This window comes from Duganella flavida (assembly GCF_009857445.1).
Lineage (GTDB): Bacteria > Pseudomonadota > Gammaproteobacteria > Burkholderiales > Burkholderiaceae_D > Rugamonas > Rugamonas flavida.
Genome location: NZ_WWCN01000028.1, coordinates 1 through 46,688 on the forward strand (window position 1 = coordinate 1; position 46,688 = coordinate 46,688).

Below are 46,688 nucleotides of genomic sequence, written 5' to 3' on the forward strand. Positions count from 1 at the left end.
GCGGAAAACGCTTGCTCGTTTTCTCGCCGAAAATACCTTTCTCATGAAGAACTTCACTGAAATATATTTTCGGGACATCGACAAGAACTCCTGGACCGAAGAGAGAATTTCCGTCATTGCGATTATCCTTCAAATTCGATGACAGAGATATTCCTGTATTGGCATTTCCCGACGCAATACCAGCAGCTAATATACCTGAGAGTGCCGCTGCAGGACTCACATAAGGTGTAAATCCGACTTCGGAGCTGCCAACTATTTGTCGAGACGAATATCGATCAAGACCTGGTCGCACAACTGGAAGCTCCAGCAAACTCGCATCTATTTTAACCGGCTTTAAGTTTGTATAGTAGGAACAACCAGACAATAAGAATACGCCCAAGAAATATCCGGCATTTTTTTTAAATTTAACCATTTTTTAAAAATTAAAAATCGATAGTAGATTTATAGTTATTGAAATTCCGACAGGATCTTAAACTTTAATTTTCCGAAAGGCTGCTTATGGCCGACAGCAGTAGTCTTAAAACTTAACAACTAGCCAAATGTGATTCGCTCCAAAATCGTTATTGAAACTCATCTCGCGCTAAAATTTACTCGACGATTCGAACGGCCGATTCGATACAACAGTAGCCCACCAAAGCATGCTAACGGAATTAAGAAGCCCATTACCGAAGCAAGATAAATCGTTAGTAGTGATGCATGCATGATCTTGGCCCGACCAACCGCCATACCAGCAAGGACAAACCCAATCCATGCAACATGGATCAGCATCTCTATTACGATCCGGACCCTGTTTCCTGTCCCCATCGCCGACCACTCGTTCTGTGTCTTACTGAGATCGACGACTATGCCGCATGCGCACCGCTCCAGCGGTCTACCGATCCCATACCCAAGCAATGATCTAGTGGCTAGGTCTCTTCTGCAGATTGGACAGCGCAGAACGGTATAGACGCCCATCAAAGTTTTCCTGCAAACGAGGTTATAAAATAAAAATTACTTCAGTATATAGGGCGGGCTTTTTAATCCATTTAACCCTTCGCCAGCACATGCATAGCCCGACGCTGCTAGGGTGGTCATCAACGAAATGGGAGTGAAAAAAAATATTCAAGAGTATCCGTTTTCTAAGAAAATTCAACTCCAGCTTCTGGCCGGTTGCTGTCGAGTACACTAGCTAGGTCAACATCTTATACATAAGCATAACTGGAATAGATGCTGCGGTAAGCCCTAAGGCATAGGCGCTCAATGACAGGGATGTCTTGCGAGCCAGGTAAAGCAATCGCCAACAATACGCTCCTATACCGCCGCCAAGAAATATAAATATCAAGGATACGAAACCAAGTATGAAGAAGCCTTGGAAATCCGACGGTCTAAGTGCCAAGTATGCCACCGCGACACCAAGGGCAACCGCTACTACACCGCTTGAACCATAGGTTTTCAACCTATTATTCAGGTCAGCTTGCCTTTCTTCCATACGCTTCCTTTGTTGATTTTTCGAATGGCCGTTTCTGGCCGACTTCAGTCCATCTCCTGTCCCCGCATTCGAGTGCACTTTAACGAACAGGATACATCACAATTTGGGGTGAATTGGAATTTGAAACGCCCACGCTATAACGACAATCCAATTTCATCGGAACACATTCGAAATCAATATGCCAGCCAATATCAATGACTCCAGGTGGCGCAGGAACTATTGAAAGATATCGATATCCCACGCTGCTAACGCGAAAGCTATTTCTCGGGATTTTTATGACCTGAACTAAATAATTTTCAGCGAGATCAACGACCTCATTCGGCAGCAGCATGGGAACTTGCATATGTGGCGATGGCATAGGCAATTTATCTTCGGCCTGAACAAGACCAGCAGCAACGAAGATCAGCCCCCAAAAAACGATCTTAAACATACTTCTCCATTTTTTGAACTCATCAACACGTTAAGTCTGGTATTGGCCGATCTCGGCCTGGTCAGCTCGTACTGATTTGGCGCTGAGTTATCCCCATAAGCAAGCACATGGATCAGCGTCAATTTCGGCGATGACTTCTTCAATTGATCGCACAGCTGGCATCCGCTCGGATTTGATCGTAGGTGTCTGAAGTGGGTCTCACGGTTTTCCGTAACTCTAAACTCGTAGCGGTCCATTCCCAACAGCGTTCGCGGGACCGGTCACATTGGAGATTTGCTCCCTCTGTGTCTCGTAAGCTTGACCAACTTTTCGTAAACGCGAGCGACGCGCGGCATCTTTCGCACGCTGTGCTTTCTCTTGTCTCTTCTGACGCTTTCGAGTTGTCATGGGCATGTTCTTGATCCTTTTTATATTGTGCCGCCAACCGGGCAGCTTGCCAGCGACCTAGGACGCGTTTTCCTTCTCTACAGTTTCCCTGAAGGATTGCAGATTGCGCACTTTCTGCCGAGACGCCCCTTCTTGCAGTTGTCACTCCCACGCGTTCTCACACATATAACTCTATTTCACTTCGAACGTCATTGGGAACATTGGTCCACGCCGTCAGCTCCCCAACGTGCAACTGGACATTCATTTCGTCCTCCAGCACTTTGCTGAGGTGAGAAAACCAATGGGCAAAGCGTTTATCGTTCTTCATACCAAGCTTGAAAGCACCAGCGATATTGTCCCAATAAACTCCGGCCGCAGCACGATAAACGTACTGATAGGATGGACTGCCGCCACCATCTAATCCGACCACCAACAGCGAATTGTCAGGTGTAATCTCAATGTTCGAGACGGTTTCTAACTTCATTCAGATATCGCTCCCCGAGTGTCGGTCCGTTATTGGCCGATTTCAGCCGGTTATAGATTTCATTCCAACTTAGCGAAACCTATCGATGTGCCCAAGATTACGGCGCCAAAACCAGTAGTGCTATTACCGTTGACGTAGCCTGATGTGGAAGCATCGGTGAACTCTGCTGCGCTGCGCGCTCGAACTGACGAAATGTAAATGACAGGGTCATGAAATCCTCCATCGATACTCTCCACCAAAATCTCGGCGTCGTCATCGTATTTAGATAGCAGCTTTAGAAGGTCAGTTTTTTTCATGATTTAAGTTCAACGCTCACTTAATGGCAGCACATGGCCGAAGCAAGCCGGCACTCAGCATAGCATTTTGCATGTGGGGAAAATACACTGATTATCACAATAGTCCACCTAGGCGAATTCGTCGCTTGTACAATTAGTCCATCTCAACACATGTAAAGGGCCGTGCAATGTCTTCGTACCATGACTATCAAAAGCAAATCGCAGAACTTCAGGCGAAAGCTGAAGCCGCTCGTCATGCGGAGGTCGCCGAGGCGAAAGCTAAGATCAAGGCGATCATGAGCGAATATGGATTGACCGTAGCTGACCTTGGCGGTGCGTCCCGGCAAGCGCCTAAGACTCCTCGCAAACCCGTAGAGATTAAATACAAGGATGAGGCAACTGGCGACACCTGGACTGGCCGCGGTCGCGCACCAAAGTGGCTCGAAGGTAAAGATAAGAATCAATACCTGATTCGATGATCAGTCGATGGTGCGCTTTCTGCTCTTTATCAAGCATCAGTTTGTTCAGCCATTTCAAGCGCCTCATCAACTTCTATTCCAAGGTATCGGACCGTACTTTCTAGACGTGTATGTCAAAGTAAGAGCTGGACTGCGCGCAGGTTCTTCGTCCGCCGATAAATAAGCGTGGGCTGAGTACGACGCAGAGTATGCGTGCTGTATGCCGTAGGATCGAGGCCGATTTCTTCGAACCACTGATGTACGATGCGGGCATACTGCCTGGTTGAAATATGTGGTGAATCTCCGATCCGGCTCGGGAACAGATAATCGTTGTGCCTCAGGCCAGCAGAACTGATCCACTGAACCAGACTCTTCCGAGTGCCTGCGGTGAGCTCAAACTGCACCGGGTGCTTTGTCTTTTGTTGCATCACAGTAGCGCGGCTGGCCACGTGGTTGCAGTGGCAAATGTCCTGCACACGCAGTTGCACCAGATCGCAACCACGCAATTTGCTGTCGATAAACGCCCCTCCCCGCAAGGGGATCCGCTCCATTTATTCCACGACCGTTGTCCCCACCCTGCGCCTATATCGTGTGGGGAGGGGCACTGGTCACAAGTTCCTTTGTAGCCCGTTTCGATTTCATTTCATCGACGATCGCAGGCCTGATCAAGCCAAATTCATTCACGGCGTAGTCCTCAATCAGCTTTCGGAGATCGCGCGGGGTATTGAGGAATACATCCATTTCATCGACCTTCTGCGCTCGCACCTTTTCCAGTTCTTCTACCAAGGCCAAATTCTTGGCTTCCAACTCAGCGATTCTCCTCTGTAGAACGGCTCGTGCCGCATTGCGGTACTTCGGGGCAGTGTCGTTGTGCATTCGGCGTTGCACATTCTTGGCTTCACTGAACGCCTCAGCAACGACCTTCCGGCCACCCCACTCTTTCTGAGCGAGAATCTGGCGATTAAAACCGTGCCCGAACTTTTTCTTCGAATGTGCAATGACGTTTTCCCACGTGACGGGAATCTTGTTATCCGGGAACAGCTCAATCATCTTGACTATCTTCCTAGCCAACTGCTCTGTGAGTATTTCCTTTCTTCCGGCCATAGTCAGTCTCCTTCCTCTCTGTCATCTGGTTCGACCAGATGCCGCTCGTCCTTCAGACCCAACGCTGTCGGCGCGAATTGGGGATATTTCGCAACCAGCTTTTTCTCATCCCGCGCTACCTGGTCCCGCCCTCCGTGGCTGTCAAGCGCAACCTCAAGCAGCGAATCTGCGTGCTGGGTCGGATTCCGATACTTGATGAACGAGCCGCTTGGCCGATTCGTGTCGTCCAGGATTTTGACGACCTCTCTTGTGACAAACGCCTCCTCAAGCCTTCTGGCAAATAGCTTGTCCTTGATTAGATGTTTGATCTGATGAAATTCCTCAATCAAATGCGTTGCGAGTTGTTCCAACGAGGAAGGACTCATTCCTTTCTCTGCCAATGTCAGCATGTGTTCGCCGAGTGCATCTTGATCATCGGCAATACCTCGGTTATGCGTATGTGCCAGATTTTCTAAATGGCGCACGATAGACGAAAATACTTGACGCGCGACCTTCCGTGTCTCGTCGTTCGTCGGAATATGACCTTTCACGTAAGCGGCTTCGTTGCACGTTACGCACGAGGTCACCAACGAATTGCTATAGTTCCGGCAAGGCTTTTCGTGGTGCTGGTGGAAACAAACACCGAAGCGTTGGGGATAAATGATGATGATCCCACGACTGGACTTGGCAATTGGCCGATTTTCTGAGGCTTGAACGATCAAATCCATTGACGACATCGCGATGCCCACATCGTGTGCCGTTACGATGGCAGTCTTGAGCCCGAAGCTGTCTTCCAGTTTTTCGACTGCAGCAAGGCCATTCGACAGGTCGGCCAGCTCGTTGAGTCTCGGGGGCTCGGGCATCTTGGAGAACTCGGCTAAATTTTCGGCGGTTCGGAAATCGTAAAACTTGAGTTGCGCAAGGCGACAGCGGTTAGCCCACTTGTTTATCAGGACGTCCGATAGCTTTTCGCCGTGGATCAAGGCCATGGTGGTGAGCCACTTGCGAGGGTCGTGAGTGTCCAACTCCGCGATCTGAATCTTGCCGTTGACCGGCATGGTGATCCTGAGTTTTTCGAAGAGGGTAGGCGGGCGCGTCTGGTTTCTATCACAGTCTGTGAGCTTAAATCGCGTGCGAATCAAATGGTAATTGATGGCATGCGGTAGATAGGGCGTTTCTTCTGGATCGAATAGAAAGAGCATCTTCGATAGGTCGCCCTCGTAGTGGTTTAGTTGCGTTACTTTGCGGCACTCCGCCAGGGCTTGGTGGACTCTCTTAAGCAGGCGTTTCTCGATGGTATCCCAAGGTAGGAAGTCGATTACTGGCCTAGAAGTGCGTCGCCCGTTTTCTTGAAAAAGGACTGGATTCGGGGCCTTGAAGGCTTCAGTTTTGAGTTCGCTGAAGAATCTACTTGCGCTGCTCGTGTGTGCACAAGGGGGCGGATTCTCTGTGAGAAGAATAATTTTTGCGAGCATTACCCTACTGAGGTTTTGGCCCCGCAAGTATTCCAGTTCTGGGGGGAGGTATAGCGTGGTCGGATGCTTCTGATACCACTCAACAAGCATCCGCGAGCGCTTTCCGTGCTCCAGGACAACGCCCGTCGTGTAATGGAATGCGTCAATCATAAAGTTGAGAACCGGCTTGGCACTCCATTCGGCCCCCTTTGATCCCTTCATCGTCACAAGCAGCATCTGGTGGGCGCGGTGCACGGCGTCCAGTTCGCCAATTGGTTTTTGCACATAGTCATTGACTGTCACATGGTCATCGATGCTGGAGCACAGAATTTCGTTGATCCGTGACGGTGCGCACAATGCCCGGGTATGCGCCGCTATTGCCAAACGATCTACAACACTAAGGCGCGGGTCATTGTCGATGAGCGCGTTGAGTGCATCGCTGAACGCCTCTACCTTACGGTCAAGGAGATAGCCGCCCTCGGCATGCCTGTCCGCTCGACGGTTTTTTGCAATTTTTCTCAGCTCGGCTTTGACCTCGGCACGAATGTGGAACCCCAGACGGGCCAGAACACCTTTCGCACCTAGTTGGGTGGTCTGTGTTGCCACAGTAGTTAAAATGGATATGCCTCGGTTTGCGAAGCCTGGATTTGCCCTGGCCTTGTCCAGGCTGTCCGATTCAATTTTCCGAAGGTCCTGAAGCGTGAGGTCGAAGAGACTATGGGCGGGCGCGGAGGCCAGCATTCGGAAGGCATTTACTGCGCCGCTTACGTTCCGATTCCCGGCGATAACCATTTCCGCTACCAGGCACCTCAAGGCTTCGCGATAACTGACATCCTTTGCTGCGAAATCCGCCAATGGTTCGGTGAAATGCCAATCCGGTTGTTTCATCCCGTAAAGCGTCCGGATGGGCCAGTGGTCAGCCTCGAAATCGATCTTCGAAAAGCGCATGGTCATACGCTTCTTGGTCTCGGCAAGCCAGTTATCCAGAGCCTGCCTCCGCAGGACCAAGTCAAAGTCGATAGGATTGCTCATGGCCGGATCCCCTTCCGCATAGCATCCTGATAGCGATCCGCGGCATGCATCACTAGCATGATTCGGTTCTTCGCAGTTCGACCTCGTTCCACCATGTGCTCAAAGGGTTTCCCTCTTTTCTTAAGCTCCTCGATTTCCCTCTGCACAATATTAAGATTGAGGCTGTGATCCGCGTCCCAGCATGGAATGAACCGGAAGCAGCTGTAACAGGTAATCGGAGCGTAGCTGCACACAATGTCTTTTCCGCATTCGCCCGTTTCCTCGATTATTCCGGTTTCCAAATCCTCTGATCGAATCGTCTTGCCGGCTGGGACTGAATCGTTCTTTGAGCGAAAACGCTCAAAGGCCGGGAGATGCTCCGCAAAGGCTGGCCGCATCGCATCAGACAGTTCATTGATCAGGCCATGGAAGGCGATATCTACGTAGGCATGGCAGATGATTGGACTGGCATGTTTCAGCACTGCCTGAATGGTCCCAGCAGACGCGCCGGTTTGCGCGAGGAGCGTCCCGACGGTATGCCGCAATGCATTAGCGCTCAGCGTCAAGTGGTCATCATCGAACAACTTCTTGATCTGCTCCGAGTATCCAGCACTAAATTTGGCAGCGTTATCGTACATGCCATAATTGTTGCTCGCGTAATCATTTACCCTTATCGACCCGTTCGCTTTTAGTCTTCGCACGGGAAAGAGCGCAAGTTTTGCAATGTCTTGCTCATCCACCAGGTGGCCATAGGTGGTGATGATGTTCTGCCGCTGCTTTTTCAACAGAACGCCTAAGGCTTCATTGATCTGGTAGCGAATTTTGTCCGGCTGGCGCACGCCGCTCTTTGCAGGAATGATGTGAATGAAATACTTGCCTGAATCCATTTCCAGATCCCCAACCCGAATCTGCCGATAGGACTCCGGGCGGCAGAACACTGCAAACGCGAGATGGACAAAGCTGTAGTGCCCGATATCCATCGAGTGGGTGTCGTAAGCTGCGTCGCATAGGTTAAGGATGCGCGCGACGGCAGCCTGGCTCAGCGCTCTGGCCAGAATTCGGTCAATCTGAATGCCATGTCGACCCTTTTTAGGCTCCAACAATGGGAAGTCGCTTGAATGCAGTCCCTTGACAAACAAGGGCGAATACGGGTCTGCAGCGAATTGTCTTTTTAAAACCCTTAAGCTAAGGGAGGGCAGCTTCTCCTTTGTCGCACCGAGGCACATGAGGAACCCCTCGTCAATGGTGGCGATTTTTGAATCGAAAAGCTTGAGGTCTATGACTTTACGGAAAAGGTTTTTTAGGTGACTAACCTCGGTATCGATTGTCCGCAAAATAACCTTATTGCTTCGCTCGATAAAGTGATCCTTGACGTGCAGCAGAAAGTTGTCTTCAAAGCCTTGCCGCAGACTTGAAAGATCGATGGCGATGATTTTTGATCGCCGGTCGTCATCAGTTCCAATCGTTTCGGACATGGAGAAGATAAACGGTTCGTTATCTTCCCACTCAACGACTGTATTTCCTATGGTTCTATATGCCATTTTTTACATCCTTGCTCTGATTCTTCGCCCTAACTGCATTCAGCAGTCGTTGGTTGAATTCCATCAATATAATATTGCCGTTATCAGATAAGGCACGAGCAGCATATAGCTCTGGCATATTGCTTTCCTTGGTCCAGCCGAAACGATGTTTCATTTCATCTTTGATACGATCTGGCACGCCCATGTATTGAATAGGTCTAGCTGTATCGTGCTCCTTTGCGTACTCCACGGTTTTATGAGCAAGAAAAAAACTCGCCGCTGAGTGACGTAGGACGTATCCATAGAAGTCGTATTGTTTCTTGTTTAGGAAGTAGGGATCGTCGCCGATGTCCAGCAATCCCTGCTCTGTAAGTTGCAGCCCAAGGCGGTTGAACATTCCGCTGATGCTCGCACGATGCTTGACCGATTGACCTTTCGAGTTCAAGAAAAGAAATCCATCGCTATTGTTTTTCAGTCGTTTCATCAACACGGCCGAACGTTCAATGTCGATGTATTCCTGTATGGCCTTTACGGTGAAAGGCCAAAGCTGGATCATCGTTTCGCTGGCGTTATTGACCTGCGTGGTGTCGCCCATTTTCAGCAAGGGCGTGCCAGTCGTGATCTTCTCGGTTCGCTTGGCACGGTTGTCGATGATAACAAGATGACCCGATTTTGGCCTAAAGTCTGCTCGAGCAATATTGCCGAGCATCCCAGGACGCAGCCCCTCGCATGAAAGCAGAGTCATCGCACGATCGCGCAAAATAGTTCGCGATACTTTCCCTGATTCGTTGAGGAAGAGATCTTCAGGCCGGATGACAACCGCCTCGATGATCCCAAGAAACTTACTGGTCGGAAGACTTTTGATGTTGTGGTGATGATTCTGTTTCGTACCGCTGATGCTCGTCCTCAGTTGATGGCAGGTCTTGTCGTATTCGTACTTAAGCTCCTCGCGAACCGCACTGGAACGGATGTGCGGTAACAGCATGACATCAAGATAGGTCTTCAGGTATTTCGCAATATAGTGCATGCGCTTGCTCGCGGTGTTTGGTTCGATCGCATCAGGCAAATCCTTCGGCGCTTTACCAGCCTTGGCGCTCGTGATCAGGACGATTTTCTTATCGCCCATTGATTCGATCTCGGGCAACGGCCGGTAGCACAATGCCCCGAGATTCTTGGCTTCGTCATAAGTGAGGCAGCGCCCCTCGATAGCACGAAGAGCCAATTCAATCCGATGAGCCTTGCTGAATCGATCAAGAATCCGCAAGGACTGGGCCGCCAGCTCGCGGCTGTTCGGATTGCTGAACATATCGGTCAGAAATTTACTGAACGGGTAATGAATCGCCCCATCTTCATGGAGCATCAGGTAATTCTTACGCGCGACAGCTTGTCTCATAAGGCACCAAAATTTAGCCTAACTGAAACCAGTTTATTTTGATCTTAAAGAAATTCAATAGAAATCAAATGATAGAAAATCTTCTCTATGTTAAACAACGTGTTGCGTAATTAATTTACGTATTGACTCCACTTCCATCATACGATTTCATCGATGCCGCGGTCTTCGATATCGGGCGCGATACTGGCCACCGCTTCCTTGAACAGGCGCGAGTAATGGCGATACGCGTCGAAGGTGACCGGCAGCAGGATGGCGTCCGGCGCCAGCTTGGCCGCCTTCATCATCCCCATCGCCGACCCGACGCCCAGCGCACGCGCCTCGTAAGTAGCCGTGGTAATCACGCCACGGCCGACGTAATCACGCAGGCGGGCGAAGCTGTGCGTGCCATCAGCCTGCTTGACCGGCATGCGCTCGCGGCCGCCGATCACCACTGGCAGGCCGCGCAATTCCGGATAGCGCAGCAGCTCGACGGAGGCGTAAAACGCATCCATGTCGAGGTGGGCAATACGGCGCTCGGCGTCAGCCATGATACGGAAAGGATACTGTAAATAAACACAGTATCTCCGGAAAGCCGCCATCATGCAAGTTGTCGGTGATACACTCTTTTCATGACCAAACGCCTGACCGCCCTTGTGTTGGCCGCGTGGCTGCCGCTCGCGGGCGTGCAGGGCGCGGTGCTGGATGCCGCCTGCCCTGCGGCTTCCGTCGGCGTTAGCGACCTCGGCTACTCGGCCTATCTCGACGGCGACATCATCCGCGGCAGCAGCATCGATGTGCTGAGCGAAGTCCAGCGCCGCAGCGGCTGCCGGCTGATCGTCCGCTGGTATCCGCGCAGCCGGCTGTATGCACAATTCTTCAACAACGAACTGGATGTGGCCGGCGCCTCGGCGCGCACGCCTGAACGCGATCGCTACGGCGTGTTCCTGCCTTACACCTACACCCATTTTGAACTGCTGTTGCTGAACAAGGACGCCGGCAAGTTCCGCAGCCTGGCCGAATTTGTCGAGCAAAGTTCGGCCCGCCTGAACATCACGCGCGGCATCGTCTACACGGCGGACACCCAGCGCCAGCTGGACCGCTTGCAGCAGCTGGGGCGGCTGGAATACGTCAACGACTACACCGTGGTGTTCCGCAAAATTTTGGCCGGCCGCGCCGAGGGCACGCTGGCGCCGCCCAGCATCCACCTGATGAATCAGCGCCAGTTCGGCATGCTCGGCAAGATGAGCGCCAGCTCCGTGGCCGAAGCGCCGCGCCTGCTGGTGGGTCTGTACGTGTCGAAAAAAGTGCCGGCCGAGGTGGTGCAGCGCTATGCCGATGCGCTGCGTTCCATCGTCCTCGACGGCACCATGCAGAAATTCTACGAAGGCTATCTCGGCATCGACGCCACGCGCCGCCTGTACAGCGACGGCACGCGCGAAATCCTCGACGCCCTGCCGCCGCCGCGCTAGCTGCGTCGTACTGCGGTGACCACCAGCAGAGCTCCTGCGGCGAGGCTGGCGGCAATCAGGTACATGCCACTGGCGGTACTACCGGTCAGGTCGCGGATCGCACCGACCAGATACGGCGCCACAAAACCAGCCAGGTTGCCGACCGAGTTGATCATCGCAATCCCGGCCGCTGCCGCCGCACCGCCCAGCATGGCGGTCGGCAAGCTCCAGAATATCGGGAAGGTGCTAAGGATGCCAGCCGTGGCCAAGCTCAGCGCCGCCAGCGCAATCGTGGTGTTGTCGCTGTAGAGCGTGGCAAGCACCAGTCCCAGCGCACCGGCCAGCGCGGCAAACGCGGTATGCCAGCGCCGCTCGCCCGTGCGGTCCGAATGGCGCGCGGCCAGCACCATGCTCACCGCCGCCACACCGTACGGCACCGCCGACAGCAGGCCGATGTCGAACACGTCGGTCACGCCGCTGTTCTTGATCAGCTGCGGCAGCCAGAAGCTCACGCCATACAAGCCCATCACACACAGGAAGTAGACCAGCGCCAGCAGCCACACCTTGCCGCTACCGAATAGCCGGGCCAGCGGCAGGTGCTGCTGCTCTTTGCGGTCGGCGGCGATTTCGCGCTCCAGTGTTTGCTTGTCGCCCTCGCTGAGCCAGCACGCGGCGCGGATGCTGTCATCGAGATAGAACAAAGTCCACACGCCCAGCAGCACCGAGGGCAGGCCCTCCAGCAGGAACAGCCACTGCCAGCCGCTCCAGCCATTGACACCGGCGAACGCCTTCATGATCCAGCCCGACAGCGGCCCGCCGACCACGCCGGCCACCGCCACCCCACTCATGAACAGCGCCACCATGCGCGCGCGGCGCTGGGCCGGATACCAGTAGGTCAGGTACAGGATGATGCCGGGGAAGAAGCCAGCCTCCGCCACGCCGAGCAGGAAACGCAGCACATAAAAGCTGGCGGCGCTGGTGGTGAACATCAGCGCCGACGAGATCACGCCCCAGCTGATCATGATGCGAGCGATCCAGATGCGCGCGCCGGTGCGTGTCATCAGCAGGTTGGACGGCACCTCGAACAGGAAGTAGCCAATGAAGAAGATGCCGGCCCCGGCGCCGTACACGGCGTCGCTGAATTGCAGCGCGGCCTGCATCTGCAATTTGGCGAAGCCGACGTTGACGCGGTCCAGGTAAGCGGCGACAAAGCACAAAAACAGGAAAGGCATGAGGCGCCGGCTAACCCGGCTGTACAGTTGATCAAGATTGTTATTCATGAATTTTCTAAATAATTTTCAAAAATGCTTGCGGAAGTGAATCGGCGTCCTATAGAATACGGCCTCGTTCAGCAGTTGTAGCAGTTAAATGAAACAACGCTGATAAGTTTTCTGGGTGCTTAGCTCAGTTGGTAGAGCGGCGCCCTTACAAGGCGTAGGTCGGGAGTTCGAGCCTCTCAGCACCCACCAGAAAACTTAAAAAACGAATTGGAGCGGTAGTTCAGTTGGTTAGAATACCGGCCTGTCACGCCGGGGGTCGCGGGTTCGAGCCCCGTCCGCTCCGCCAATATTCAGAAGAAGGCCCGATGTTCGCATCGGGCCTTTTTCATTTTCTCACTGTGCTTTCTGAACAACAGATGCACAGCAGCAGCACAAAACCGGCGACAATGTCTCACCCCCCAATCCCTGTCCCGGAGTTCCCTTGATTTTCGGTTTCCTCAAATCGCCCGAGATGTCGCCGCGTTTGCTGCGCCTGAAAGAATCAGCCCTGTTCTCGACGCTGACGCCGCTCGAACTTAAAATCGTGGACCGCCTGATGCACGAGCGCCGCTACCTGGCCGACGAAATCATTTTTGACGAAGGCGAGGAAGGCCAGGCCTTGTATCTGGTGATGTCGGGCCGCGTGATCATCAGCCGCCATCTCGATGCGGGACGCGAAGTGGTGGCCGAACTGTCGGCTGGTTCCTTCTTCGGCGACCTGGCCCTGCTCGACAACTCGCCGCGCAATGCGCAAACGCGCGCGCTGGACAACTGCGAGCTGGCCGTATTCTTCCGCGCCGACTTCATGGGTCTGATGGAAACCGATCCCGTGATTGGCTACAAAATCTCGCTGGCCCTGGCACGCCACATCGGCCGCCGCCTGCGCGACTGGATGACCGGCAAACCGCAAATCGAGGCGCTATGAATTTGCTGCCGACCCAACAGCGCGGCGGGCCGGTGGTGTGGAGCGGCATCATCGCCGCCACCTGCGTGCTGCTATTCCTGCTGCAGCAGATGTTGTTCCTGGCGATTCCGTTTTTGCTCGGCATCGTGCTGTACTACATCCTGCAACCGCCGGCGCAGCGCCTGGTGCGCATGGGCTTCAGCCAGAATGCGGCCACGCTGCTGGTCGGTGCGGTATTCCTGCTGATCGTCACGCTGGCCGTGATGGCGGCGGTGTTCTGGAAATCCTCGCCCGACACCTCGTGGCAAGACATGCTGGGCATCTACCTGCAAGGCGGACTGGACTTCGTGCGCCACACGCTGACGGCGCTGGAAGAACAATTCCCCATCCTGCGCCAAGTGCAGCTGGCCGACACCATCAACCAGCGCATGAGTGAATTCACCGGCGCCTTCATCCAGTCGCACCTGACCGACATCCTGGTGTCGGCGGTGGGCTGGCTGCCGTCGCTGCTGCTGGCGCCATTCCTGACCTTCTTCTTTTTGCGCGATGGCCTGCGCTTCAAAAAGTTCTTAGCACGCGCCGTGCCGAACGCCTTCTTCGAACGCACCCTGTGCCTGCTGCATGAAGTCGACCAGACCGCACACCGCTACTTCCAGGGCCTGATCCGCCTGACCATGCTCGACACCGTCGTGCTGGCGTTCGGCCTGTGGGCCATCGGCGTGTCCTCGCCGATGGTGCTGGGCCTAATTGCTGCGGTGCTGGCGTGGGTGCCGTACGTGGGCTCGATTGTGGGCTGCGTGCTGGTGGTTATGGTGGCCTCGACCGATGCGCCGGCCGATCCGTCGGTGGCCTACCTGGCGATCGGCGTATTCATCTGCGTGCGCCTGCTGGATGACTTCGTGTTCATGCCGCTGACGCTGGGCCGCAGCCTGCACATCCATCCGCTGATCACCGTGCTGATGATCTTCATCGGCGGCTCGGTGGCCGGGGTGGCGGGCCTGATGCTAGTACTGCCACTGCTAGGCGTGGTGATGGTCATCGGTGAAACACTGGGCCGCCTGATCACCGACCCACGCCTGCGCGCCCGCCACCGCAACGCCATGGACCTGCGCGCCAAACAAGCCAGCTACGATTTGAATTCCTGAGATTTACAACAAATCGTCGGCAATGCCGATCGCCTCTTGCGCGCTATCGCATAAGCGCCCGGCTTGGGCGATAGCGAATTCCGCAATGGCACGTGTGAGCTCGCGTTCGCCATCCTGGTAGAGATCGGCTGCCGCCAACGCCAGCGCATGCTGTTGCACACCATCGCGCAAGCGCCGGCACTCGCGCAGCAGTAATTGACGATCAATGCCACAACGCTGGGCAAAGTCTGCCAAGTCAAACGCCCTGACCTGGTCCAGATTAAACTGGTCGCCAAACGCCATTGCCAATTCGTGGGAAAACTGCGGGTACTGCACCACGCTCACCAAGTCATACCAAGGCGCCGCTTGCAAGCCGGTACGATGCACGAAGAAGGAAAAGTTCTTACCATGTGCATCGCTGTTGCCAATCACCAGCTGGAACAAAGCCCAGCGCAGCATCGCCAACTTGTCGACCGCTTTACGGTTGACGAACTCCAGCAAGCCAAACAGCACCGGCAAGCTGACACCATCCCGATACAGCGCCGCATCGCCTACGCTGCCGATATTGCGCTCATATTTAAAACTCACGGGAAGGTCGGCTGCCTGACAGGCATCGATGATGTGCTTGCGTACTACCCGCACTTCGCCACCGGGTACGATGGTCCGGTCGAAGCGGGTCACCGCCAGCACCGGCCTTGGCGTACGCAAAATGGCCACCGGTGCGGCAGGTAGTCCCAGCGCGGCGGCCAGGGTCATGCAGAAATGTTCGTTGGCCACCATGTACGGCAGCCGTTCTTCGGCGGGCTGCGGCTTCAGAATATGAGTCGAGGCCAGCGGGAAATCGGGCAGATACATGCTGCCGCCATCCATGCAGACCAGCAGCTTGTCCTGATAGCCCGCCACCGACATGCGCAGCTTGCCGTCCCATTCAATCAATGGCCGTTGCGCGCGGTCCGCGATCCGCTGATCCAGCTCCGCGAGCGAAATTTCGCGCCGTCCGATCGCCGGCTGCCCCAGCGTGCCATCCACGCTTTGCGGCAAGAAGCGGAATGCTCCCGTGGTTTCCGCGCCCAATGCATGGATCAATCCAAATACATTGCTCTTGGCGATGCCCTGGCTGGAGGCGACGATATCCAGTGCATGTCCCTCCGGCAGCAAATTCTCCAGAAAACGCCGCACTGTTCCAGACGCGATCTCCGCACTCAGCGACATGGCCGGCGACAGGGGAAATGCGTCAGGATCGGCTAACCAGTCCGCCGAATAGCGCAGTGACCATCGTTCCTCCACCGGCGCATATTCAATGTCTGCAATGAGACGCTTGTCCATCCATAAACACAGCAGGTGGGAAGAGGTACTCATAGCGTGTCTTGAGGCAAGCGCTTGAGGAAGTCGTGATCTTTCGGCGCGATGACCAGGGTCAAGCCCAGTCCATCCAGCACCGCCAGCAATTTATCGGTGCGCACGCCGCCGGCGCCATTTTCCAGGCGCGACAACAAGTCTACCGACACCCCGTTCAGCGCGGCGGCATCGTCTATCCTCAACCCTTGCTGTTTGCGATGGGCGCGTACCTGCTTCCCGATATCAGCGGTATCTCTCACCATTTGAACCGCAGGTAGCGGGGCTTTAGTCAATTCAGTCATTTCGGACTTTCAGAAATTTTTACCCTTGGAATAGTATATATGAGTAATTTCTGATTTTCCGATATTTTCTGTTGAGCGCAACAGATATTCAATTATTTCCGTAATTCCGAAATAAAAAGCCCAAAAGTTGTTGCCAACTTTTGGGCTTGAGCATGAAGACTGATCTTCTTATGCAGTCAGCGCTTGCTTGCTGGCCGCTTCATCCACCGTTTCGGTGTCATCCGAGCGGATCAGGTGGTCGAAGGCGGACAGAGCCGCTTTCGCACCTTCGCCGGTGGCGATGATGATTTGCTTGTATGGCACGGTGGTCACGTCACCCGCAGCGAATACGCCCGGCAGCGAGGCCTGGCCGCGTGCATCTACTTCAATCTCGCCGTGGCGCGACAAAGCGATTGTGCCTTTCAGCCACTCGGTGTTCGGCACCAAGCCGATCTGCACGAACACGCCTTCCAGCTCCACCTTGTGCGAGGCGTTGGTGTTGCGGTCGGTGTAGCTCAGCGCATTCACTTTCTTGCCGTCGCCGTGGATCTCGGTGGTTTGTGCCGAGGTGATCACGGTAACGTTGGCCAGGCTGCGCAGCTTGCGCTGCAGGACTGCATCAGCGCGCAGTTCGGCGCCGAATTCAATCAGCGTCACGTGCTGCACCAAACCAGCCAGGTCGATCGCCGCTTCCACACCCGAGTTGCCGCCACCGATCACCGACACGCGCTTGCCCTTGAACAGCGGACCATCGCAGTGCGGGCAGTAGGCCACGCCGTGGTTGCGGTATTCCTTCTCGCCCGGCACGTTGATTTCGCGCCAGCGGGCGCCGGTCGCCAAAATCACCGACTTGGCTTTCAACACCGCGCCAGAAGCAGTCTGCACTTCCACCACTTTACCGAGCGGCACCAGCTTGTTGGCGCGCTGGGTGTTCATGATATCGACGTCGTATTCCTTGACGTGCTGTTCCAGTGCGATGGCGAATTTCGGGCCTTCGGTCTCTTTCACCGAAATGAAGTTCTCGATCGCCAGCGTATCCAGCACCTGGCCGCCGAAGCGGTCGGCCAGCACGCCCGTGCGGATGCCTTTACGGGCCGCGTAGATGGCCGCAGCCGCGCCGGCAGGACCGCCGCCGACGACCAGCACATCGAACACTTCTTTCTTGCTGAGCTCAGCCGCCTGGCGCACGCCAGCATTGGTGTCCAGCTTGGCGAGGATTTCCTCGACCGAGGTACGGCCCTGGCCGAAGTGTTCGCCGTTCAGGAACATCATCGGCACGGCCATGATCTGACGCTCTTCCACTTCCTTGGCGAACAGGCCACCGTCAATGGTGGTGACTTTGATGCGTGGGTTAATCACCGACATGGCGTTCAGCGCCTGCACTACGTCCGGGCAGTTATGGCAGGTCAGCGACATGAAGGTTTCGAACTCGAAATCGCCATCCAGGTTGCGGATTTGCTCGATCACGGCTTCGTCAAATTTGATGGTGTGGCCGCCTACTTGCAGCAGCGCCAGCACCAGCGAAGTGAATTCGTGGCCCATCGGGATGGCGGCGAAACGCACGCCGATCTCGCTGCCAGCACGGTTGATGCTGAACGATGGGGTACGTACGCCTGCTTCGGTGCGCTCGACCAGCGAGATCTTGTCGCTCAACTCGGCAATTTCGAGGAGCAGTTCTTTCATCTCGCGGGCTTTGGCGCTGTCATCGAGGGAGGCGACCAGTTCAAGCGGATGCACCACTTTTTCGAGGTAGGCTTTTAACTGGGTTTTGAGGCTAGCGTCCAACATGATGTTCTTCCTTATTTCACAAATATTTAGGCGTATGCCGGGCCGGACGCCCGGTCCGGCATCGCGGTAACTACTTGTTTGCTGCAGTCTTTTTCAAGACTTGTCGCTCAAGACTTAGATCTTGCCGACCAGGTCCAGCGATGGGGTCAGGGTAGCTGCACCCTCGGTCCATTTAGCTGGGCACACTTGGCCTGGGTGCTCGGCAACGTATTTAGCTGCTTTAACTTTGCGCAGCAGTTCCGAAGCGTCGCGGCCGATGCCGTTGTCGTGCACTTCCAGCACTTTGATCTGGCCTTCTGGATTGATCACGAAGGTGCCGCGCAGTGCCAGGCCTTCTTCTTCGATCATCACTTCGAAGTTACGCGACAGGGTACCGGTTGGGTCGCCGATCAGTGGGTAGTTCACTTTCTTGATTGCGTCCGAGGTGTCGTGCCATGCTTTGTGCGCGAAGTGGGTGTCGGTCGACACGCCGTACACTTCTACGCCCAGCTTGGCGAATTCTGGTTGGAAGTCAGCCAGGTCTTCCAGTTCGGTTGGGCACACGAAGGTGAAGTCTGCTGGGTAGAACATCAGAACGGACCACTTGCCTTTCAGGGACTCGTCGCTCACGTCGATGAATTTACCTGCGTGGTAAGCGGTGGCTTTGAATGGTTTGATTTGGGTGTTGATCAGGGACATTGTGGTTTCCTCGTTGGGTTGTGAATCATTGAGACGCCAGTTTAAGGGCTTTTACCCCATTTGCAAAATTGATTGTTCCAATAGTTTCAATTGGATTTGACTATCGACTCTGCTGACGGCATAGCATTATCCCGCAGGAAGGCGTCGAATTGGGTGGCGGGCATGGGTTTGGCGAACAGGTAGCCTTGGCCGTAGTCGCAGCCGGCGGTGGCCAGCAGGTCGCGCTGCTCGGGAGTTTCCACGCCTTCGGCGATGACTTTCAGGTCCAGCTTGTGCGCCATCACGATGATGGCTTCCGAGAGCGCCATGTCGCTGGAATCGGGCGCCAGGTTGCGGGTGAAGGAGCGGTCGATTTTCAAATAATCGATGTCGAACTTTTTCAGGTAGGACAGCGAGGAATAGCCGGTGCCGAAGTCGTCCAGCGCCACCTGGATGCCGGCGTCGCGCAGTTGCAGCAGGCGGGTGCTGACAGCGTTGCTGGCGTCCAGCAACAAGCCCTCGGTGATTTCCACCACCAGCGACTGCCCCGGCAATGCCAGCGCCTGCAAATGCTGCAGCCAGCCGTCGTAGGAACCGCCCTCGCGCTGGAATTCCAGCGGCGACTGGTTCAGGCTGATCTGGAAGTCCGGGTGGTAGCTTTGCCGCCAATGCTGCACCCAGCGCGCCGCCTCGCGGAACACCCACTCGCCGATCTCGATGATCAGGCCGCTCGACTCGGCCAGCGGGATGAATTCCAGCGGACTCACAATGCCGCGCTGCGGATGGTTCCAACGGATCAGCGCCTCGGCCTTGTGGATGGCGCCGCTCTCCAGATGCACAATCGGCTGGAAGTACAGCTCGAACTGCTCGCCCTTGAGCGCGCTGCGCAAGTCGTTGGTCAGGCGCATGCGGCTCAGCGCGGCCACCTGCAAGGTCGGCGTGAAATAGCTGTAGCGGTTGCGGCCCGCGCCCTTGGCGGCGTACATGGCCTGGTCGGCGTTCTTCAGCAGGCTGTCGATATCGATCGCATCGTCCGGATACAGGGTGATGCCGATGCTGGCCGACACAAAGGCCTGCTCCTGCCCCAGGTCAAACGGCTGCAGCAGGCGGCTGAGGATGGCCTGGGCGATGCGCTCCACGTGGGCGGTATCCTCCAGCTCGCAGAGGATCACGGTGAATTCATCGCCGCCCAGCCGCGCCACCGTATCCGACTTGCGCACGCAGGCGCTGATGCGGCGCGCCGCGTCCACCAGCAACACGTCGCCCTGTTGATGGCCCAGCGTGTCGTTGACCTCCTTGAAGTGATCGAGGTCGATGAACAGCACAGCGATGCCGCTCTTGTCGCGCTGGCTCTTGAGCATGTCGTGCGCCAGCCGGTCCATGAACATGCGGCGATTGGGTAAATGGGTCAGGGTGTCGAAATTGGCTTGCTGCCAGATCAGCGCCTCACTCTGCTTCTTGGCGGTGACATCTTCGATCATGCACAGGTGGTGCGGATGGCTGCCGGCCTCGGTGTCAATGGCGGTCACCGAGACGTCGATCCAGGTCAGGCTGCCGTCCGGCCTGAACAAACGGCTAAGCGCCTTGAAGCTGCTGATCTGCTGCGTGGTCAGCAAGGCCATCTGCGCCTTGACCTGTACGATGTCATCCGGATGGCCGACGTCCAGCCAGCGCAGCGCGCGCAGCTCGTGCTGGGTGCGGCCGAGAATCTCCTGGTAGCGCGCGTTAATGTCGCGGTATTCATAGCTGATCGAATCGATCAGTGCGATGCCTAGCGGCGAGGCTTCGAACATGGTGCGGAAACGCTGCTCGCCCTGGCGGATAGTTTCCAGCGCCCGTCGGCGCTCGCGCGCCAGCATGCTGAAGTGGATGGCCGCGCCCAGCACCAGCAGCAGCGCGGCCACGCCCAGCACGCGGTACAACCACACCAGATTGCCGCGCCCGGTATCGACGCGGTACATAAAGCCGTCGAAACCGGCATTTTTGGGCAGCATGCCGAGGCTGGCGTAGACATCGGCAATGTGCTGCCAGCGGTCCGGATTCATGTAGCCGATTTCCACCAGCACCGGCTGCACCAGCGGCACCATCTGGCGCGCCTCGTATAGCAAGTGCTGGCGGTCGGCGCGGCGCGAATATTTGTTGAGGATGAGGTCGGCCGCTTCCTCGTGATGGCTCATGGCCCACTGCCAGCCGCGCAGGCTGGCGGCGCGGAAGGCGCGCACCCGCGCCGGGTGGTTGGCAATCTCCTGCTCGCTGGTGAACAGATTGTCGCCGTAAAAATCGATGCCGACCGCGCGCGGGCTGTAGATATCATACGGAAAGCCCAGCCGGTCGAAGGTGTCCGGCTCGTTAGTGGTGTAGATCGCCATCGCGTCCACCTTGCCGCTGATCAGGTCTTGCGGATTGAAGCTGTGCTCGACGCGCGTGAAGCTGGCCGGTGGCACACCTTCCTTGGTCAGGTAGGCCAGCAGCTCGTCGGCATTGCCCAGCTCATCGGTGAGCGAACCGATCATGGCGCGCTTGCCGATCAGGCGCCGCAGGTCGGGATCACCGCCGGTCTGGCGCATCGCCAGCGCATACGGCGAATGTTGGAAGATCACGGCCAGCACCACCACCGGCTTGCCGGCCAGCCGCGCCAGCAGCAGGTTGCTGCTGCCCGTACCGTACTCGGCCTTGCCGCTCAGGATATCGCGCTCGGGCGCATTGCCGTCCTGGCCTTCGAGGATGCGCACGTCCAGCCCGGCTTCCTTGTAAAAGCCAAGCTCCAGCGCGGCGTAGTAGCCGGCAAACTGGAACTGGTGGGCGTGCTTGAGCTGGAGGGTGACTTTTTCCAGCGCCATGCCGGGCGCCGCCACCAGCAACAGGGCAGCAGCGATGGACAGCTTGGCGAGGACGGAGAGTCGGACAGGCATGGCGCTAGTGTAGCCTATGCCATCCTGTCCGATGTGGCGGAAAAAAAACTAGTTCGGGACGTTGACCGGCGTGGTCGACAGCGTATTCTTGCCGTTGCCCAGCTGGCCTTCCTGGTTGCGGCCCCAGCCCCACAGGGTGTTGTCCGCTTTCAGGCCGAAGCTGTGGCCGGTGCCGACACTAACCGTGACCCAGTTGCTCAGGTTGCCGATCTGGACCGGCGCCAGCGCATCGCCGTTGCCGTCGCCCAGCTGGCCTTCGGCGTTCGAGCCCCAGCCCCACAGCGTGCCGTCAGTGCGCACGCCCATGGTGTGGATGGCGCCGGCAGCGATCACCGCCCAGTTGCTGTCCTGCGTGATCTGAGTCGGTGCGGTAATGCCCGAACCGGTGCCGGCGTTATTGCCGACCTGGCCATAGCTATTGGAACCCCAGCCCCACAGCGTGCCGTTGGCGCCAATCGCCATCGAGTGCAGCGCGCCGGCCGAGACCGCAGTGTAGGTGGCGCTGCCGATCTTGACCGGCGCGCTAACGTTGCTGCCGGTTGAGGCATTGCCCAGCTGGCCGTCCGAGTTGCCGCCCCAGGTGTACAGCGAGCCGTCTTTCTGCAGGCCCAGCGAGTGGGTGCCGCCGGCGCTGACGGTCAGCCAGAGAGCGGCGCCGATCTTGGTGGGGACCAGCTTGCCGACCGTGGTGCCGTCGCCCAACTGACCTTCCGAATTGCGGCCCCATGCGTACATGATGCCACTGGCCTTGATTGCCAGCACGTGGCTCTTGCCGGCCGAAACGTAGACCCAATCGGTGTCCTTGCCGATCAGGACCGGCACCGAGCGGTTGGTCTGGGTGCCGTCGCCAAGTTGGCCGTTCTGGTTGTAGCCCCAGGCCCACAGTGTGCCGCCGGTGCTGGCGGTGGTGCCGGTGCTGCTGCCAGCGCGAATGCCGACGGCGAACTGGTCGCCGACCGACACCATTTTCCAGGCAGTGGTGCCGGCGCCGGCATTCACTTGTACCGGTGCATTACGCGGCGTGGTGCTGCTGTCGCCCAGCTGGCCCCAGTTATTCTGGCCCCAGGCGTACAGGTTGCCGTCGGCCTTGCGGGCGATGGTCTGGAAGCCGCCGGCCGAGACCATGGTCCACGGTGCGGTAATCGTCAGGGTAATGGTGCCGGTGATCCCTTCCTGGGCGGCGTTGATGGTTTCGGTACCGACGCCGATGCCGGTCACCTTGCCGCTGCTGAACACCTGCGCCACGGTGGTGCCACCGCTCTTGGTAGTCCAGACCAGGTTGGTGGCGGAGCCCAGCGCCTTGGTGCTGCCATCGGAATAGGTGCCGGTGGCGGTCATGGTCTGGCTGGAGCCGATCGGGATGGTGCTGCTCGGGATGGTAATCGCAATGCTTTTCAGCGTCGCCGTGGCCGGCGTGGCGGTGCTGCTGCTGCCGCCACCACCACCGCAGGCGGCCAGTATGGCAAACAGCGGCACCAGCCACAGGGAAGAGAATTTGAAGTTTTTCATGATCGTCCAGTTCACAGAATAAGGTCTGCTGAGCGGCTAGTGTAACCGCGCGCTGCCGCAGCGCATCGCCCAAGCAGACCTGAATTATCCACGCATTTGCGCTGATAAGGAAATTTACAACATTTCCCCTGAGAACGTCGATCTAAACTTTCTTTACTTTCGGCCGCGTCCGCCGCTGGCTGCGGCCGTACGGCCTGGGTTGCCGCCCTTGGCCGGCGCTGGCGCCGCCTTCTTCACCTTGATGGTGTCGAGGATGGACGGCTTGCCCTTGGTTTCCACCGTCTGGCGCGCGGTCAACGAACCAGTCAGGGCGTTCGGCTTGCCGCGTGCACCGGCCATCGGTGCGCCTGGGCCACGCTTGCCCGCACCCGGCGCCAGCATCGGCATCGCGCGCTTGCCTTGCGAGGCCTTGAAGTTTTCCTCGCCCGCCGTGTAGGGCGGAATCAGGTGACGCTCGCCGGTGCCGATCAAATCGCCACGGCCCATATTGCGCAGAGCGTCACGCAGGATAGGCCAGTTCTTCGGATCGTAGTAGCGCAGGAAAGCCTTGTGCGCCTGGCGCTGCTTCAGCGTACGCGGCGTGAACACTTCTTCCGAATCGTCAGTCACCTTGTGCAGCGGATTGCGGCGCGAGTGGTACATGGCGCTAGCCATGGCCATCGGCGTCGGCATGAAGGTCTGCACCTGGTCGAGGCGGAAGTTGTTCTTCTTCAGCCACAGCGCCAGGTTCAGCATGTCTTCGTCGGTGGCGCCCGGGTGGGCAGCGATGAAGTACGGGATCAGGTATTGCTTCTTGCCCGCTTCCAGCGAGTACTTCTCGAACAGGGCCTTGAACTCGTCGTAGGCGCCGATGCCCGGCTTCATCATCTTGCTCAGCACATTGCTTTCAGTGTGCTCAGGAGCGATTTTCAGCAGGCCGCCGACGTGGTGGGTCACCAGTTCCTTGACGTACTCAGGCGAACGCACCGCCAGGTCGTAGCGCAGGCCGGACTGGATCAGGATCTTCTTGATGCCCGGAATTTCACGCGCACGGCGGTACAGCTTGATCAGCGGGTTGTGATTGGTGCCGAGGTTGACGCAGATCGACGGGTACACGCACGACAGGCGACGGCAGGTGGTCTCGATCTCTTTGTCCTTGCACGACAGGCGATACATATTCGCGGTCGGGCCGCCGAGGTCGGAGATGATGCCGGTGAAACCCTTGGTCTTGTCGCGGATATGCTCGATCTCGCGCAGGATGGACGGCTCGGAACGGCTCTGGATGATGCGGCCTTCGTGCTCGGTAATCGAGCAGAAGGTGCAGCCGCCGAAGCAGCCGCGCATGATGTTGACCGAGAAGCGGATCATTTCCCACGCCGGGATATTGGCGCCGCCGTAGCTTGGGTGCGGGCCGCGGGCGTAGTTCATGTCGTAGACATTGTCCATCTCGTCCATCTGCAGCGGCAGTGGCGGTGGGTTCATCCAGACGTCGCGGTCGCCGTGACCTTGCACCAGCGCGCGCGCATTGCCGGGATTGGATTCGAGGTGAAACACGCGCGAAGCGTGCGCGTACATCACCGGATCGTTGGTCACGGTCTCAAACGACGGCAGGCGCACCACGGTCTTGTGGTGTTTTTCCAGTTCCATCGCACGGCGCTCTTCGCGGCTCATGATGCGAATGGTCTTGACCACTTCGACCGGTGGTGGTGGCGGTGCCACTTCCTTGGTCGGCTCGACCATGGCCGGATTGACTTCCTCGGCTGGCTTGTTGTCAGTCGCGCAGGTCGGCGAGTTCTGGTCCACCATCAGGTATGGATCGATATGCTTGTCGATCTTGCCCGGCGTATCGACGCGGGTGGAATTGTGCACGCCCCAGTCTTCGCCCGGCATCCAGCCGGCCGGCACCAGGAAGGAGGTACCGCGCAGGTCGCGGATGCTCTTGATGCTTTCGCCATCGGCCATGCGCTTGGTCAGATCGACCAGTGCGCGTTCGGCGTTACCGAAGATCAGCATGTCGGCCTTGGACTCGAACAGCACCGAGCGGCGCACCTTGTCCGACCAGTAGTCGTAGTGGGCGATGCGGCGCAGCGAGGCTTCGATCGAGCCGATCACCACCGGCGTGCCAGGGAAGGCTTCGCGGCAGCGCTGGGCGTACACCGACACCGCGCGGTCCGGGCGCTTGTTCGGTTCGCCGTTCGGCGTGTAGGCGTCGTCCGAGCGCGGCTTGCGGTCGGCCGTGTAGCGGTTGACCATCGAGTCCATATTGCCGGCAGTGACGCCGTAGTACAGGCGCGGCTTGCCCAGCGTGCGGAAGGCATCTGCCGACTGCCAGTCTGGCTGGGCGATGATGCCGACGCGGTAGCCATTCGCTTCCAGCAGGCGGCCGACGAGGGCCATGCCAAAGCTTGGGTGGTCGATGTAGGCGTCGCCGGTCACCAGGATGACGTCGCACTCGTCCCAGCCGAGCACATCCATCTCTTGACGGGACATCGGCAGGAAAGGCGCAACAGCAGCGCGGGCAGACCGCTTCGGGACGGCCGCAAATAAATTGGTTGGGGGATTCATGGGGCGGTATTGTACCGGAAACAGGCACGCTACGCTCACGCCGAAATAAATTTTCTTTTAGTATTCAATCACTTGCAAGAAATGATGTCAGTCTCGCATTGAATTGGCCCGGAACTTTGCTATAACGGAGATGCGGCAGGAGAGTTCTGCCAGCAACCGCCGGTGTTTAAGTAACGCTGGCCGCCCGGGGGCCTGGATTCCCCGGGTTTTTTACGTCCATCAAATTCCCATATTCGACAAAATGGTGCCCAGCTCGCGCAGGGCAGGCTCCAGCTGCGGGTGCTTGACAGCGAATTGGGCTGACAGCTCTTGCGTGCGCTCGGCCAGTCCGAAGGTGGTGGTCTCGCCCGGCGCTGGCTCAGCACCGCGTTCCAGCAGGGTCTTGATGTCGCCGTCCAGCTGTTTCAGCAGGGCCAGCAATTCCTCATCGACTGGACCGGCACCGGCCAGGCTGGCATGCAGGCTCTTGAGCGAGGTTTTCAGATTGCTGTCCATATGCGTCCCCTGTTTAGAATTTGGTCGCCAGATAAAGTTCTTCAACCTGCGCCCTGGCCCACGGCGTCTTGCGCAGGAACTTCAAGCTGGATTTGATGCTGGGATCCTTGCTGAAGCAGTTGATGTCGATCCGCTGCGCCAGTTGTTCCCAGCCATAGTACTCATGCAGCCGCGTCACGATTGCTTCCAGCGTTACGCCATGCAGTTGGTTATTCATGGTTGTTCTTATCTTACTCAAAAATCAAAAGGCCGGAACTGATTCTAACAAATCAATCCCGGCCTTGCGGTGTGACGCTTAACGCAAGATTATTTTTCAGTTAAGCCACGGCGTTCCAGCAGCGGTTCGATCTTGGCGTCGCGGCCGCGGAAGTTGCGGTACATCTGCATCGCGTCCAGCGTGCCGCCTTTCGACAGCAGCATCTTGCGGAAGTAGTCGCCGTTCTTGCGCAGCATGCCGCCGTTTTCGATGAACCATTCCACCGCATCGGCATCCAGCTTCTCGGCCCACACGTAACCGTAGTAGCCGGCCGAGTAGCCGCCCGCGAAGGTGTGCGAGAAGTAGGTGGTGCGGTAGCGCGGCGGCACCGGCGCGTAGTCGATGCCGGCGTCCTTCAGCGCAGCAGCTTCGAAGCCCAGTACATCGGTCGGAATCTGGTTCACGCCCAGCTGGTGCCATTTCTGGTCCAGGATAGACGCGGCCAGGTACTCGGTGGTGCGGAAGCCTTCGTTGAATTTCTTCGACGCGATCACCTTGTCCAGCAGTTCCTTCGGCATCGGCGCGCCGGTCTGGTAGTGCTTGGCGTAGTTGGCCAGCACTTCAGGCCATACCGACCACATTTCGTTGACCTGCGATGGGAACTCGACGTAGTCGCGCGGCACGCGGGTGCCGGCAAAGCGTGGGTACTTCACGTTCGAGAACATGCCGTGCAGCGCGTGGCCGAACTCGTGGAACATGGTACGCAGCTCGTCGTAGGTCAGCAGGGTTGGCTCGCCGTCGTTCGGCTTAGGAATGTTGAGGTGATTCGCCACCACAGGGCGGGTGCCCATCAGCGACGATTGCGACATGTAGGCATTCATCCATGCGCCACCGCGCTTGTTGGAGCGGGCGTAGAAGTCGGCAATGAAGATAGCCAGCTGTTTGCCATCGGCGTCAAACACGTCGAACACGCGCACGTCCGGGTTGTACACCGGCAGGTCCTTGCGCTCTTTGAACGACAGGCCGTAGACCTTGTTCGCGGCGAAGAACACGCCGTTGGTCAGCACGTTATTCAGTTCGAAGTACGGACGCAGTTCGTTGGCGTCAAAATTGAAACGCTCGGCCTTCACCTTATCGCTGTAAATGGCCCAGTCTTGCGCGGCCAGTTGGAAACCGCCGTTTTCCTTGTCGATCGCTTGCTGGATCTCGGCGCCTTCTTTCTTGGCGTTGGCGACGGCAGGGCGGGTCAGTTCGGCCAGGATTTTGTTGACGGCGTCGGTATCGTGCGCGGTCTGGTCGGCCAGTGCGTAGGCGGCGTAGTTAGGATAGCCCATCAGCGCGGCCTTCTCGGCACGCAGCTTGACCAGCGACAGCACCACTTGGGTGTTATCGAATTTGCCGCCGTGGCTACCGCGCGCCAACGACAGTGCCATCAGCTTCTCACGCACTGCGCGGTTGGTCAGCACTTCCAGGCTGGCCTGGCCGGTGGTATTCACCACCGGGATCAGGAACTTGCCATCCATGCCTTTGGCGGTAGCGGCTTTGGCAGCGGCGGCGATGGCTTTGTCCGACATGCCGGCCAGTTCTTCGCGGGTGTCAACCACCAAGGCCGAGGCGTTGGCTTCTTCCAGCACGTTTTGCGCGAAGGTGGTTTGCAGCTTGGCCAGTTCGCCGTTCATGGTTTTCAGCTTGGCTTTGTCGACATCCGACAGCTGGGCGCCGGCGCGCACGAAGTCAGTGTTGTAACGCTCCAGCAGGTATTTCGATTCTGCGTCGAGATGCAGCTTATCGCGCTTTTCGTACAGCGATTTGATGCGCGCATACAGCTTGCCGTTCAGGCGGATCGCATCGCTGTGTGCTGCCAGTTTCGGCGACAGATCGCGCTCCAGCGCCTTGAAGGTGTCGTTGGTGTTGGCGCCGGACAGGTTACCGAACACGCTAGATACGCGCGACAGCAGCTGGCCCGATTTCTCCATCGCCACAATGGTGTTGTCGAAGGTAGCAGGCTTTTTGTTATTGGCGATGGCTTCGATTTCGGCAGCTTGCTGGCGCATGCCTTCTTCAAACGCTGGCGCGTAGTCTTCGTTCTGGATTTTGTCGAACGCCGGGTAGCCGAACGGCAGGGTGCTCGGTTTGGCAAACGGGTTCGATGCAGGCAGCAGCGACGCAGGCTCCGCGTGTGCGATGCTGAACACGGCGGCCACGCTAGCGGCGATGATGATGTTGGTGCGATTCATGCAGTTATCCTTATAAACTATTTATATTATTTCGCATTCAGGCCGCGGCGTTCCAGCAGCGGTTCGATCACAGGATCGCGGCCACGGAAGTTGCGGAACAAATTCATGGCATCATCGGTACCGCCGCGCGACAGCAGCTTGGCGCGGAACCAGTCACCGTTCTTGCGTTGCAGGCCGCCGTTTTCCTTGAACCATTCAACGGTGTCGGCATCCAGCTTTTCCGACCACAGATAGGCGTAGTAGCCAGCCGAGTAACCGCCCGAGAAACTATGCGAGAAGTAGGTGGTGCGGTAGCGCGGTGGCACCGGTGCAAAGTCCACGCCCATCTCTTTCAGCGATTGCGCTTCGAAGCCCAATACGTCGGTCGGGATTTGCGCAGGCGTCAGCTGGTGCCAGCGCTGGTCCAGCAGCGAAGCAGCCAGGTACTCAGTGGTCATGAAGCCATGGTTGAATTTCTTCGATGCGATCACTTTGTCCAGCAGTTCTTTCGGCATCGGCGCGCCGGTCTTGTAATGCTTGGCGTAGTTGGAAAGAACCTCAGGCCATACAGCCCACATCTCATTCACTTGCGATGGGTACTCAACGAAATCGCGCGGCACGCTGGTGCCGGAGAAGCGCGGGTACTTCACATTGGAGAACATGCCATGCAGCGCGTGACCGAATTCGTGGAAGGCGGTCTTCACTTCATCGTAAGTCAGCAGGGTAGGCTCGCCGGCTGGCGGCTTCGGAATATTCAGGTGATTCGCCACCACCGAGTGAGTACCCAGCAGCGACGATTGCGAGATGTACTCGTTCATCCATGCGCCGCCTTGCTTGTTGGAGCGGGCGTACATGTCGGCGATGAAGATGGCCAGCTGCTTGCCATCGGCATCGAATACGTCGAACACGCGCACGTCCGGGTTGTAGACCGGCAGATCCTTGCGCTCCTTGAATGACAGGCCATACAGCTTGTTCGCTGCGTAGAACACGCCGTTGGTCAGCACGTTGTTCAATTCGAAGTAAGGCTTGAGCTGATTCTCGTCGAAGGCGAAGCGCTGCGCGCGTACCTTGTCGGTGTAGTAGGCCCAGTCGGCGGCGCCGATCTGGAAGCCGCCTTTTTCTGCATCGACCACGGCTTGCAGGTCGGCCGCTTCTTTCTTGGCGTTGTTGACTGCCGGCTTGGCCAGCTCGCCCAGCAGCTTGTTGACCGACGCGGTGTCGTGCGCGGTCTGGTCTTCCAGCGAGTAGGCGGCGAAGTTGGCGTAGCCCAGCAGCGTGGCCTTGTCGGCGCGGGCTTTGGCGATCTTGATCACCAGTTCGCGGCTGTCGAATTCACCGCCACGGCTGCCGCGCGACAGCGACAATGCCATCAGCTTTTCGCGGGTGGCGCGGTTGGTCAGTTCGGCCAATGGCGGCTGGCCGCTGGTGTTGACCACGGCGACCAGGAATTTTCCGTCCTGGCCTTTGGCCTTGGCGGCTGCAGCGGCGGCGTCAATGGCGGCGGCGCTCATGCCGGCCAGTTCTTCACGCGTATCGACTACCAGCGACGAGGCGTTGGTTTCCTTCAGTACGTTCTGGGTGAAAGCGGTTTGCAGCTTGGCGATGTCGCCGTTAATGACTTTCAGCTTGTCCTTGTCGGCCGCCGACAGATTGGCGCCGGCGCGGATGAAGTCCGTGTGATAGCGTTCCAGCAGGTGCTTGGATTCCGCATCCAGTTTCAGCGAGTCGCGCTTTTCGTACAGCGATTTCACACGCGCCCACAGTCGCGGATTCAGGAAGATGGCGTCGTTGTGCGCAGCCAGCTTGGGCGACATTTCGCTGTCAACGGCGTCCAGCTTGTCGTTGGTGTTGGCGCCTTGCAGATTGTAGAAAATGGTCTGCACGCGGGTCAGCAGCGCGCCCGATTTTTCCATCGCCACGATGGTGTTTTCAAACGTCGGCATCGAGCGGGCGTTGACGATGGCGTCCACTTCCTTCAACTGCTGGCGCATGCCTTCGTTGAAGGCCGGGACGAAATGCTCGTCCTTGATCTTGTCGAATGCTGGATAGTGGAACGGCAAGGTGCTGGCGGTCGCCAGTGGATTGCCGGCCAACGCCGGAGCGACGGCAGGCGCCGCCAGGACGGTTTGCGAAAACGCCACGCCTACGGCAGCGGCAATGACAAGCATGTGAGGACGGGTCATGGGCTTCTTTCTCAAGTACAGGAAAAATGCTGGCGCGTGACAAGGCGCAGCATAGAAGCCAACGATCATATCAGGGGAATTACGCACGAGTCACCCGTAAAACGTGCTGCACTGCAATTGATTGGAAAGCGCTGTCGTTTTCCAAACATTGCTTGGTGAAACGGGTATTTGAGCGGGGGATACTGAACAAGTTGTCAGTTTCGCCGAGGAAATAGAAGGCCGCCGGCCGCAGCCGGCGGTTGCACCTGGGTTAAGGGCGTTGCAGCGAACTACGGGTACTACGGTTGCGCCGGGACGTCCATCCCAGCAATCCGAGGCCGGCCAGCAGCATGGCCCAGGCGCCTGGTTCGGGCACCGGCGTGGCCAAGTCCCAGCCGATGGCGTCCATGGCAGCCAGGTCGCGGTTGCTGGCGTCGTAGAACTCGCCGTCGCCGACGAAAGGACGCATCAGGTTGACCTGGTCCGGGCTGAAGTGGCTGGCTTGCCAGCCGTTGCCATGCTCCGTGCCGGTGGAGAAGGCGGCAATTTTGCTCATGCCGCCGTCGACAGAGAAATACGGCTTACCGCCCACCCGCACATCGGCCACGCCGGCAGCGGAATAGCGGAACAGGTCGAGCGGCTCATACCACCAGTCGCCTTCGAAGCGGTCGGCGGTGTTACTGAGGCCGCAGGCCGAGCCGTTGCGCGGGGCCATGCAGTAATCGATATCGTCCACGCCGGAAGTGAAGCCCAGCGCATGGCCGATTTCATGCTCGGCCACGGTGATGAAGTCGATCTTGTCGGCGGGCACGCCGCCGGTCCGGGTGTAGACAAAATCGCCGGCATAGGCGTTGGCGAACACGATGCTGGCGTCCGGCGCGGCGGTACTGGTGCCGATGGCAAAGCCCATCGCCTTAGCGTTGGCAGTGGTCATGCCGAGGTAGCGGTTGTTGAACGAGTTGTCATTGTCGAAGCGCGAACTGCCATCGCCCTGCGTGGCCATAAAGGACAGCGCCGGTCCGCTCTGCATATGCGCCATGGCCGTGGCGTCCAGCGACGAGGTGGCGTCGGCGCTGAGTGCACTGTGGATATTGCTGTAGCTGGTGGAGACGAAGCTAGAGCCGGTACTGCCCAGGATATTCGGGCCGAGATTGTTAAAACCTATGTCGAGATAGACCGTGACCGGGTCGCTCAGCTTGCCAGACCAGTAATTGGCGGCGGTCTGGAATGCATGCAGCTGCGCGCCGCTCATGCCGCCGCTGGACACGTCATTCAACACAAAGGTAAGAGCGTGCGCCGCAGGCGCGAGAAAGGCGAGACTAAGCGAGGCCGCCAGCAGCGGACGCCGGATTGACTGCTTCATGGTACTTCCCCTCTGGAGTTATTATTTTTCCCAGTGAAACAGATAGATTGTGTGAGTATTGGTTTTGAAAGTCTAAGTGATAATTTCTATGCGACTTTCCAGCAACAACTCACTCACGACTTGTAACGTGATTCTATCCGGCGGTCGGGGAGGAACCAGATGATGGCGACCAATACGTAGACGGCAAAGCCCAGCATCGGCCAGCCGCAGGAGGCGGCCACGCCTATCAGGTACAGCAACATGGAAATCTTGCCCTTGCGGTCACTGCCGACGGCATCCTTCAGGGCATCATTATTGGCTTCGAGGCAGCGCACCAGCATCAGGTAGGCGACGCTGCACATGAACAGCACGAAGCCATAGCACGCGACCGGCACCGCCGAGAAATGGTTCTCGCCCATCCAGCCAGTGACAAACGGTATCAGCGACAGCCAGAACAGGAAATGCAAATTACCCCACAGCGCCCCGCCGGTAATGCGCGACACCACGTGCATGAGGTGATGATGATTATTCCAATATATTCCAACGTAGACAAAGCTCAGCACATAGCTGAGGAACACCGGGAACAAAGGCAGCAAAGCCTCCACACTATCGCCATGCGGCACCTTCAGTTCCAACACCATGATGGTTATTCCCCCCAAATTCCGATACATACTTTCTAGCCTAACCAGAATTCATTATCAGCTACCACAAAGTTCCGCCATTCGCAAGACAGATGGTCGCGTTGCATAACACCATATTCCTGAATAAATTACATAGTTCGCATCACTGATGCGTGTCAAACAATGTATGCCCCTGGAGTTGGAATGCAGTTAACCAAGGCTAAAGGCCGCGTAATAGTAGATAACACCGGTGCGATAGCAAAAATCCCTGTGTTACTTACAGAGGAAGGCCCGTTAAGGCCACTACTTGACTATTGCTTATCAATAAAAAATATACGGAGCTCATCGTGGATGAACAAATTACTCGCAGCTGTTACATTGTTTTCAGAATATTTTGAGAAAAATGTGACCGAAGAGGATTTATCTGATGGGAAATTGCCTCATTGGAAAATTTTCAGTAATTTTTCAAATGCTTTATCGGTCGGCACATTTGATTTAAACACGGGCCTAGATCCGAGTTATCTTTGTTGGTCGCCACGTGATCATCAAAGTCAAAGGCACGTGATACTGTTACTAACGGATTTCTTTGAATGGATGAGCAACACTTATCCAGAAGTTTCTAATTTCAACCCAAAATTCACCGGTGGACTTTACGAAATTAAAATGAAGAAGATTGCGTATGAATTTAGAAGATCACGAGCATTCTTAGGGCATTTATGGGACGATAATCCAAAGGAAGAGATACCTCTCACCTCCCCTATAAATCCAGGTACTTGTGAAACAGGCACGTCCTACGAATTCCCTGATGAAAAATTCGAAGAATTAATTTTTAAGGGTTTTAAATATGCGGGGAAATATAACTACAGAGATATATTAATCACACTTTTGCTTCATGGTGCAGGATTTCGGTCATGTGAACCGTTTCATTTGTTCGTAGAAGACGTTAACAATAACCCTAACGATCCTACGAGCTCGCTAGTTTGCATACATCATCCTCAATTTGGTTCGGCACCGGCAATGGCTGAAGCACTGGCAACCGAGAAACCATTTGTGAACCGTCAAGCGTATCTGGCACATTACTGGGGAATGCTGCCGCGCAATAGGATAGGCTCAGATTACCCAGCGGGTTGGAAGAATCCAAAGTTGGACGAAAAACACTACATGCGTGCCTATTGGTACTCGCCAGAATATGGTCAGTGGTTCAAACAGTTTTGGGACTTGTATATGCTCCAATTAGCTTCAATTGAGCGCCACCATCCTTTCGCCTTTGTAAATATAAATCGCGACCCGATAGGGCAAGTCTACAGCTTGGAAAATTATTATTCTTCGCATGAATCCGCAGTGCGTCGAATAGGATTGCCATACGGCAAACAACATGGGACCACTGCCCATGGGCACCGGCATAGCTACGGGCGTAGACTACGTAGAGCAGGATTTGATCCTCTTTTTATTCAAAAATTTATGCATCATAAATCAGTTGAGAGCCAGAAAATCTACACTGAACCATCAACTGAGGAGGCATTGGAGATGCTAGAAATGGTTTCGAAGAGGCAGCAATCATTTATCCTTCTGGGCGATGCAAAATAAATGAAGAGGAATAATTTATATACCCCACCATATTCCGATGAAACGAGAAGAGAAGCAATTTCTAGAGTTGCAAGCGGCGAACCCAAACGTTCCGTTTCAATAAGTCTCAATTTAGCTAAGCACACTGTTGGCATATGGACTTCCGATATTAGAAGACACGTAAATGTTTCTGAAGAATTAAAACAGAAAGCGATAGATCTAATAAAATCTGGAGAACCAAAGAAAAAAGTTTCTCTCAAGCTTGGTATCTCAAGAAGCACGATAACCCGATGGACGTCCGACATTGTCCTAAAAACCAACTATTCCGCTGAAACGGTCAATAAAGCAAGAGAGCGAGCCAAGTCCGGGGTGTCAAAAAAACAGATTGCAAGAGAATTCGGGGTTTCCCTTGGCACCATAAAGAACTGGACAAGCGACATAAAGATCGCGAACAGATTTAATGAAGATGAAAAAAACTTAGCGAAAAGACTCACCGAAGAGGGAAATGCAAAGGGAACTGTCGCGAAAGAACTAGGCATGAGTAAAAGTACAGTAGAACGCCTTGCGGGGCACATCAACAACAACTCTCACGACATTACAATTAGGAGAGCACTTGTTTTACGGGTTCGAAATGGAGAATCTCTAGCCGCCGTTGCGCGAGAATTGAATGTTAGCTCTAATTGCTACTATCGCTGGGAAGCACAGTTTAATGACGTGCAGGATATTCCTTCAGAGGCCAGTATAGAGGAAATTCATCGACTGATTGAAGGCGGTATCGCCTTAAAAGATATTGCTAGTCAACACAAGATCTCTCTGCAACAGCTCCGTGTATGGAAGCGAATAAGAGAAGGCAAAGAAGCCGTTATTCGGCAATTTTCCGAAGAGGAGCGTTCTGCTGCAGTATATAGAATTATAGCGGGTGAAAAGATAGCGACGGTGGCTAAAGATGTTGGTGCAGAAACTACCACCGTCCGGCTTTGGCTTAGACAAGCAGTGGAAAGTGGTGTCGTAATAAAACCCGTAACACTGAGCAAGTCCGACGATTACGAGTTTTCTTGGATAGAAAAAGATTATCCAAGTGCCAAGGAATGGCGTGAATATATTGCAAATTGGTTCGCACGAGAAAGTCGAGGTGTAGGCAGCAAGCTTACCGCATTAAAAAAATTTGTGCGATTCGTACATGAAAATTGCACAATGAAATCGCCATCAGAGTTCTTAAGCAGAAAAACTCAAAATCCGGACTTCTTCGAGCTTTTCTGCTCTGAAATAAAAGACGGCTTCAAGGTTAACAATATTATATATAATTTCTTGAATTCGGTCCTATTGGAAAACTATTCTGATGAAGATGACGGGCATTGGACTGTTACTCCCCTTTTTAAGAATCCCTTACAGCTACGATCAAGTGACAACTCAACTGATTTAAGTGAAAGCGTCCGCGAGGTTCTTCCTTACTCCTATATTTTGGAACTGAGAAAAATGCTGGCTGAGGGGCCAGATTTCTGTGACTGGCAGTTCGCACAAAATGCTTTAGGATTCGAAACCATAAAAGGTAGAAATTGTGCAAAAGATTGGTTTCCTGTCACTCCTGAACAAATCGACCGCAATGATCCCGATTGCGTTTGGCGCTTACGAGAAAGGAATAGCAAGTCACCTGTCTTAGAAATGTGGAGCCCCGTTCGATGGGTACTCGCGCTGACAAAACTACAAGTTCCAGCTAGAACAGGGCAACTTCGAATGAGTGACAGCGGTGAATCGGATGATTGGCGCTATGAAAATGGGAAATTCGTTCCGAATACCTCAGCTCTCGCCAAAAAATATCCCAAAAAGACGTGGCAGATGGGAATATTTCGGCGAAAAAAAGTTAAAGAAGATGATTATGTTTCAATTCTTTACTTTAATACCAATAAAACTCACGACTCCCAAAAAAGCGGCTCCGATAAGGGCCAGGAATGCCCTTGGCCACAACTTGAGAGTTACACAGAAAATCCTTATTACTGGCTCGAGAAATTGCGAAATTGGCAGGAAAAATACAATCCCGTCAATGAACGCACACCATGGACTAAAATTCCAGCATCTCGCAGCATTGGTCCCAAAAGCCAGAAACAAGCCATGTCCTATGCTCCATCATGTTTTCTTTTTCGAACTCCTGAAACCCCTAAACATGCCCATTTGCCTATTGGTTCTGGGGTATTGGACGTAGCATGGCAACGTCTTATGAAAGCATTTGAAGAAAAGTTAGAAAATGAAGAATCTAAACATCCTGATGGCAGTAAGATATTGCTTTTGAACCCCAAAAACCAGCGAACATTTTTCCCTCCACATGGATTGCGCGTATCTCTAATAACATCAATGGTTATCGATGGTGAGATGCCACCTGAGCTAATGATGAAAATTGTTGGCCATTCACGTCTAATCATGACTTTGTATTACACCAAACCCGGGGCAATTCATCTTCAAAATCTTCTCTTTGAGGCTAATAAGCGCGCAGAAGAGAAAAAAGAAGCATCTACGATACGTTTCTTAAAGGATGGGCAGATACGGGACGTTGAAAAAAATATTGTTTTCAACGCTGCGAGTTGGGCATCTGTAATTTCCGAGGATCCAACTATGCGCAATCCGGTCGGGTGGCAAATGCTACACGATGGAATTTGCTTCGCAGGTGGAAACACAAGTATGCTCGATGGTGATTCTAAACTGCCAGGATGTCATAACGGTGGCGCACTCATCAGCGAGGCACGGAAGGAATATGGACCAGTCCCGGGAGGTCCACGTAACTGTGGGCGATGCCGCTGGAAAGCTACGGGGCTTTATCATTTACCTGCCCTGATAGCGACAGTCAATAACCAGCTATACCATTTGCACAGTGCGCAAGAGATTGCCGTGGCAAAGTCTTTTGTTATTTCTGATCTAAAAAAGGAACGTGCTGCCTGCGATAACTCAAACACTCCATTTCTTCACGCAAAGATGCTTAAAGATGCAGAGCGGCTATATGACAATAAAATGGTCAAAATTTCTGATCTTTCCCTGAACGTGGCAGCAAACGTTAAAATCGTCGATCGCTTAATAGCGCTTTCAGAGAATTCTCCAAAAGAGTTTGCACTGGTTACAGCTGGTGACAATTACACTGCACGCTCAGTAATGGAGGATACAAACTCCGAACTTCTGCAATTGGCTGGTATATGTTCAGATGTCGAAATTTATCCTGACCTCGATCCCGGAACCGCAGTATTCCGTCGAAGCCAGCTCCTTGATGCCGCTTTGGAAAACTCTGGGCGACCACCGATTTTTCTCAGAATGGAAGAAAAACAGCAGTTGCGATGGGGAAATGCTTTTATGGCGCAGTTATCGAAACTGACCAACTCAATGGATGCCGTTGCAGGATTAAGAAAAGTTGTATCTGTCATCGATAGTGGGCAGTCATTGTCCGAGGTACTTGGTATTGAGCTCGACTCAGCTTTGCAGATTTCACAAAATGGCAGCCAGATCACCATTAGGAGTTTTGATGGAAAAAACCACTACGCATCCTGACTCGGTATTGGACGCACTGCTCGCAAAGTCACAACGTAGCCATAAAGTCGCGAATCTAAAGGCCCTGCACGAAGTTTGCCGTGCTGAACACTTACAACAAAAATATGTGGCCAAGGACTTTAGTATCGCTTATATAGGTCGCTTATGCGAAAACAAAGGGATCTTCAAAGCCAGAACGCTATACAATTCTGCCGCCTCGGACTACGTTGATTTGATTCGCGCTTGGGCCGCATACAGTGGGCCGATGGCCGTCAAGATCTCTGCTAAGGCCCCTAAAGCCCCATCTGGTAGTGAGTTCTTGATGAGAATCACCGACCCATCCATTCGGAGTATCTTCCAGGCAACCATAGCTGAAAGAGATAAGCTTAGACAGCAATTGGATATTATGAAAGCAAACACCGCCATAACAATTGACTTAAGGCCTATTCCGGAAAATGTAACAAACGAGATGACTATGGAAGTTTTACCACCGACGCTACGCCTCACTCAATCTGAAAGATTAGCGCTTGAGGAGGCAATCTCAAGTTGTTTTATGAAAGATCAAGCTTGGACTATAGGTGGGATGGGTGAGGTGAGTACGGAAAAGGGAAGAACTCTATATAGCCCTGGTTATGTATCTGCAATAAGCAAGGTTTTGAAAGAACTTTGATTAAACAATCTTGAATCTGAATTTAAAAATGGAGTTTCAATGAACAAAGGAAGATTAGAAGCTTTTAGCGACGGTGTTTTCGCAATCATAATAACAATTATGGTTCTCGAACTTAAGGTTCCTCATGGGGACAACCTGGAGGCATTAAAACCTCTGGCTTCCACCTTCTTGAGTTATGTTTTAAGCTTTGTGTACGTCGGGATATATTGGAATAACCATCATCATCTTATGCACATCGTAAAAAATGTCAATTCATCAATACTGTGGGGCAACCTACATTTATTATTTTGGCTTTCATTGATTCCATTTGTAACTGCATGGTTTGGAGAAAACCATACTGCATCATTTCCGCTCGCATGTTACGGTTTTGTGTTGCTTATGTGTGGCTCTTCATATTACATTTTAGTTTGCGTCTTGGAAGCTAATAATGATTTAGTCAAGACAGCGATCGGTAGAGATAGGAAAGGCAAAATCTCAGTTTTTCTGTATGCCGCTGGTATTATTTCTTCTTTTTATTCACCTACTTTGAGTATTTCTCTGTACGTTCTGGTGGCTGCTATTTGGTTTATTCCTGATCGCAGAATCGAACGATCAATTTGAACTAAATATTCTTGTCTATTTAGCATTGTCTCGTAAGATAGGTGGTAAAGGCGCGCATCTAGTAGCCAAGCGGTTCCTTCTCAACTTATGCTGCTAAAGAAAATGCTTCCGCAGGTGTTTTTCTCCTAGACATCGATTGTTTTAGAGCTCGTTCTAGCTAACGATGACTCAGTTGGCCGTCCAGCGTTTTACCTCTGCGCCATCTTTTTGCCCGCGGTCAATCTCCGAAATTATGACGTGAGCAGGAATTCAACGGATAGTTAAAATAGAGAAATAAAGTGAACACGTCATCTTCAAGAATTCTTTGAAAATCGCGTTCGTGCAGTAACAGAAAGCTAACGGAAAATTAGGCGCACGCAACTAATCGAGCAGGGCTACTCATCAAGTAGACGAACAGATAAACATTGATGCTCCCAGCCACCTCTAAAGGAATATCCATGCGTTGAACAGTAGCGCTTCCTGAACTCTTAGCCGAAATTGGATCCGTTCACCACATAATTTGCAATTTAACCCGAAAATGAATGTTCTCAATAGTGAACAAACGGCTAGGCAATGTATCTTAAAGTGTACATTTAGTCTGATGCAGAGTATTGTTTGCCAGACTTGACGGAAGGAACTCTATGAATCTAATCGAGCAACTGCGATCGCGTCGTGCACACCTACAGAAAACCCAAGAATATCTCTCAGAGACCACTGGCATTACTCGGCCGCACATCGCTGCTGTGCTGTCGCCCAACAGCAAAATTGACGCACGTGTTTCCACTATTGATGCTTTGGCTGCTGGACTCGATGCCGAATGGATACTCGTGCCAAAGCATTTGGTCCTGGACGTAAATCGCCTACTACAAGGAAAGTCCATTGGACCGGACAACGTTCCCTCCGCAATGGAGCGGCTGTTGGGCTAGTCTCTAAAACTCGTAGATTAATCTCACTGGCCTTGGGGCCATTGGCGTTTCGCCGAAACGGTGCTGGCCACATCGGATACTGCCGTCGAGATATCGCGAGTTACGCCACTTTCGGCCAGCTGTTTGACTTGCTGAAGTGTCTGCCGCATGTTGCCAGTAAAGGTGGCATCCCACTCTGCGGCGGTGGCCCCCAAGATCTTAGTTTCGCCAGTAAGCACTTTTACCTGGTCAAATCGGATATTTTTCGGCATCGAACCCTCACCTTTCATCTTTATCACGACACTCGCACTGCTCTGCGATTAGAGTGTTACTGACTAAATTTTTGTCCTTCCCTTTGCTTGGGAACGGCTGTGGGCGCAAGTCTAAAAGCGTCAAATTGTATCGTTCCATGGAAAAGTGGTTAATTATTCTAAATAATTGATTTCATTGAGGATATTTCGACTGAATCGTTCCAAGAATCGTTCCAGAATTGATGTCCGCATCATTACCACTATCCATTCTTAAAGGTCGCAACCACCTGCCTTCCTGGTTACCACAGCCTGAGTTTGGCGGGGTAAAAGACGTTTAGATACACCATTTAGTTACGAATTGGCGTATCTAAGCGACATTGGCAATGGCATGATAATCTGCGGTCTTAGGATTACTAATTATGCGACACGACCAAACCTTTAACTCTCTTGCCGTCCAGAACACCGCTCAGCGTCTTGGCGAGCGCATTCGTACGGCTAGAAAAGCCCAGAAGCGCTCATTGGTTGATCTTGAGAGAACATGCCGTGTGCACAGACAAACACTCGCGCGCCTCGAACGCGGCGATCCGGGTGTTTCCCTCGGGGTTTTTCTGAGCGTGCTAGAGGCGTTGCGGGAACTGTCCAGTGTCGAATTGATTATCTGCCAGCCGGGTACGCCAGTGCATTTGCGTTCAGGGGACAATACGCCTCTTGAGCGCGATTTTTAATGGATATCGAGTTGTATGTCTTGGGCGAGTGGCTCTGCATTAAGTTAGGTCCATCGGACCGCCGCGGCCAACCCAATTTCCATTAACCCAAGCTACCCAGTCCCAGGCAAATGCGCATTTGCCGAGGATTGGGCTAACGGGACATGCGCTGCCATGTAGGGCGTTTTCAAATTGGAGGCGCCATGGTTCAGGAATATCTTGAATAGCAATAAGGTACGCGCGGCCATCACGCATGTGGACCTGCACTGCCGCCATTAACTCCTCCTTTGTCATTTTTGTCGTTTGCTCGATGAATTGAACTACTCAGCTTGGCCTGCCTTCTACTGCTTGGTAAACGCTGCCAAGCGGTCATATAAACCCTTATCGAGTGGCGTGCAGGCCCTTACGCTTTATTATGGATATCGGTTAGCCACAAAACCCTGCATAAAGTGAGCTGATGTAATGTAGTACCTCACTCGTTCGGCCTTCTGCAGCTAATGCCAAGCCAGTTTTGCAATCCAGATGGGCTATGGGCTCGTTCTTGACCCAATCAACCGCACGCTCAACACTATCTGATACGTCTGTGGCTGCAAGCGTAATTTTAAGGCAAGATAGGTACATCTGCACTGCTTTATCTTCAGAAGCGTTGTAGATTCTTTCCAGCGCCACATTAGTCGCGTTGCCAAACGGCGACACGTCGGATTCAAATACCAAGGCAAAAGACTCGGGGGAAAGTATGCCATTTGCGTCGCGAATGAAGGTGATAAGACGGTAGAAATCACTCTCAAACACCGGGACTAGCTTCGAGTAGTCTTTCATTATTTAGTTCTTAAAGCGAACAGCACCAGTTAAATATAAAGCACGTGTACAATCTTCGATACCGTTAACGGATTCGAAAGAGTTTTCAATGTCGACTTATCAGGATTATCAGAAGCAAATCGCAGAGTTGCAGGCTAAAGCTGAGGAGGCACGCCGGACAGAAATTGCACAAGCACGTGCACAGATTCAGTCAATCATGAGCGAGTATGGTTTAACACTGGCCGACATTGGCGGCAACTCTAAGCCGTCACCTAAAGCGCCTGGTAAGCCGGTAGCGATCAAGTACCGAGATGAGGCTACCGGCGATACGTGGACTGGCCGAGGCCGTGCTCCGAAATGGCTCGAAGGTAAAGACAAGAGCCAATACCTGATTCGATAAACGTTCAACGCTATACGTTCGAATCGAGTTAATCCCCTTATGATTGACTCGATTCGCCGAGAAGCGTTTCTTTTGCCTCGTCGGGAATATCCCATCCCAGTAAGACGGCGGTTCTGCGAATGACCCAACGCATGTCGGAGTCGGATCCCCAACCAGCCTGAAGTAGTCTGTGTAAATACTGTTGAAGGATTTCATGCTGGGACAGGTGAGCATACTTCCCTTTTTCAGTTATTCGGCATCTCTCAACAAACTGATGCGCGAGATCTTCAGCTACCTCCCAGCGCGATAGTACCTCTGGCGGCGCTGTGCCGGGCTCGTAGTACTTGCCGCCGTATGAGACCAACGCAACCTTGGGATTTGCTCCGCTAAGCGCTGCGCCCCGCGGCTGGGCCGGAAAGTCCATTGGTACGAACACCCTCCGCAGCTCAATATCGAGTGTCGACGTACGGCTGCACCCAATACCGTCGGCGAATGCGACAATGGGCTCGATCAAATTAGATACTTCTTCCATACTCGCGCCTGGAACTAGACAGATGCGCGCAATTAGATCCGCCGATGCATGACTCAGAAATGCGGAGATGATCGGCGCCATATTGGGCGCGTGCTCTTTCTGCTGCAAAGCATGAATAAGTTCAATAGCTGTAATGGTTTGGACAGTGCCAAGTGATGAGATCACTTTTTGGACATCTTCTTCGACTGCCTGCTGTGAAAGTACCTTTTGCATTCCGACCTTTATCGTGAGTTGATTTGTATGCGACGCGAACTTTGGACATATAGCTGCATCAAGTATCGCCGCCAGCGTAAATGACCTCTCCGCAAAGGTTGACGATGCTGCGGAAACCCACCGCCTGCCATGGACTTGACAGGTAACTGATCGACTCGTGTAAATGCCCGTGAAACGCCTTCGCTACACGCAAACACTGAGCGAGTTGAGTGATCGTAGTGAATCCAAGCTCGTGCAGATCAGGTGCTTCGTGAGTAACGAGTACATCAGCCGAATGTTGGGAGAGCTCAAAAACATCTGCAGGAAAAATCGTCGTGCGGTGCCGCAACGGTAGGCCACCTCGGAACAGATTGCCCTTGCCTAACGTTTTTGCGTATTCGGCCCCGCTGAATAATGGATCGACCAAATCATACTTACGCGGGTTCCAAGGCTTTCTGAAGACGCCCCCCAGGCCGGCGATGCGCACGCCGGCTACTGTGGCAACTGTGCTGTGCAGGTTTAGAAATCCGCTAGCTGTTAGATTGTCCCAGTTCGATTCGGAGTCACTGTCGTGATTGCCAGGGATGTACGCCACCTCGATGTGCTCAGACAAATCTGCGAGCTCGTCTTGCAGCGGACTTGGACAATCCAGGTCACCTAGAAACACAATCCCGTCCGGCCTAAACTTATGTGCCGCAGACACGATATGTGCAAACTTACCGTGGCAGTCTCCAGCAAACCAGATCTCCGGCATGTTTTTCTGGGCGTACACTCTTCCTCCATTATCGATTGCGTTTGCCTGCACTGCCGGCCCTTCGTCGCGCCTCTCGGAAGTGTCCGTCTGCATGCAAGTCCATTTTAAAAATCATATCTTCGACTTTAGTCAAAGCTCTCCCTCTAACTTTACTGAGCAGTCCTGGCCATTTCTTAGCATGACCATTGTCTTGATAGAATTTTGTGGCACCGCTGATTTGTTGCTCAAGAGCGTTCCGGATAAAAAGAGTACGCGTGCCGGCATGCGCTGGGTTGTTTAGGTGCTTGGGTTCAGTAGCCGATGCGAGTTCATCGAGCATCGCTTCGCAGAGCTGCCGATATGCTATCGCAATTGCCTGCCACACGATTTTGTTTGCGTAGAAATCCGCAATCGCTGCGTATAATTTATCATTCTCGTCTTCTGCTCGGTTGGCGCGGTCTGCTGCTCCCATTGCCAGTCCCATATAGAGGTGGCTTGTGTCACGACCGCCCGAATCATTTCCCCACATCGACATAGCTACCTCTCAACAGATCAAGGAAACGGCCGCCCAATAACGGGAGGCCGGCGTGATTAATTTGCCGCGGTTGTGAATTTCCAAGACTTTGACAGCGCAGTGCCATTTACGGTGCCAGAGAACGAAACGGTATAAACAGTATTCGCAGCCATCCTGACCACAGGAACAATAGTGAGCGCATATGCAGCCATTTGACCGTCTGCAGTCAGCTCAGGACCAGTCGATGTAAAAGTGCCGCCAGCTGTATTTGCCAGAATGCGCGCCGACAGCGGTTGTCCACCAGCCGGAGTTATATTCAATTGCGTGACGGAGATAGTTGGTTTTGCACCAGTCGCTGCGAATGATTTGGTCTTGAAGTTCAGCGTAACAGGTGTACCCAGCTCCTGATATTGAGGAAGCGGCGTAGGCACTTCGGCTTGGTTGTAGAAGACAATTGGAACGCCGGTTTGGTCTGGATAAGGATAGACGCGGATTGTACCGTCTGCCGGCAACTGCTCTGCTTTTGACGTGGCGATTGAGAAGTCCGCGACGCATACCGTATATTTGCCGTAAATCGGATCATCCTTCGTATTGATCGCAGAGATACCGATATCGCGCATGCCCGAAAAGAGTACTCCGATGTGGTAGACGCTATTTGCCCAGCTAGCGGTACAGCCCGCGAAATTGCCGGCGCCATTCGTGCCGAAAATAACTTCGTCCACATATGCGCTGGAATATCCCGCAGCCTTCGCGCGTGCAGTCGCATCAACGCCGGTGAATCCCATCTTGCCCTCTGCCTCGCTATGCAGGCTGACGATGGTATTTATATCGAGGTAGTTCCAATGAGCGAGCACCGACTTGTCGAGAGCGGCATTCTGGCTGAGCAGACCAGATCCCACTTTTTCCCGGAGCGCATTTACAGCGTTGAATACGACGAGATTCCCACTGTCGCTTGTGTAGTTTGGAACGGGCACGCTTTGGACTAGCTCATTAACATCGACTGCGGGCGGCGTTACGACTGGCGTCACATTCGGCTGCTGAACTGATGTCGAGCCACCGCCACCACAGGCTGTCAGTGTTGCCGCTACGAGTAGCATAAAGTTGTTCTTACTTTGCAAAGTACTTCCCTCTCTTGGAAATTGAGCTGTCAAGCTCGCCTACATAAACAGCAGGGCACTTCTCAACACCCCGCGGCAAAAAGTTTTGGACGTCAATGTCAGGACCAATTAGCGGGCATTCATTCCGATCGACTGGCCGGTGATCATGGACTACTTCAGTAACCGTTCATGATCGATGGAATAGCATCGGGGGCGAGGGATTTCCCCCGAAACTATGTGTTACTTCTGCTTATCAACTTAGTTCACCCTACGCAGAGTAACCAAGCTATCTTCGCCGTCGATCGCCCACGAAACTTGTGAGAGGATGGACCGAAGTTCCATCTCGGTGACGGCTCGGCCATCTTTGCGTCCGACGTGGATGTTGTATTCCGAAATCGCGGAATGAAGGGATGCCCTGTTACTAATCTCGGCATGTAGGTTAACTATTGTCGTTCCTAAATATCTACGCTCTGCTGGCGTCATTACTTTCCTCTTTTTGAAGCCTCGATGCCCAAGCGGGCGAGCAATCGAGATCAATATTTTCCTCAAGACGCATGCATTTCAATTGGCTTATCGTTTAGAGCTTCCTGGAGTTGCTGAAAACGCATTAAAAAGCTGTCTTTGTTAGGTCTACGCCCAACAGGAATTTTCTATTACGCATATTTCGCTAAAACAAGATTTTTACCTCACAGGCGAAATATATATGTAAATTCTAACAAAGTCACTTATAGTTGCCAAATGGTTCCGCATAGTTGGTGGACTGCCTTCACTCCTAGAATGAAGCTTGCAGTCATGGAAAAAACAAACCAACCGCTATCTGCAAGAGAAATTTTCGGGAGAAATCTTCGCCGGGCCCGGCGTCTAAAAGACGTATCGCAGGAAGAGTTGGCGCTACGCGCGGACCTAAGCCGTACCTACGTCAGCGAAGTTGAGCGTGGCGTCCGGAACGTCTCCATCGACAACATGGGGCTGCTATCGCAGGCGCTCGGCGTGCCGCTGCGTGATCTTGTTGACCCTGCGATGTTTAAGATCCTGGACGATTCATCTGAATAGGCCAAATACCAGCCGTAGTACGCAACTTGAGCGGGCAATTTATAAGCCGCAAGATGCCCTGACTCGAATCCTCGGGCCACGAGTTTTAAGTCATTAGCTCGGAGTGAGATGTGCAAACAACGCATGTGCGTCGGCGCCAGAATCCGCAGGTGCCGTGACGGTCTCGTTGATTGACGCCGTTGTGCGATGTACTTGATAGACAAATACTCTTTGCAATTATCAGGATGGCGCAAGGCCGAAGCAAGCAAGCCGCGCAAGCAGCGACGCAGTTTGAAACAGATCCAAGCGGATCTGAAAGAACTCGGTTATGAAGGATCGTATGACCGCGTGGCAGCGTTTGCCAGGCAGTGGAAGGCAGGTCAAATTGAGTGGGTCACCCATTAGCCGGCCACTGTCAACAGTACGAATTTCTCCCTCGCGCTACTCTGCGATCTCTTGCATTATTTAGCCATCGTATCCGTTCAGCAGGCGTAAAGGTCGTTCCCTATGCCT

Annotated in this window: 39 protein-coding genes, 2 tRNA genes and 2 pseudogenes; 13 read left to right on the top strand and 30 right to left on the bottom strand. The window is 54.2% G+C overall.

Features of this window, described 5'->3' with window-relative positions; all coding sequences use genetic code 11:
* The 4 genes from GTP46_RS27900 to GTP46_RS27915 all read right to left on the bottom strand — a co-directional run.
* Positions 1-412 (bottom strand): hypothetical protein (locus GTP46_RS27900; protein WP_161009904.1); only part of this gene is annotated, 412 nt, incomplete at its 3' end.
* Positions 413-1,547: 1,135 nt separating this feature from the next.
* Positions 1,548-1,898, bottom strand: a complete 351-nt coding sequence (locus GTP46_RS27905; RefSeq protein ID WP_161009905.1) for a hypothetical protein — start codon at positions 1,896-1,898, stop codon at positions 1,548-1,550.
* A 544-nt stretch (positions 1,899-2,442) separates the two neighbouring features.
* The gene (locus GTP46_RS27910; RefSeq protein WP_161009906.1) at positions 2,443-2,748 is read right to left on the bottom strand and encodes a hypothetical protein; all 306 of its coding nucleotides are present in this window, start codon (positions 2,746-2,748) and stop codon (positions 2,443-2,445) included.
* Positions 2,749-2,807: 59 nt separating this feature from the next.
* Entirely contained in the window at positions 2,808-3,044 is a 237-nt protein-coding gene (locus GTP46_RS27915) for a hypothetical protein (protein WP_161009907.1), read from the bottom strand.
* 167 nt (positions 3,045-3,211) lie between these two features.
* On the opposite strand from GTP46_RS27915, the gene GTP46_RS27920 reads away from it, so the two are divergent.
* Positions 3,212-3,502: an H-NS histone family protein gene (locus GTP46_RS27920; RefSeq protein ID WP_161009908.1), complete on the top strand. Its 291-nt coding sequence runs from the start codon at positions 3,212-3,214 to the stop codon at positions 3,500-3,502.
* A 29-nt stretch (positions 3,503-3,531) separates the two neighbouring features.
* Here GTP46_RS27920 and GTP46_RS27925 read toward each other — a convergent pair.
* The 6 genes and pseudogenes from GTP46_RS27925 to GTP46_RS27950 form a co-directional block, all read right to left on the bottom strand.
* Positions 3,532-3,999: pseudogene (locus tag GTP46_RS27925) on the bottom strand (tyrosine-type recombinase/integrase); the annotation flags it as partial.
* A gap of 64 nt (positions 4,000-4,063) precedes the next feature.
* Complete coding sequence (locus GTP46_RS27930; protein ID WP_161009909.1) at positions 4,064-4,531, bottom strand: hypothetical protein; 468 nt, start codon at positions 4,529-4,531, stop codon at positions 4,064-4,066.
* Between the two features lie 56 nt (positions 4,532-4,587).
* Positions 4,588-7,050: a hypothetical protein gene (locus tag GTP46_RS27935; RefSeq protein WP_161009910.1), complete on the bottom strand. Its 2,463-nt coding sequence runs from the start codon at positions 7,048-7,050 to the stop codon at positions 4,588-4,590.
* Positions 7,047-8,570, bottom strand: coding sequence for a tyrosine-type recombinase/integrase (locus GTP46_RS27940; protein WP_161009911.1), 1,524 nt, complete (start codon positions 8,568-8,570; stop codon positions 7,047-7,049). The genes GTP46_RS27935 and GTP46_RS27940 overlap by 4 nt, the downstream gene beginning before the upstream one ends.
* Positions 8,560-9,942, bottom strand: coding sequence for a site-specific integrase (locus GTP46_RS27945; protein WP_161009912.1), 1,383 nt, complete (start codon positions 9,940-9,942; stop codon positions 8,560-8,562). The genes GTP46_RS27940 and GTP46_RS27945 overlap by 11 nt, the downstream gene beginning before the upstream one ends.
* A 143-nt stretch (positions 9,943-10,085) precedes the next feature.
* Positions 10,086-10,469: pseudogene (locus GTP46_RS27950) on the bottom strand (DNA polymerase Y family protein); the annotation flags it as partial.
* 81 nt (positions 10,470-10,550) lie between these two features.
* Here GTP46_RS27950 and GTP46_RS27955 point away from each other — a divergent pair.
* Complete coding sequence (locus tag GTP46_RS27955) at positions 10,551-11,390, top strand: substrate-binding periplasmic protein (protein ID WP_161009913.1); 840 nt, start codon at positions 10,551-10,553, stop codon at positions 11,388-11,390.
* Here the strand turns inward: GTP46_RS27955 and GTP46_RS27960 are convergent.
* Entirely contained in the window at positions 11,387-12,649 is a 1,263-nt protein-coding gene (locus GTP46_RS27960) for an MFS transporter (protein ID WP_161009914.1), read from the bottom strand. The two genes, GTP46_RS27955 and GTP46_RS27960, sit on opposite strands and share 4 nt — an antisense overlap.
* Positions 12,650-12,762: 113 nt before the next feature.
* On the opposite strand from GTP46_RS27960, the gene GTP46_RS27965 reads away from it, so the two are divergent.
* The 4 genes from GTP46_RS27965 to GTP46_RS27980 all read left to right on the top strand — a co-directional run bounded on the left by GTP46_RS27965 (position 12,763) and on the right by GTP46_RS27980 (position 14,677).
* Positions 12,763-12,838, top strand: a tRNA-Val gene (locus GTP46_RS27965).
* A 20-nt stretch (positions 12,839-12,858) separates the two neighbouring features.
* Positions 12,859-12,935 (top strand) — tRNA-Asp (locus tag GTP46_RS27970).
* Between the two features lie 135 nt (positions 12,936-13,070).
* Positions 13,071-13,553: a cyclic nucleotide-binding domain-containing protein gene (locus GTP46_RS27975; RefSeq protein ID WP_161009915.1), complete on the top strand. Its 483-nt coding sequence runs from the start codon at positions 13,071-13,073 to the stop codon at positions 13,551-13,553.
* Complete coding sequence (locus GTP46_RS27980) at positions 13,550-14,677, top strand: AI-2E family transporter (protein WP_161009916.1); 1,128 nt, start codon at positions 13,550-13,552, stop codon at positions 14,675-14,677. The genes GTP46_RS27975 and GTP46_RS27980 overlap by 4 nt, the downstream gene beginning before the upstream one ends.
* Positions 14,678-14,680: 3 nt before the next feature.
* On the opposite strand, the gene GTP46_RS27985 is transcribed toward GTP46_RS27980, so the two are convergent.
* The 13 genes from GTP46_RS27985 to GTP46_RS28045 all read right to left on the bottom strand — a co-directional run bounded on the left by GTP46_RS27985 (position 14,681) and on the right by GTP46_RS28045 (position 32,737).
* Positions 14,681-16,015 (bottom strand): HipA domain-containing protein, encoded by a 1,335-nt coding sequence (locus GTP46_RS27985; protein ID WP_161009917.1) that lies wholly within the window; start codon positions 16,013-16,015, stop codon positions 14,681-14,683.
* Positions 16,012-16,257, bottom strand: a complete 246-nt coding sequence (locus GTP46_RS27990) for a helix-turn-helix domain-containing protein (protein ID WP_229259139.1) — start codon at positions 16,255-16,257, stop codon at positions 16,012-16,014. Before GTP46_RS27990 ends, GTP46_RS27985 begins: the two co-directional genes overlap by 4 nt.
* A gap of 207 nt (positions 16,258-16,464) precedes the next feature.
* A complete protein-coding gene (gene ahpF / locus GTP46_RS27995) occupies positions 16,465-18,063 on the bottom strand; it encodes an alkyl hydroperoxide reductase subunit F (protein WP_161009919.1) in 1,599 nt (532 codons plus the stop codon).
* Between the two features lie 114 nt (positions 18,064-18,177).
* On the bottom strand, positions 18,178-18,741 hold the full coding sequence (gene ahpC / locus GTP46_RS28000) for an alkyl hydroperoxide reductase subunit C (protein WP_161009920.1): 564 nt from the start codon (positions 18,739-18,741) through the stop codon (positions 18,178-18,180).
* Positions 18,742-18,827: 86 nt separating this feature from the next.
* Positions 18,828-21,632: an EAL domain-containing protein gene (locus GTP46_RS28005; RefSeq protein WP_161009921.1), complete on the bottom strand. Its 2,805-nt coding sequence runs from the start codon at positions 21,630-21,632 to the stop codon at positions 18,828-18,830.
* A gap of 48 nt (positions 21,633-21,680) precedes the next feature.
* Positions 21,681-23,141, bottom strand: a complete 1,461-nt coding sequence (locus tag GTP46_RS28010; protein ID WP_161009922.1) for an RCC1 domain-containing protein — start codon at positions 23,139-23,141, stop codon at positions 21,681-21,683.
* 153 nt (positions 23,142-23,294) lie between these two features.
* Complete coding sequence (locus GTP46_RS28015; protein WP_161009923.1) at positions 23,295-25,685, bottom strand: YgiQ family radical SAM protein; 2,391 nt, start codon at positions 25,683-25,685, stop codon at positions 23,295-23,297.
* Between the two features lie 219 nt (positions 25,686-25,904).
* Entirely contained in the window at positions 25,905-26,180 is a 276-nt protein-coding gene (locus GTP46_RS28020; RefSeq protein ID WP_161009924.1) for a DUF4404 family protein, read from the bottom strand.
* A gap of 13 nt (positions 26,181-26,193) precedes the next feature.
* On the bottom strand, positions 26,194-26,397 hold the full coding sequence (locus GTP46_RS28025; protein WP_161009925.1) for a VF530 family protein: 204 nt from the start codon (positions 26,395-26,397) through the stop codon (positions 26,194-26,196).
* Between the two features lie 89 nt (positions 26,398-26,486).
* Positions 26,487-28,613, bottom strand: a complete 2,127-nt coding sequence (locus tag GTP46_RS28030) for a M3 family metallopeptidase (RefSeq protein WP_161009926.1) — start codon at positions 28,611-28,613, stop codon at positions 26,487-26,489.
* A 26-nt stretch (positions 28,614-28,639) separates the two neighbouring features.
* Positions 28,640-30,775 carry a M3 family metallopeptidase gene (locus tag GTP46_RS28035; RefSeq protein WP_229259141.1) on the bottom strand — a complete coding sequence of 712 codons (2,136 nt, stop codon included), beginning with the start codon at positions 30,773-30,775 and terminating at the stop codon, positions 28,640-28,642.
* 250 nt (positions 30,776-31,025) lie between these two features.
* On the bottom strand, positions 31,026-32,117 hold the full coding sequence (locus GTP46_RS30010) for an NF038122 family metalloprotease (RefSeq protein WP_161009927.1): 1,092 nt from the start codon (positions 32,115-32,117) through the stop codon (positions 31,026-31,028).
* Positions 32,118-32,230: 113 nt separating this feature from the next.
* On the bottom strand, positions 32,231-32,737 hold the full coding sequence (locus GTP46_RS28045) for a TMEM175 family protein (protein WP_202414469.1): 507 nt from the start codon (positions 32,735-32,737) through the stop codon (positions 32,231-32,233).
* A gap of 183 nt (positions 32,738-32,920) precedes the next feature.
* Between GTP46_RS28045 and gmtY the strand changes: the two genes are divergently transcribed.
* Genes gmtY through GTP46_RS28065 form a run of 4 tightly spaced genes read left to right on the top strand, consistent with a single transcriptional unit; the run spans position 32,921 to position 39,059 of the window.
* Positions 32,921-34,303 carry a gamma-mobile-trio recombinase GmtY gene (gene gmtY, locus GTP46_RS28050; protein WP_267877441.1) on the top strand — a complete coding sequence of 461 codons (1,383 nt, stop codon included), beginning with the start codon at positions 32,921-32,923 and terminating at the stop codon, positions 34,301-34,303.
* The gene (gmtZ, locus tag GTP46_RS28055) at positions 34,304-37,810 is read left to right on the top strand and encodes a gamma-mobile-trio integrase GmtZ (RefSeq protein WP_161009930.1); all 3,507 of its coding nucleotides are present in this window, start codon (positions 34,304-34,306) and stop codon (positions 37,808-37,810) included.
* Positions 37,785-38,459 (top strand): gamma-mobile-trio protein GmtX, encoded by a 675-nt coding sequence (gene gmtX / locus GTP46_RS28060; protein WP_161009931.1) that lies wholly within the window; start codon positions 37,785-37,787, stop codon positions 38,457-38,459. Before gmtZ ends, gmtX begins: the two co-directional genes overlap by 26 nt.
* 39 nt (positions 38,460-38,498) lie before the next feature.
* Complete coding sequence (locus tag GTP46_RS28065) at positions 38,499-39,059, top strand: TMEM175 family protein (RefSeq protein ID WP_161009932.1); 561 nt, start codon at positions 38,499-38,501, stop codon at positions 39,057-39,059.
* Positions 39,060-39,987: 928 nt separating this feature from the next.
* On the opposite strand, the gene GTP46_RS28070 is transcribed toward GTP46_RS28065, so the two are convergent.
* A complete protein-coding gene (locus tag GTP46_RS28070; protein ID WP_161009933.1) occupies positions 39,988-40,215 on the bottom strand; it encodes a hypothetical protein in 228 nt (75 codons plus the stop codon).
* Positions 40,216-40,613: 398 nt separating this feature from the next.
* Here GTP46_RS28070 and GTP46_RS28075 point away from each other — a divergent pair, with 398 nt between their 5' ends.
* Complete coding sequence (locus GTP46_RS28075; RefSeq protein ID WP_161009934.1) at positions 40,614-40,919, top strand: helix-turn-helix domain-containing protein; 306 nt, start codon at positions 40,614-40,616, stop codon at positions 40,917-40,919.
* A gap of 405 nt (positions 40,920-41,324) precedes the next feature.
* On the opposite strand, the gene GTP46_RS28080 is transcribed toward GTP46_RS28075, so the two are convergent.
* A complete protein-coding gene (locus tag GTP46_RS28080) occupies positions 41,325-41,717 on the bottom strand; it encodes a hypothetical protein (protein WP_161009935.1) in 393 nt (130 codons plus the stop codon).
* Positions 41,718-41,805: 88 nt separating this feature from the next.
* Between GTP46_RS28080 and GTP46_RS28085 the strand changes: the two genes are divergently transcribed.
* Positions 41,806-42,096 (top strand): H-NS histone family protein, encoded by a 291-nt coding sequence (locus GTP46_RS28085; RefSeq protein WP_161009936.1) that lies wholly within the window; start codon positions 41,806-41,808, stop codon positions 42,094-42,096.
* Between the two features lie 37 nt (positions 42,097-42,133).
* Here the strand turns inward: GTP46_RS28085 and GTP46_RS28090 are convergent, their stop codons facing one another.
* From GTP46_RS28090 to GTP46_RS28105, 4 genes are read right to left on the bottom strand one after another with little or no spacing between them, the layout of a single operon-like run.
* On the bottom strand, positions 42,134-42,820 hold the full coding sequence (locus GTP46_RS28090) for a hypothetical protein (RefSeq protein WP_161009937.1): 687 nt from the start codon (positions 42,818-42,820) through the stop codon (positions 42,134-42,136).
* A 58-nt stretch (positions 42,821-42,878) separates the two neighbouring features.
* Entirely contained in the window at positions 42,879-43,571 is a 693-nt protein-coding gene (locus GTP46_RS28095; RefSeq protein WP_161009938.1) for a metallophosphoesterase family protein, read from the bottom strand.
* A gap of 10 nt (positions 43,572-43,581) precedes the next feature.
* Positions 43,582-44,067, bottom strand: a complete 486-nt coding sequence (locus GTP46_RS28100) for a hypothetical protein (protein ID WP_161009939.1) — start codon at positions 44,065-44,067, stop codon at positions 43,582-43,584.
* 56 nt (positions 44,068-44,123) lie between these two features.
* Positions 44,124-45,197, bottom strand: a complete 1,074-nt coding sequence (locus GTP46_RS28105) for a CAP domain-containing protein (RefSeq protein ID WP_161009940.1) — start codon at positions 45,195-45,197, stop codon at positions 44,124-44,126.
* Between the two features lie 738 nt (positions 45,198-45,935).
* Here GTP46_RS28105 and GTP46_RS28110 point away from each other — a divergent pair.
* A complete protein-coding gene (locus GTP46_RS28110; RefSeq protein ID WP_161009941.1) occupies positions 45,936-46,196 on the top strand; it encodes a helix-turn-helix domain-containing protein in 261 nt (86 codons plus the stop codon).
* Positions 46,197-46,688 lie beyond the last annotated feature (492 nt).

Coding starts and splice junctions, on each gene's coding strand:
- GTP46_RS27905 (WP_161009905.1), bottom strand. CDS start 1,898: ATGTTTAAGATCGTTTTTTGGGGGCTGATCTTCGTTGCTGCTGGTCTT.
- GTP46_RS27910 (WP_161009906.1), bottom strand. CDS start 2,748: ATGAAGTTAGAAACCGTCTCGAACATTGAGATTACACCTGACAATTCG.
- GTP46_RS27915 (WP_161009907.1), bottom strand. CDS start 3,044: ATGAAAAAAACTGACCTTCTAAAGCTGCTATCTAAATACGATGACGAC.
- GTP46_RS27920 (WP_161009908.1), top strand. CDS start 3,212: ATGTCTTCGTACCATGACTATCAAAAGCAAATCGCAGAACTTCAGGCG.
- GTP46_RS27930 (WP_161009909.1), bottom strand. CDS start 4,531: ATGATTGAGCTGTTCCCGGATAACAAGATTCCCGTCACGTGGGAAAAC.
- GTP46_RS27935 (WP_161009910.1), bottom strand. CDS start 7,050: ATGAGCAATCCTATCGACTTTGACTTGGTCCTGCGGAGGCAGGCTCTG.
- GTP46_RS27940 (WP_161009911.1), bottom strand. CDS start 8,570: ATGGCATATAGAACCATAGGAAATACAGTCGTTGAGTGGGAAGATAAC.
- GTP46_RS27945 (WP_161009912.1), bottom strand. CDS start 9,942: ATGAGACAAGCTGTCGCGCGTAAGAATTACCTGATGCTCCATGAAGAT.
- GTP46_RS27955 (WP_161009913.1), top strand. CDS start 10,551: ATGACCAAACGCCTGACCGCCCTTGTGTTGGCCGCGTGGCTGCCGCTC.
- GTP46_RS27960 (WP_161009914.1), bottom strand. CDS start 12,649: ATGAATAACAATCTTGATCAACTGTACAGCCGGGTTAGCCGGCGCCTC.
- GTP46_RS27980 (WP_161009916.1), top strand. CDS start 13,550: ATGAATTTGCTGCCGACCCAACAGCGCGGCGGGCCGGTGGTGTGGAGC.
- GTP46_RS27985 (WP_161009917.1), bottom strand. CDS start 16,015: ATGAGTACCTCTTCCCACCTGCTGTGTTTATGGATGGACAAGCGTCTC.
- GTP46_RS27990 (WP_229259139.1), bottom strand. CDS start 16,257: ATGGTGAGAGATACCGCTGATATCGGGAAGCAGGTACGCGCCCATCGC.
- ahpF (WP_161009919.1), bottom strand. CDS start 18,063: ATGTTGGACGCTAGCCTCAAAACCCAGTTAAAAGCCTACCTCGAAAAA.
- ahpC (WP_161009920.1), bottom strand. CDS start 18,741: ATGTCCCTGATCAACACCCAAATCAAACCATTCAAAGCCACCGCTTAC.
- GTP46_RS28005 (WP_161009921.1), bottom strand. CDS start 21,632: ATGCCTGTCCGACTCTCCGTCCTCGCCAAGCTGTCCATCGCTGCTGCC.
- GTP46_RS28010 (WP_161009922.1), bottom strand. CDS start 23,141: ATGAAAAACTTCAAATTCTCTTCCCTGTGGCTGGTGCCGCTGTTTGCC.
- GTP46_RS28015 (WP_161009923.1), bottom strand. CDS start 25,685: ATGAATCCCCCAACCAATTTATTTGCGGCCGTCCCGAAGCGGTCTGCC.
- GTP46_RS28020 (WP_161009924.1), bottom strand. CDS start 26,180: ATGGACAGCAATCTGAAAACCTCGCTCAAGAGCCTGCATGCCAGCCTG.
- GTP46_RS28025 (WP_161009925.1), bottom strand. CDS start 26,397: ATGAATAACCAACTGCATGGCGTAACGCTGGAAGCAATCGTGACGCGG.
- GTP46_RS28030 (WP_161009926.1), bottom strand. CDS start 28,613: ATGAATCGCACCAACATCATCATCGCCGCTAGCGTGGCCGCCGTGTTC.
- GTP46_RS28035 (WP_229259141.1), bottom strand. CDS start 30,775: ATGACCCGTCCTCACATGCTTGTCATTGCCGCTGCCGTAGGCGTGGCG.
- GTP46_RS30010 (WP_161009927.1), bottom strand. CDS start 32,117: ATGAAGCAGTCAATCCGGCGTCCGCTGCTGGCGGCCTCGCTTAGTCTC.
- GTP46_RS28045 (WP_202414469.1), bottom strand. CDS start 32,737: ATGGTGTTGGAACTGAAGGTGCCGCATGGCGATAGTGTGGAGGCTTTG.
- gmtY (WP_267877441.1), top strand. CDS start 32,921: ATGCAGTTAACCAAGGCTAAAGGCCGCGTAATAGTAGATAACACCGGT.
- gmtZ (WP_161009930.1), top strand. CDS start 34,304: ATGAAGAGGAATAATTTATATACCCCACCATATTCCGATGAAACGAGA.
- gmtX (WP_161009931.1), top strand. CDS start 37,785: ATGGAAAAAACCACTACGCATCCTGACTCGGTATTGGACGCACTGCTC.
- GTP46_RS28065 (WP_161009932.1), top strand. CDS start 38,499: ATGAACAAAGGAAGATTAGAAGCTTTTAGCGACGGTGTTTTCGCAATC.
- GTP46_RS28070 (WP_161009933.1), bottom strand. CDS start 40,215: ATGCCGAAAAATATCCGATTTGACCAGGTAAAAGTGCTTACTGGCGAA.
- GTP46_RS28075 (WP_161009934.1), top strand. CDS start 40,614: ATGCGACACGACCAAACCTTTAACTCTCTTGCCGTCCAGAACACCGCT.
- GTP46_RS28080 (WP_161009935.1), bottom strand. CDS start 41,717: ATGAAAGACTACTCGAAGCTAGTCCCGGTGTTTGAGAGTGATTTCTAC.
- GTP46_RS28085 (WP_161009936.1), top strand. CDS start 41,806: ATGTCGACTTATCAGGATTATCAGAAGCAAATCGCAGAGTTGCAGGCT.
- GTP46_RS28090 (WP_161009937.1), bottom strand. CDS start 42,820: ATGCAAAAGGTACTTTCACAGCAGGCAGTCGAAGAAGATGTCCAAAAA.
- GTP46_RS28100 (WP_161009939.1), bottom strand. CDS start 44,067: ATGTCGATGTGGGGAAATGATTCGGGCGGTCGTGACACAAGCCACCTC.
- GTP46_RS28110 (WP_161009941.1), top strand. CDS start 45,936: ATGGAAAAAACAAACCAACCGCTATCTGCAAGAGAAATTTTCGGGAGA.